The organism is Faecalicatena sp., from assembly GCF_058819085.1.
Map to the genome: position 1 here is coordinate 115,343 of NZ_JBZUUL010000002.1, position 57,671 is coordinate 173,013.

The window sequence follows — 57,671 nt, forward strand, 5'->3', positions numbered from 1 at the left end:
ATCTTGATTCCTGCCATATAGCCGAACATCCATTCCAGAATCGAACCATAGGAATAATGGTTCAGGCTGTTCATGCCTGTGCCTGAGATATTCCCCTCGGCATCCAGGCTGTTCCACCTTTCCCATATGGTCGTTGCCCCCAGCTTTACTTCATGGAGCCAGCCCGGATATTCCTCACCCAGCAGGATTTTGTATGCAATATCCCTCATGCCGTTCTCTGACAGTACCTTACACATGATCGGTGTTCCTACGAAGCCCGTTCTCAGGGTATTGCGGCATTTCTCGAAGAGCATTCTCAAGCGTTCCCTGAGTGCATCCTCATCCGTGGAAAGGTGATGCTTCAAAGCGAGCAGAAGTCCTGTCTGTGTATCTACACAGCAGCGTCCTGTGGCACTGAAATATTCCCTGCTCACGCCATCCCACTGGCACTTCGCTATCTTACGGTAGGTTTCGGCATCCTCCGGATGTCCGAGCAATACCGCTGTCTTTGCCACGATCTCAGCGCTGTATGCAAAATAGATACTTGCGATATAACCTTCATCTGTACCCCCGAAGCTGTCCTCTGCTCTTCCGGTAATTCCGTCCAGAGCCAGCCAGTCTCCGTACTGGAAGGTCCTTCTCCAGCCAAAATCCTCTCCATCTACTTTCTGAACATAGTCCACCCATGACTTCATGCTTTCATACTGATCTATGAGAATCTGCTTATCTCCATACATTTGGTAGAGATTCCACGGTATCAGCACCGCCGCATCCCCCCATACTGCTTCTGCCGACTCCTTCCCTCTGGAAGGAATGATATCCGGCACTTTACCGCCCAGCGCTTTTTGTTCCATCGCAAGGTCATGCAGATATTTTCTGTAAAATGCATAGGTATCCGCAAGATACATTGCTGTTCCTGAGAATACCTGGGCATCCCCGGTCCACCCCTGACGTTCATCGCGCTGCGGGCAGTCTGTAGGAACATCCACAAAATTATCCTTCATGCTCCACTCAATATTAGAGATCAGCCGGTTCAGTAATTCGTGCCCGGTCTTTAAGCTTCCGGTCCTCGGGATATCACTGTAAAGTGCGACCCCTGTAAAATCTTCCGGCTTTAGATCAGGAATTCCCTCAATCTTTGCATACCGGTATCCATAAAAGGTGAACTGCGGCATAACCACTTTCTCTGTTCCGTCAGAAATGTAGATATATTCTGATTTGGCACTGCGCAGATTTTCCCTGTAAAAATTCCCCTTCTGCAGAACCTCACCGGTCTGTACCGTTACTTTTGTCCCTCTTGGCACCTGTACATGCAGACGGAAGGTCCCTGATATCTCCTGTCCCAGATCCACCACCAGCTCACCTGCAGGCGTATGAATGATCTGAGCTGGTACAAAGGTTTCTTTTGCCGTAACCGGTACAGAATACCGTGCCTCAAGCCTTCCCTTCGGCGGCTTGGTCAAAACCGCCTTCTCCCCGGGCAGTGCTTCTAACGTGTCATCCTCCTGCTGTCCGTCATAAATGTTAGACAGGGTGATGTTACTTCTTCGCACGCTCCAGGATTCATCGGTTCCGATGATCTCCTCTGTGCCATCCACATATGTAACTATGACCTCTGCCAGCAGCTTCCAGCCCTCACGATAGTGCCCGGTATCCTTATGTCCCGGTTCCCGTTTCCAGATAAACCAGCCATTTCCCAGAAGAACAGATAACTGTACCTTCTCAACGGCTCCTTTTAACTGATCCGTTATGTCATAAGTCTGGTACTGCACCCACTGGTGATATCCGTTAAAATAGGGCGTCATAAACTCATTGCCGATTTTCTCCCCATTGATAGATGCCTCATAGAGACCCAGACCACAGATATAGAGCCTTGCTTTCTGAATCTCCTTTTGTGCCACGATCTCCTTTTCAAAAACCGGATGTCGCTCTATCGCATTGTCACAGCCGATCCACTGCCCTCTCCACGCTTCTTCCAGCTTCCCGGTTTCAAACCACGCCGTTTCGCTTTTTTCTTCCTCTCCTGCATCTGTCCGAACCGTGACCTGCCAGTAATAACGCGTTCTGGGAGACAGCGCTAATTCCACGGGATACGCCAGACTGTCTGCCTGTAAGTCCCATCCCGAATCGTACAGGATCGATTCCATTTTTTCATCAGAAAATACCAGGATTCTGGCTGCCTTTTGCTTCTTTCCAACAGCATTCTCCACTTTCCAGGAGAATGACACCCGGTCCATATGATATCCGAGAGGATTTTTGATATGGTTTGTCTTTAAATCATAAATGTTCATTCTATTCCTTCTCCTATTTGCTGCATTGCAAATCTGCTATTCTCTCCGATTCGGGATCGTCCTTAGCGCAGCATCTATCTGCTTTATTCCCTCTTCTGGCGTTTGTACCAAAGCCAGTAATTCTTTGATCGTAAATCCGCTGATTGCGGCGCAGAAGCTCAGGAAATCAATTCCTCTTTCTGCTGCAATTCCCTTGATCCCCTCAAGTAATGCCTCAATGATTTTCTGTGATTCCTCCGGCTGATTCAGCATGTGTCCTAACGTACAGTTTACAGAAAGAAATTCCTCATAATTACCATTTATTTTTGCTGATAGGACCGGCTCACGAAATCCATGCTCTGTAAATTCCCCTATCATTTCATTCAGCCATGTAATACTGTCTGGTACCCACTTTGCAGCACGCTGTGTAATCGCCGATGTCGTGATCACAGGAGTCGCAACAGAAAATCCGTGCTGTCCAAAGGAATAGATATGTGTTTCAAAATTGATCCCGTTCTTTTCTAACGCAAGGCCAAACTCTAAAGAATTGGACACATTTACTAAAGAATCATCTCTTGATGCCACGATAAAACAAGGGGAAGTATTCCCGTCCACATGTTCCGCCGGATAAGGCATCCCCGGCTGGCAGGCGTCTACGATATCTTTTTTAATCGCGGCATAGACCAGGATCGCTGCATTTGGCCTGTGCTTCGCAACGGTGGCTGTGCACGCCGCCAGATGTCCGCCTGCTGAAAAACCAACTGTTGCCACGTGATTCATATCGATTCTCCATTCCTCCGCATTCTCTGCGATCTTCTCATATGCCTCATCATAATCATTGATCGGATACGGCCATCCGGCTTTATCCTTTAACGTATAGCGGAGCACACAGGCCTGATAGCCCGCCGCCATATATGAAAGTGCAACAATTTCGGCCTCCCGGTCTGAGCACATACTGTATCCACCGCCCGGAAGTACAACGATCAGCGGACGGTTCCTGTGATGGAATTCTGGACTTTCCAGATTCAAATACATCGTCATCGTTACGTTTCGTTCTTCGCTTAATACGATTTCAAAAGTCTTCATAAAATTTCCCTCTCTTTCAAACCTGCCTTATCCGTAATCATAACAGTTCAGACAGTTCCAAACTGTTACTCGTAATCTTCTATCTTCCACTCATCCATCCATTGAATCACTGGTTTCCCATCTTCGAAAAGAATCGGGAGCCATACATAATCTGCAATGGATGTATCCTCTAAAGCCTGAATTTCTTTCGCCAGTTCTATCATTTTCATTTTTTCTTCCATTGGTGCATCCGGATTTTTTAACACACTGAAAATCTTCTTATACTCATGATAAGAATAATTCATTGCGTTTGGCATCCATCGGTCTGCCAAAGCAATGTATAAATCCCTCTTCCCCGGTACTTTAAATACAGATGAGATCTGCGAATGAAAAGACGTATCTGACGGATCATTCACATGCGGATCGCCAAGCACGGTATACGGTCCATGCCAGGTATCCGCTGCCGCAATTTCCGACGGATTGGGAAGATATCCTGTCGTTCCACTGGTGATCAGATAATGCTTTCCCTGCCTGAAAAAATGAGCCGTAGCCTCCCTCACATAAGGAATTCCCTCATGATGCGGGAAATGCGTCGAGTAATACCCCGTTACATCGGTATACTCATCATTCAGATCCGCACATATTGTCTCACTATGCACACGCTCAAAATAATAATACGCACGGCCATCCTCTGCCACTGCCAAATCAAAATCACCTGCGTGGAAGGACAGCGGCTGAAAATCCTGGTGAACGATCGTATATGGCCCTGTGATCTGATCTGCTGTCAGCACGGAAGAAAGCTGCGTATCTCCCTCATACATAACCTTGATCCAGCATACATATTTCTTCGTTTTCCTGTTGTAAATGATATGGGGACGATCCATTTTGGCCTTATAAGGATTCAGAGGACTGGTCTCATCCTGAAGATCAGGCGGGATAATGAGTCCTAAGTCTTCCCAATTGTATAGATCTTTTGATTTATAACAGCGTACCCCCCAGGTCCAGATTCCATTACCGGCTGCCGTATGGTCTTTATTTTCGCCATACCAGTAGAAGGTATCACCAACCTGAATCACAGAACCTCCATGCGCGTGTATACGTTTTCCCTCTGTATCGAGCCAAATCTGCCCCGGATAAAATCTATCGTACATCTTGTCCTCCTCTTTATCTGCCTTTTCAGCTCAATTGCTTCTCCATAAATTCTAGCATCTGCTCCAGGCACTCTTTCGCATATTTATTATTCTTATATCTCTTCATAAACCCGTGTTCCAGTTCATCATACTCCCGGCCTCTGAAAAAATATTCATATTCTGTATTGTTCTTTTCCAAAACTGCTGCCAGATCCTCCGCGGAATCCTGAAACCAGATCTCCAGATTACTGCTGATAATAAAAGTAGGAAAATAACGATCCCTGATCCACTTTGTGGCATCCAGCAGAGTCGCAATCTCTTCCTTTTCTGACGGCTTATCCACTCCCATCCAGCATCCAAATATGGCATTCATGTTTTCCTCATAATGGCGGACAGACAGCGCCGCCTCATCGATCAGCAGACCTGTGATCTGCTCTTTTCGGATGGATGGTCTGACTCCGATCTTTTCTGCATATTCCGGATTTACAAGCATCGCTCCGTAGATCTCCGACAGGCAGGCTCCTGCACTGCCTCCGCCTAAGAATACATGCTCCATGTCCAGGCCATACTGTTCCTGATGCTCCGTCAGATATTGAAGGATCTGATCTACCTGTTCAAGCTGCACCGGGAAACGGTACTCCGGCGCCAGTGCATAATTGGGAGAAACCACATTGTATCCCCTCTTTGCCACTTCTACACAAAAGTCGATATCTCTGCCGCTTCCTGCTGCCAAAGGATCTCCTGATACCTTATCGCCAAAGATCATCCCGCCGCCATGGATGTAGATGACGGTCGGACGCTTCTTCTTTTTGTCCGTATCCAGATAAAAAATATCCAGATGGCTGTTCGGATATTTCCCGCCGTAGCAGATATCGTTCACATATACGACACCGTCCTCCCTCACATGCTCTCCGGGAGTATTCCTCGGTTCAAAAGAATTCACCGGTACACCGCCGCATGTTCTCTCAAATACCATTTTCTGAATTGGAACACATTTCAGATCCGACTGTAATACTTTTTCTGTCATCTCAAACCCTCCATTTTTTGTTTTGCCATTCTTTCTCTATCTATATAAACTTGTATACGTCTCTGTGTGTTTTTTCCGAAGCTTAGATCATACTCTGCAGGAAGTAAATTCATACGTTCCGCTTCCCAGCACGGTTTTTCTTCCATCCGGCAGTGTGAGGTATGCCCTGGTATTGACCGGAACCGTACAGTGATATTCCCACGTTTCTCCCTCGCGTTTCCATTCGGATACGATCGTTCCATACTGGCTTTCAAATACAGCCTTCGCCCCGGTCAGACTTCCGCCCATCAGCGGCTCCAGCTTAAATTCTTCGAATCCCGGATGGGCAAAATCCGACCGGATTCCTCCCACATAACCAAATAAAAACTCACATACTGCTCCGTAGCTGTAGTGGTTGTATGATGCGTCGTGCACGTCCATGCCATCCCAGCTCTCCAGAATCGTCGTAGCCCCCAGAACCACTGCGTGGAGCCAGCCCGGATTTTCCGTCTGTTCCAGGATCCGAAACGCAATTTCCGGATATCCGCACTCTGCCAGAACCGGCAGTAAAAACGGGGTAGAAAGAAATCCTGTGTTGAGCTTATAATCGTTGGCTTCGATTTCCCCAAGCAGCTGCCGGATCACCTTTTCTCTCTTTTCGCCGGAGCACAGATTCATAGCCAGTGCCCTGACGTAAGCTGCCTGATGTCCCGGCTCGATGACTCCATCCTCATCGATCAGATAGGTTTCGTATACTTTACGGATTTTCTCTGCGATCCGCCTGTACTTCCCGGCATCCTCTTCCTTCCCGAGAATTTCTGCCATGTGCGCCACATTTTCTGCGGAACGACACATATAAGCAGTAGCTACCTTAGGTTTTCCCTCACGGATCATCTTTGCAAATACATCTGCCAGGGAGGTCACTTCCCCTTCTTTGGGCGGCTCCTTCGGGATCGGCTCCTGCCATTCTCCGTAATGCATTTTTGTATCATAGATGTAATCTGCATCCAGTTCGCCGTCCTCATTCACATGATGGTACTGCGGCTGATCCTCATACAGAGGGTTATGATCCCTGGCACAGACAAGCATATAGTCCACCCACTTTTTCGCTGTCTGATATTGGTTTTTCAGGATCTGAACATCCCCGTAACTAAGATAGATCATATACGGGATCCATGCCGCAGAGTCTCCCCAGCCGGCACAGTCCTCTCCGATACTGCCGTTTCCGTCCGGTCCCGCAAGTGCACTTAAGGGATTGATTTGTTTCATATGCTCCAGCTCTTTTCGGTTGTGCACACTGCTGGTAGAGGGAAATGTAATCCCCACCTTTCCGCTTTCATACTGCTCTATGGTCTGGTCCTGTAGCCATTTCTCATAGAATGCATACACATCCATGAAATAGGATGCTGTCTTCACATAGATCTGGTTGTCACCTGTCCAGGCATTGCGCTCCCTTGTCGGGCAGTCCACCGGAACATCCAGGAAATTGCCTTTCTGACTCCAGAGGCTGTTCATAACCAGCTGATTGATCAATTCATGAGAACATGTAAACTCTCCTGTTATCTGCATGTCTGAATACACCGCATAAGCCGTAAAGTCTCCCGGCTCCAGTTCCCTGTCATAGCCTTCCAGACATACATACCGGAATCCAAATACAGAAAACAGCGGGCAGTACTCTTCCATTTTTGCTCCCCTGCATATATAGGTGACTTCCTGGAATGCATCCACCTTGATGCTTGTCTGTTTGATGTTCGCCTGGGTAAAGCATCCTTCCTTCATATCCTCGCCATGGATCAGCCGAACGGTCTGCCCGGGCCTGGTATCCTTAAGCTTCATCCGCACGTATCCGGCAAGATTCTGACCGAAGTCCAGAATACGTTTTCCATTTTTATCGGTCAGCTCTTTGGGAAGAAATGCTTCCATCTCACGAACCGGAACGCCTCTGCATGGAATCAGTTCTGCATCCGCATGTTCCTCTGTCAGATGAACCAGCTCCCAGCTGCTGTCATCGAACCCTGCCAGCTTCCAGCCCTCCGGTTCCAGACGCGCATCGTAAAGATCCCCCATCATCATATCGGATGCAAGAAGCGCACCGGTACTGTGCCGGAACGTGTCATCTGTTGCAATGACTTCCCTCGTCCCATCCTCATAGGTCAATTCGATCTGTCCGAAATAATGCAGCTTATATCCAAAATTATTCTTTACGGTGCCTCCGGTCGTCCCTCTCCACCAGCCGTCTCCCAGCATGACCGCCCAGCAGTTCGTTCCTTCTTTCAGGCTGTCCGTGATATCCGCGGTCTGATACTGTATTCTGTAATAATAGCTGGTCAGTCCCGGCTTGAATTTTTCTTCTGTCGGGCAGATCCCGTTGAACCAGCATTCATACAGTCCATGTGCCGTCTGATAGATTTTCGCCTTTCTAAGTCCTGGTTTTACCTCGAATTCCTTCCTTAGATAGGGGGACGGCTTCTTCGCCTCCGGATCCACTTCGTTCTCCGGCTCGATCCATTTTGCTTTCCAGTCCTCCCTCTTTAGAAGTCCCATTTCAAAAAAGGCAGACTGGCTTTTGGCCTCTTCTGTCTGCCCCTTTTCGTCCACTGCACAAACCAGAACGCTCCACGATACACACTGACGGCTTTCCAGAGGGCTTCCCTTGTACCGGATCCGAAGATTTTCCCCGGAATTTACCACACCGCTGTCCCAGATGATCTCTCCATCTGTAACAGCCCGGATGCGGTAGCTTTTCTGGAAGACGCCCTGCCTGTCACTTTCCAGTTTCCAGCTCAGACGCGGCTGTGCCGCATCGACTCCGACAGGGTCTGTTAAATATTCTGTTCTCAAATCATACACTCGCAGCATATATTTCTCTCCTATTTTACCTGTTTGGATCACTGTTTGAAGCATAAACAGCTACCACTTATTTTCCGATCTGAATCTCTTGTTTTAGACAGTCCTCTGAGTTACCGCCGACATAAAATTCATAGACTCCATCTTCCACAAGATAGTTCATCTGCTGATCATAATATCCCAGTTTTTCCTTTGCGATCCGGAAGGTAACTTCCCTGCTCTCCCCGGATTTCAACGACACACGGGCAAAATCCAGCAGCTTTTTCACCGGGCGCACCCGCTGTGCCACAGGATCATGCATATAGCACTGGACAATCTCCGTACCGTCCATTTCCCCGGTATTCTGCACTGTCGAAGAGATCAGAATCGTGTCTCCCTGCTCCTTGACCTCCATCTGTGTGTACGCATAGGTGGTATAGCTCAGCCCAAACCCGAACGGGTATACAGGCCCGGATGGCACATCCAGATATTTAGAAGTAAACCTGCTCCTGCCTGCGGGTCTTCCCGTCTTAATATGATCATAATACATGGGGCACTGTCCGCTATGCTGAGGAAATGTTGCCGTCAGTTTCCCGGACGGATTGACTCTGCCGAACAACAGATTCAGGATTGCATTTCCTGCCTCCACGCCCGGATGCCACGCCTCCAGTATCGCCGGTATCTCTTCCTTCATCCACGGGATAGCAAGGGGGCGGCCGTTAAAGAGGACTGCCGCAACTGGTTTCTCTGTCTCTACCAATTTTCGCAGTACCTTCTGATGTATCTTAGAAAGAGAGAGGTCAGCCCGGCTTGCCGCTTCGCCGCTTTCTCCTTTTCGTTCTCCCACTGCAGCCACGATCACATCCGAATCTCTCAGCAATGCTTCTATATCTTCACACCCCAGAATCTCATCCTCTGTAAAATATTGATAGGGAATCTGCCATGCTTCACAGGCATCCACAATGCTGACACAATCCTCGTCCACAGCCTTAACTGCCCAGGTCCCGGTCATCTCTCCCCGAAACCCGGCAAGTTCTCCGACAACAGCGATCCTGCTGCCTTCCCTTAAGGGAAGGACTCCTTCATTTTTCAAAAGCACCATAGATTCCTCTGCCGCCTTTCGTGCCACATCCCTGAATTCCGGCTTTAAGAGGGTTCTTTCTTCCTTCTCTTCATCTGTCCGGTAAGGATGTTCAAACAGCCCCAGTTCCATTTTGATCCGCAAAATGTCAGCGACTGCCTCATCCAGCACTTCCTCCGGCACAGTGCCTTCTCTGACAAGCTCTGCCAGGTATTGACCGTAGCAGTCCGAAGTCATATCCATATCCACTCCGGACAGCAGTGCCTTTGCCGCCGCAGCCTTTCGGTCTGCCACGATCCCATGCTCCACACACTCCGCGATCGCATTGGCATCGCTGACGGTCATCCCGTCAAAGCCCCAGTCCTCCCGCAGTACCTTTCGAAGCAGCCAGTCATTTGCAGTGCAGGGCACGCCGCTTAAATCGTTAAACGCAGGCATGACAGCCCTTGCCCCTGCCCTGATACATGCCTCATAAGGAGGAAGATATTCTTCGTACAGCTTCTGCCCGGACAGATCGACCCGGTTATAATCCCTGCCGGATTCCACTGCTCCATATGCGGCAAAATGTTTCACACAGGCCGCCAGCGTCCCCGGCTCTTTCAGGCTGGTTCCCTGAAATCCCTTTACCTTAGCCGCTCCATACATGGAATTCAGATACGCATCTTCCCCGGCGCTTTCACTGATCCTGCCCCATCTGGCGTCTTTGGAGACATCCACCATGGGTGCAAACGTCATATGGATGCCTCCGGCGCATGCCTCCTGAGCGGAGATCCGTGCTGTTTCCTCCCACAGCCCCGGATCCCACGCGCAGCTCTCTGCCAAAGGAATGGGAGTTACCGTGCGGTATCCATGCACCACATCGTATCCGAACAGAAGCGGAATTCCCAGCCTCGTCTCTTCCACGGCAATCCGCTGCAGACGGTTAACTGTTCCGGCATCTGAGATTCCGTTGTAAGAGCCGATTTTTCCGGCTCTTAAATCTTCTTCATGATAATCCTGTCTTGCGGTACTGAGCATCTGATCAAACTCTGCCTTACTGATCCTTCCATCATATACCATATTCACCAGTTCTTCAAAACTGACGTCAAATGCCCCCACAAGTGACGGGCCGCACTGTCTTAACTGCCCCACCTTCTCTTCCAGAGTCATACTGGAAATCAGGGCTTCTATTTTCTCTTCCATACAAACGTCCTCTCTTTTCGTCCTGTCATTCCTGTACCTATTCTGCTTTCGCTGTTTCTGATTCCGCTTTTGCACGTTTGTCTGCCAGTTCTGCCTTTACTGTTGGCATCTTTTTATCAATATTATAAAAGAAGATCAGAAGTAATGTCATAATAACTAACAAAATTGTCGGCAGAGCGTTGTAGCAAAATTCAATTGCCGTCAATGCAGATCCTGTCTGGACTGCTGCCTTTCCGTCATATCCTGCTGCCCCCAGTATGAACATCCCCAGTGATACGGACAGACCGCTCGCCACTTTATTGGCAAACGTCGGGAATGCGGCATACAGCCCTTCCACACGTTTTCCTGTCTTCCACTCACCGTAATCCATGATATCGAACAGATACAATGGGAAATATAATGTCAGCGGCATGACCCCAAACATCAGCATAGCCATTCCGATCGTAATCGTGATAATATTAGTTCCACCGAACCAGCGGATCAGATTCCCGATTACTGCAACAATCATCCCGAATTTTAAAATATTACTTTTCCCAAACTTATTAGCCAGCGGAACAAAGATGACCAGCATCAACAGGGATGCATAGGTTCCCATGGAGGCAACTGCCATCTTATTCATATCTCCTACGATATACTGAAAATAATATGCTGTTGATGAATTCAGAAGGCCGCTGCTGATCACAATAATGAAGATCCCCAATGCAAGAATCAAAATATATTTATTCTGAGCAATCGCTTTCGCGCCATCCTTTAAGCCCACATGTTCTGAATTTTTCTTTTTCTCTTTTTTCTCTGTTTTTGGGACCGGTGCATCTACATGTACTTCTTTGATAAAGAAGAAACGCAGCATCCCGATTATCGTACAAGGCACTGTGACGATCAGCACGACTTTGGTCCATTCAGCATGATCTGTCCCTGCAGAAGCAATCATAACAGGAAGAATCACACCGATCGTGATGCTGATCACCTGTCCGAAGATCGTACTGATACTGTATGTATTATTCCGTTCCCGCTCCTCTGGAAATGCGCGGAGCAGATATACGCTGTCCGCTGTATTTAACAAGGTAACAAACACTGCCTGGAGAAGGATATACATAACAGTCAGCCAGATCACCTGAACCACGGTTCCTGTCTTTGGGGCAGAGAACAGCAGTACGGTAAATAATCCGATGAATGCGATGCAGATATCATAAGGACGTCCTTTTCCCCATTTCGTGTGCGTATTATCAACTATAAATCCTGAAATCAGATCTGTCACACCGTCAAATAACTTTGTCAGTAATAGAATCGTTGCCACCAGCGCAGCCTTCATTCCCAGTACGTCTGTTGCATAAAAGGATAAATAAGTTACGATCAATGTGTTTGGCACATTGGTTCCTATTCCCTTCGCCGACCACAGAATTCCGTTTAGAAACGTATTTCTCTTTTTCTTTCCCTCACTCATTTTCAGTCTCCTTTTTTATCTTTGTTTGAAAACATTCTGAATAACCACAAAACAGTGACCAGGCCTTCCCGGGCCGGCTTTGGCTCACCGTACCTTTGTTGTAATTATTTATACCACAGGAAACCGGGTTGTATCTTTATCAGGTTTTACTTTTTTAGTCTTATTTTTACTTTTTGATTTTCTTGTGAAAGAACCTTGATCATATGATAACAGCAGCTTACTATTTCTGGCGCATTTTAAGTATTATAATACCGCGCTAAATTATTGTAATTATTACTACTTCGATATATGCATTCCATATACAATTGGCCCCTTTTTGTAAACTTGCGGATTACACCAATATTTGACTATTTCAGAGTCCCTCTTTCCATTACATATTGACTACCATTTTAAAAGTTAAGGTTTGAAATTTGATTTCTGACACCGATTTTTTACTGGTTGGGTTTGAGTATAATTTATGATATAATGTTTTGACAAGGAGGCGTTTATATGAATACCTTATATAATATTTATTGCGACGAAAGCTGTCATTTGGAAAATGATGGTATAAACGATATGGTATTAGGGGCGATATGGTGTCCGCAAGTAAAACTTAAAGAAATCTCTGATAGAATCAGAAAAATAAAAGCGAAGCATCAGATCTTACCGATGGCAGAATTAAAGTGGACCAAAATAGGCCCGGCGAAAAAAGAAGTATACATTGAATTATTGAATTACTTTTTTGACTGCGCTGATTTACATTTTCGGTGTTTAATAGTTCCGGATAAGCAGCAATTAGACCATACTCGTTTTAACCAAACACACGATGATTGGTATTATAAGATGTATTTTGATATGCTTAAGTTTATTTTTGCTCCCCAAGATAGATATGAAGTTTATATTGACATTAAAGATACAAATTCATATAAAAAGGCAAAAAAGTTAAAGGAGATATGTAGTAATAATATATATGATTTTTCGGGGAGAATCATACGAAGAATACAGCCAATTAGATCAAATGAAGTGCAAATTATGCAGATTGTGGATATCCTAATAGGTGCAGTGGGTTATCAAAATAGACTGTTCCCAGATGAATTTAAAAAAAGCAGCACAAAAATGGAATTGATTGATTTGATAAAAGAAAGAAGTGGGTATAGTTTGAAAAAGTCTACTTTGTACAAAGAGGATAAGTTTAATATTTTTGTTTGGGATGCTAGATAGGAGTGTTATAAATGGAGTGTAAGTGGTTGCCCAAAATGGTCTTTTATGAGGATTACAATTCATGGGATGAATATCAGGATACAATCTATAGAATATTTTGTAATGATTTCAAAAAAACGTACCCCCTGTTAGAAGGGAAAAGAGTAAAAATACGATATAACCCTATAGAATATGGTCGGGAGGAAGGCTTTTATCATGTTACATGTCAGGATTATAAAAAAGATGGTGAAAGAGTCCCCGATTTTAGAAGATGTGAACGCATAAAATGGGTTAGAAAATTTATAGAAAATTATAAATGTAATTTAGATGAATGTGGAGAGTGTGAAGGAGTTAAAGTATGGGAAGAAGATTATCGTGGAAATCCTAGAGTTCACATCTTACTCGAAGAAGAACGATATATGGTTGTGGTAGAAAAAAGAGAAAAATATTGTCTACTTATTACAGCATTTTATTTTCACTATGATCATGCGTTAAGAAAAAAGTTAGTTAAGTATGGGGAATATCGAAAAAAATATCAAGCAAAAAGCGCCTCACAATCGTGAAACGCTTTTAGGAACTCCTTCTACAACTGGTAGATGAGCTAGTTATATTATAGCAAATTTGAGAGAAATGTCAATAGGAAATCAAGAACAAATGTTCTGATAATGGAATATTTTTGATTATTCTCTAAATAGTATATGAAAAGATTCGGAATTAATACATATAAAAACAAATAACTAAACAAAAAAGTTGTACAAATCTTGCATAATTATTAGAAGAGGTCACACACTTCTCCTTTCTGTACGTTTTTTGCGTATTCCATTAAAGTTCATTTCGGTTTATTAGCATTAGATGGAAGGGCATGACCTCTGCAACGGTGATTTTACCGGTTTATGCGGTCATTTGCTTCCTTTTACAACCGATATTATATCAGGTTTATAAAAGAACAGAGATGAAATAAGCTTTGATGACAATACTGCTCCTCTGCTCATGGAAAAACCAGGGTCGGCTTACTTGGTAAACTGATCCTGGTAATTTTGATTCCGGTATTCTAGAGGGCTCATATTCTGCCATCTCTTGAACACTTTCGTAAAGCTGCTCTGTGACTGGAATCCCATGTACTGTGCAATATCAGCAATGGACCTGTCCGAATACTTCAATAGGTTGCAGGCTGTCCTTGTCTTCTCCCGCTGAATATACTGCTGGATCGTGATTCCCTCTTTTTCCGAAAAAAGACGTGACAGGTAGGAAGGATTCATACCTACATACCCGGCTATTTCTTTTAAATAGATCCTGCTGAAAATGTTCCTGCTGATATAATTCTTACACTGTTCCAACACATAAGAGCTCTTTTTATGCTTGTTTTTCTGCACTTCATGAGCAAGGATGACTGCCGTCAATTCCATGATATCGTGTACTTCTTCGATTGTTTTTGCATTTTCCAGACGCTGCAGCATCGCCTCGCTGATATCATAAGCCTCATCCGGAGGCAGCCCGCCCTCGATCGCAGCCCTCGTACACATCGCATTGGACGCAACGGTTGTATACTCAAACTTACGGAACTTGTCTTTTGTGCTCATCCCCATGTAGGAATCCAGCTCATCAAAATCGGCAATTCTGATCTCCCTGTATTTCCCCAGACGGACTCTCTCCAGAAGGTTTTTCTCATGATCCACAGGGAGTCTGCGCAATTGATTCTCACTGTTGATCAATTTATTTTCATTTAAAATGGACTCAATTTCCTCCTCACTTACCACACGGCGCATGTTTTAATACTCTCCCCGGATTATCTTGTATTTTGTAGCTTGTATAGGCAAATAGTTATACCGATCTCATTTCATCTGGTACATCGTTACACAGGTAATGCGGTAATCAACGATGTACTAGTCTTTTTGCTTTTTGATATGCCAAATCTAAGAATTGGTGGATCGTCAGATTTTCATAATCCCAATTCATCGGCTCTAAGGTTACAGCCCCCTGATATCCCGTATATGCTATTTTTTTCATGATATCAGTCCAATCTATATTACCATCAAAAGGCAGTTGGTGTTGATTGCATTTTCCACCATTATCATGCAAATGTAACGCCATCAGCCGGTTTCCATATCGTTCCAGTAAGTCTTCTCTCGGAGCAAAGTTTATATGGTGACAGCTGTCATAACAAAACCCTGCATTCTGTGATGGAAAAGTATCTAATACCAGGGCTAAATTTTGAAGATTACCCAGATTTTCGAAGGCAATCTGAACATCCAGCCTTTCGGCCTCATAGATCATCTTTTCTAATCTTTTGAGCCCTAAACGATTGACAGGATGGGCATCGTCCGGTAAATGAATCACCATCGTTGATATCTTATATTCGAAGCAGTCCTTTATACATTGCAAATAGGACTGAAATACATTTTCTCCATCCAAATTGTCCAAAGATAAACAGTTTTGTTCATGGACTGGGGTATGGATGTTTTCTATATGTAATCCTGCATTCCTTGCAAAATGGACGTCTTCCTGATAACCTGCGCCTCTGCCAAATTGATCGCTCCACCAGAGCATCACACAATCAAAACCTGCTTGTTTGATCAATTTATATCTTTCTTCAAAAGGGACATCATAACCTTGACCATAACCAAAGCAATCGTATATTCCTATCATATAGGGCTCCTGTGATTTTGAATTTTACTACTATTATACTTGTCAACATGAGGAAAGTACGGGCTTTACCTTACGTTGGCAAGGGTATCTGCCACTGCTTGCGTGACAGATATGAGGGTAAAAATAACGATATAGCGTTTATTATATCTGCTCATATCGTTTTATGTCGCTATAGATGTATTGTGTATCTTCTTATTAGCATGGCATAATTTTTGAAATGTGAAAATTGGACGGGAAGGACTTTGGTTATCTGGGAATGCAGTTTATGCTACGCAAAGATTTCAATCTGCACTCTACGAGTGGGTGACTTCAAAAAGCAGACGTTGCTGGAAGATACTCCAAAAAAATTCAATCCACACTCTACGCGTGAGTGACTTCCCTACAGCCTGAAGGTTGTAGTTCACCAGATGGAATTTCAATCCACACCCTACGCGTGAGTGACTTCGAGAAAGCTGGATAGCAAGCTATCAATCCAGCAAAATTTCAATCCACACCCTACGCGTGAGTGACTTCGGTTCCTTTTCTAGTCTTTAGGATTGACTTTTTATATTTCAATCCACACCCTACGCGTGAGTGACTTCTGTGACTATTATGGAATACGGAATTGAGATTGCATTTCAATCCACACCCTACGCGTGAGTGACTTCTTATTATAAATCATCTCATGGTAGATTACAAGAATTTCAATCCACACCCTACGCGTGAGTGACTTCGATCCGAAAAATATTTGTTGGTCTTGCTAACAGAATTTCAATCCACACCCTACGCGTGAGTGACTTCGTTTGAGAATCAAAGTTCTTATGACGATGCGGCAATTTCAATCCACACCCTACGCGTGAGTGACTTCATATGGGTTCATCCTGATATAGAAGATACTTATGAATTTCAATCCACACCCTACGCGTGAGTGACTTCCTGCTAATCCAGTAATATTTGCAAACTTTGCAATTATTTCAATCCACACCCTACGCGTGAGTGACTTCCTGAAACCGGAGGCAGATGCAGAAGAAATCAATAATTTCAATCCACACCCTACGCGTGAGTGACTTCAGCAAATCTGCACAAGTTTTCCTTCTAAATTTCCACCATTTTTATAAATTCTATCCTTTTTTCCTCTTTAATGCAACCAAAATCCCTAATGTTTTTCAATTTATCCCCCCTTTCCGGACATTTTCCAGGTGCGAATCCCCCAGTAATTTTATGTTCGCTTCACATTCGCACCAAACTTTTTCGTCTTATCTTCCTTTTCCTTTTCTACAAGTCTGTATAATGCTTTCTCCTTTTTCAGCTTTTCATCCGCATCCTCCTGAACGGTAGGCAGAACCTTAGAAAAATTGTGCCTAAAGTTATCTATGCTTGTATCCCCTAGAGAATTTAACTGATCCCGTTTCGTCTTGTTTAGCCTGAACCATTGGTGAGAAGCATTTCCATTAACCTTCCCTGCATCTGACTCATCCTCTCCCTGCGGATAACATACATTCTCAGGCTTCTTCTCCCAATTAGCCATGATTTTCAGTTCTTCTGGAATTTCCTCAATGGAGAAGTCTGACACTCCAAAGAATTCGCCATAGCTTTCTTCGCCATGCTCTCCTATTGAAATGATCTCCCATTTTCCCGTCTCTTCATCAATATTCCTTATGCACAGACTCTCAACGTTAATCTGCACACTCCCGAATCCCAATGGTTTTCCTCTTCCAATCTTATGGGCGCAATTTGGATCACCAAAGTCAAGCGACCATTTTAACTGCTCTAATTGCCTTTTATTCAGTTGTTCAAAATATACCCTGAACCGGAATGTTGATCGCATACCAGACTTGTCACTTGGTTTTAGAGGGCGTATTCTTTGCTGCATCGCACTGACCCGATTTTCTTCAAATTTCTTTAAATCTACAGCACTGTGCCAGTAATATTTGCGTCCCCGCAGTCTGGGCTGGTTTTGATTTAGATTGATTCTATCATCCCTGTTTCTGGCTCCTTTTTGACACTTATAATCATACGTCCAATATCCCTGCTTTTTTCTTTTCTCATTTTCCTCATAAGGGGAGATCGTGTAGAACTCTACTGCACTTGGACGAGGCTCACCCATCTCCGGTAAAACGATAGGTTTTTCAAACAGAGAACTACTGTTTCTTACGGGATGAATCAACGTAGCATCTGTGATTCTAACCTTGGAACCATAAGCATATGTTCCTGACTTCTCTGTCTTATCCAGCATCCCAAATATCTGACAGGCTGGACATAAATTTTCATCACTGCAGGGCTGATATCCCCCATTGTTTTTTAGCAGATTTTCTATTTTCTTACGGAATGACTCTCTTCCTATACAAGCAGGCCACAGATAAATATGTCCATTATCATCCATAGAATAATATACGAAATTCCATGCTCCATCCGTCTTTAACTCGAAATCTTTGTACCAATCTCTCTCTTTTTCTTTTCCATTCTTTTTTTCATTTCTATATTCAGTCCATACTTTTTTAAATAACTCAATATCCTCCACTAGAACTGGTATCGGATCATTCTTTTTATCATTATCAGTTTCAAAAAAAATCGATTCATATTTCTTATCTTTTATGTATTCCCCCTTATGAAGATAACCTGTTTTAAAGCCTTTGGGGGGTGTCTGTTTTCCTAAATTTTTATCCAACTTATACTCTGTAACTTTGTAATTGTCATCCTTTTTGAAATATATCTTTTCTCCTTCTTCTAATTTATCAAAGTCATCTCTTTTCAACAAAATCCCACTGTCATTTGTTTCTTCAACAGGTTGTTCCACACGCATTCTTACTTTACTACACTTTTTCAAATACCAGGCCTTCTGCTCCTTATCCCAGTATAAAACCCCCGGGTTCTTAATCTCCGCACATCTTCTTGATAAATCTCTATTCCCATCCACTGTTGACATGCATCCATTAAAAGCCGCCTCATATACGCTTCTTATTGCTCCCCTAAGTTCACTGCCCGGAATCACTGGTGCAGATGGAGGTAATGGCATTTTGTCCTGATAAGGCTCTTCATTCGAATAGTCTTCATATGAGAAAAAATCATATCCTGCATACTTTTTCCCGGTTTTCTCTCCTTCTTCTGCCTCCTCTTTTTGAAGAAGTCTTACTGACGAGGATGTATTTGGTATAAACAGTGGTGTCAGCAGTTTCATGCTGCATTCAAAATATCCGGTATAGCAGTCATTCTCATCTATTTCCGGTTTCTCTCTTTGGCACTTTTCTCCCAAAGGTATGAAATTATAGGGATTTACAAATCGTGCCTCAAAATCTTCGTGTACATATATTTTACCCAATTTGATCACCCTCCTTATCGTCATCGCTATCCCAACGGCAAAAATCTACCATACGGATATCAGTCTGATATACCAGTTCCTTATCATCAGCCTTAGGGATGCGCATAAACTTCCTCACGCGGATAGCTGCCTTTTGCTGTCGTTCCATCTCCACTGGTATCCATATACATGTGCCTCTTTCAGATCTTAACTGGCTCCAGCATGTGGAACCTACGGTTTGGTTATGTTTGACCTCACCCCAGATCTTCTGATACTCATCTACATCATACTCGTCAACATTGTACTCCTGCTGCCTTTTTGACAGAGTTTTTGAATCGCTTTTTGAAGTTATTTCCGCATCATTCAGACAGCCCCGGTATCTTCGGACCCACTGTCCTTCCAGCGGAACCAGCCGTAATTCCCCGGTTCTGTTAAAAATACGGAGCTCCTGAATATATTCCCATTCCAGCGGGACCAGATCTACAGTATTGTCCGGATGAATCATAAAACTGCCGTTTTCATAGATCCCGAAAACAACCGCATAATCCAGAACTGCATAAAGCCATACCTTATCGGTAAACTTATCTGTAAATAATTTCTTTACGCAGTCTTCTATCTCCTGTACGGAACCGCACTTTTTCGCTTCATAATATTCGGTTAACTTATCTTTCTGCCGTTCCATTTTTCTCCCCCTTACACCACATAGCTGCTGCCCTCATGTACTCTTCTTTTTTCTTCTCATCCAGGGTATTTCCGTCTAACTGGATATCAGGCATCTTCCCGTCCGCTCCGCAGAAAATTCCCCGGCCGATCGCTGTTTCCCCGCCGATCGGCAAAATACCGTACAACAGATCCATAACTGCCCATAAGAGCAGTCCGCAGATTGCGTCGTGGTCTCTGTTTTCTTTTTTCCATCGAATACGCAGCAAAGCGCTGCCGCCCGCCCATGGGGTCTCTTCAAAAAGTGCGCCTTCTACAGTTCCTCCTGTAAAACGGTCAATTGCATTTCTCGTCATCGTTAATCCATGTCCCCCATCAATCTTCATTTCCTCAAATATGATTTTTGACGGCAGTAAATCCTCCTCATGATTCTGCTTAGTAACCCATGTTCCGAAAAAAGGTTCCAGTTTCTTCTGTGCCGCCTCCCAGCTATTCAGATGAGCAATCCTGTTCACACTTTTTGCGATCTGACTGCGGAAAGCCCCGGCCAGACTGGTTCCAGGGATCACCGCCTGCTCTCCTTCACCATTTGCCGTCAGCTGGCCATAATCCGGAAGGCTGTCCTTTTTCGTAAATGCAGTACTGTAGGATCTCACCAAAAGTGTATACGGAATATGAAGCGGAACCTCAAGGACATGTTCCGTTCTTGCATGTTCATCTGCAGCATTGATCAATTCTACGCTTTCTGCTTCTGCAAAGGCATCTGTATCATCCCAGTGCCAGTCCAGCCATTTCCGATACTCTTTCGCATCTTCCATATAAAACTTTTTGATTCTCGCACTTTCAATGTCCAGCTTTCCGTATCCTCTGTTTGCTTTTCCGCCTATCCGAAGTTCTCCCGTTTGAAATCCCTGAAACCACCGCCTGATCCGAAGCATATCCAAGTTCCAGGCTTCCTCAATGGTACACCCCTCTGCCAGACACTCCTGACGCTGTATGATTTCAATACGCATCCGAAAATCAGCATCCCGTTCAACGATCTGCATCTCATATTTGGAGTGTTGTTCCGGTGTTTTATTCTCACCAAGCTTTACGCCGTCACGGATACCTGCATTGGCATTTTCTAAAATAGTATCATAGCAGAAGACCCGGCTCTGCCTATCGCTCTGCGTGCCATGTTTCCGTTCTTCCTGCATGCCAAAGAGTCTGCTCAATTCCTTCTCTGATTCGAATTCTCTGCTATAATCAAGCAGCACACCTGCCAGTGAACTCCCGGGAATCATAGGAAATCCTCTCTCATCCAGGATCACATCTGCATCTGTTTCCTCCTGCTCGCCTGAGCTGATCGACAAAGGAGATGCGAGGTGACCCTTTAATTCCACACACAGACGTCCACATATTTTATTACATTTCATGCTATTGTTATTCATCCCTGTCTCTAAGCCTCGCTTTCCACTTTGCATTCTCTAAGTAAAGCCTCATGAATTCGTAAGTTTTTCCCTTACAGGGTTCCAGGAATTTTGAAATTCTTGCTTTCTTTTGCTCATTATGTATCTGTTTCACTTCATCACATATCTTTTCATAGAAGTTGTCCTCACCGGCATAGCTTCTCAATAGCTGAGACAGCATTGCAATCGCAGAAGACGGTGGAAGATCAGCCACATTCATGAATTTCATTTCCTCCAGAGCTACGTTTTTAGATTTCCACTGTTTCTCCTGGAAATCTAAAATCTCAAAAAGCAGCTTCCCGGAATCAACTTTTATTTCTTCTATGGAATCTTCCTTCCCGCTCTCTGTGCGGTTCTTCTCACAGTTCTTACTTTCCTGATCCTTGACAATCTCTCCATGCTCTTTTGCAGCAAAAGGCCTTGCCGCCGCCTGCCCACAGCCTCGTCCTGTTAATTCACCCCATCTATGTGCTTCTATTTCATAATCGCAGACATCGCGGTCAGTTTCCAAAATAAAGGTGCTGCCTGTTTCCAGCGCCGGACACGATACCAACGGCATCCTCCATCTGCCGTTATAGCCGCTGTGCGTTGTATACCCTCCTGCTGCCATCTTAAGTTCCTTCACTTCACATCCCAATTTCGTCTCCAATTGCTGCTTTAGTATTTCTTTATCCGGAATGTATTCCCCTGTATCTGCATTCCGGCAGACCAACGGAGACAGAAACCAAAGCATCCATTTCTTTCCACAACGTGCTGTCTCCGGCTTTTGCACTTTTACAGACACATCTGCGATCCTGACGGTACAATTTCCATATTCTGCCGTCTTTGATCTGCCAAGCTTCATCCGGTAACTATTTTCACGAAGACATTCCAACAATAAACTCAGATCCTTTGCTGTTCCAATCCATGTCCCCGCATAGGTCTGCCCTTTGGACAGTGCTTTATATTGAAAAAACTGTCCTGTAGGAACACTGGTATCTTCTGCCCGGTCATTCAGGGCATGTGCGATCCCCCGATTGATGGGACGGGAATGATGAAAATGAATCTCTCTTTGGGCGGATATCGTATGCAGCTTATTCCCTTCCCAATATACCTGTCCCTTAATCTCTTTCTTTCGTTCATCCTCCATGCCTTCTGCGATCTGGAACCACTGTCCTTTCTTCTCCTTCTTTTCAGCAATCGCTTTTGGACAGGGATGATAGATCTTATCTTCCTTTTTCAGGAAGCCATATCCAAACTGTACGCCGTCATGTAAGAAAATCCGGCGAAAGTTCTCATCTTTATGTGCATTATTCTTCAATGAATTTTTCCTGATGTACATTCCAGCCAGTGCTCCTAAAACCGGATCTCCTGGCAGACAGTCATCTTCTCCGTCTATTGCAATCGGTGAATCCAAAGTAATCTCATAAGACAGCACCGTTTCCTGTGCCTGCCCATAATTTTTTTCTATCTCGCCAAGCAGTTCTTCACATTTTTTTGTACGGTCATCTATCTTAGCAGAATCTTCTGATGGTGCGTGCTCCAATGTACACCGTACTTCTCCAAAACCTCGGGTAATCCCTATCCCCATATGGCGAAGGCCTTTTACGCAGTCTAATAATACCGCTTCTCCCTTTTCACTCAATTCGCCCTCTATACAGACCGCAAATTCGATCCCTTTTGGAACCACCTGCATCGTCCGAAGGGAATGCTTCTTCGCTGTTTTGGTGTCCGCATCTATAGCAGTTCGGGTGCGCTGCCTTGTAAAAAAATCTTCCAAATACGCCTGTTCCGTCTCCGTGCACTTCTTCACTTCTGTCTGAAAAAGTTCATAATCTTCAATCTTTTTGGACTCGTCTGTATGTTCCCCAAATAAGAACTTCGGAACAGAGTATACATGAGCATCCGTGAGACTGATCCCTTCCCCCTGCTGTGCGCCTGTTTTTCCAAAAACATGTTCCAGCTCATCCGGCTCAATGATCCCATTATCCCGCATTTCTCTGCCAGCTTCCAGAAGGCAGCCTTTAATCCTTTTTGCAGGAATATAAGGAACCCCGTCTTCTGTTGCCGTCACCATATTGACTATCCCCGGCGTGTCCTCCCCGGTAGCTGTACAGAAGTCACTCTCTAACTTAATCCTCAGAATCCATCTTTTCATCGCTCTGTTTCTCCTGTATCTCTAAAAAATCTGCCAACAGTTTCATCTCACACAAGCCCCGGATCTCTAAGGCATCATATAATGGCGATTTCTCCCAATATTTCACCTGTGTCAACTCATCTATATGATACCCCCGGGACGAAAATTCTCTTTCTAAAAACTCCATCTGCCTATCCCCTTTGAGCATTGCACGGTATATCTTGTGAAGCCTGTTTGACGGCCATCTTTCCATTTTCTTCACGATCTCGTATAAATGGACAAGAGAATCCGGCCGTTTCCCTGCCATATCTATCGCATATGGTCTCACCTGCCACTCCTCATGTCTCTTGGTTCCTCCCACTTCACTGCCTTTTAAGATCCGAAAATCCAGGAAACAATCTTCCTGATTTCCGTTTTCCTTACCCTTGTACCACTTCTTCTTTGCATCTGAACAGGAATCCTCTGCGATACAATAGGCTTCATAAAACGGAAAATGACTGTGCACAAAGGCAATACCGGCACATGCTGAGATTTTTTTCTGCTTTCCCTCCTGCCCCTTGATTAATTCCTTCAAAAATCCGGTTGCAAGGGGGATTGCCAGATCAGCCGTGCACAGGAATGTAAAATCATCTCCATCCAGAACGATCGGCCGCATTGGTAATATCGTTCCATCCTCACTGCTTCTCAAAAGTTCAGAATGACTGCATAGTACTTTGAGCATATTTTTATATGTTTTCTGAAAAACAGCAGATATCTCCTTCGAATTTTCTCTTAACAAAGGAACTGCTTTTTCATATTCATCTTGTTCGTGCTGGATATCCTGAATCTGCTTTCCCATTCCGTTTCCATCAATATGAACCACCGCAATATAACTGTTACCTCCCGGTTCTCTGCATAAGTCATCCATGTCTACCGGGTAATCATAAGTAACAGCCGCCTCGATATCAGGATATAATTTCCCGATTCTCTTACTCCTGACTTCCTGATAAGCCATCCACTTTTGATACTGCATCTTTGTCATATCTTCTATTACAGGAGGTATCACCGTATCCCCGTCGCGTTCCTCATCCTTATGGACATAACGGTGCGTGATCGGCTGATGGGTGGAATTGTCCTGCTCTACGACCGGAAACGGGGAGTAGACTGGCTGCCGGATCATATCTGCTTTATTCTCTGACAGTCTCTTATCTAACCTTTTCACATCATTTTGAAAACTTTTCAGATCTGTATCTATGTATGCCGCTGCCAGGTATAATCCCTGACAGTTTTGTGCCACCCTTTCAGCCAGAAGCTGTGAAACCTTCTGAAAAGTATCTATATCACGAAACAGCACCATGGCATTTCCGCCGCCGATATAGATGATTTCAGCCATGATGCTCTGATTCTCTGTGATTCTTAAGTTCTCTTCCTCTTTCCAATCAATGACATTTGTATGTTGTGGTAACACTGCCTCCCGAACCGCCTCAGGCAGATATTCTTCCAGAATTTTTGTTACCTGGTACGATGCACCGACATTTTCTTTCAATCGGTTGGTTGCAAAGATATATCGCTGTATTCCACTGATATCATACTTTGCCAAGAAATAACCTTTACTTTTGCTGTTCATCATTCTTACCATCCTTTGCTTCTTTTAAAATATCAGAAAAACGCTTTGCATATGCGTGATGCGGGAAGAGCATCGGATTGTTCAAAATCATAAGAAGCTGATTGAGCTGGAAAATGAGTGAGAGAAGAACATTTTCTTCCTCTATCTTTTCTTCGTTGAGTTGTGTTACCTTCAGCTCTTGAAGAATGTGTGGACGCAGATCTCCTGCGTTATACTTATCTATGCCTTTCCTTTTCTCAATTTCCGCTGAAATGTCCTGATTGATTTTCTCATTCCCAGATCCTTTATACTCCGAAACATGATTAAGAGAATTATTCCAATCCTCCAAGGAAGCTACCTCTTTTGTTATATACTTACATAGCTTCTTTTCCGTATCGCTAACTGACAGCACAATATCGAAATCCTCCTTTAGTTTAGCAATCAATATCTTACTTAATTCAATAGGTTCTATTGCGCATAAAATCATAATAGGCCGTGTTGCCGTCTGAGTCGCCTTTCCAATTCTGGGGCCTTCATTATCACACACATATGATGCTATACGTGCTACTGAATCCAAAGATGTGAACAAGTTTTCGATTGACTCTCTCCACTCTGATACATTATCATAATCTACACTGTGGCTTTTACACTGCACCACAGCTGCAACGGCTTCGATAGGAATGAATTTTATCTCCCCATAATTAAATATGTATGGCGTATACATTTCATCAAAAATCACCAAATCGACTTCCTTTGATTTATTTCCGTATGAATCAATGATGAAAACGCCCTGTTCAATACAATATTTTTTCGGTACGATCATTTCAAACAATGACTTCCAAACATTTTCTCTATAAGAACCTGCCGTTGGATAATGATTATCAACCTTTAGAAGTATCTGATTCACAATAGATTGCTCAATTTTCCTGTAATTCTCCCCAAGCATTTTTATTAATTTTTCATATGTTACCGTCTCTGACATTCTTACTTCCTCCCTTTACCGATCATAAGTAATCTCATAATGCCCAAATCCGATTGTTGCTCCTTTTCCCAGCCTCAGATATTTTCCGACCTCCAGTATTGGCACAAATGGTGACAAATCCCCCTCGTACAGGACCCAGCCTGTTTTGGAGGGAAGGTCCAGCCGGCTGCCCTTCTGGCTCATGGAATATCTGGAAAAGGGGATCTCCCTCCAATATTCACTTACAGTCCTGACCTTTTTTGCTTCCTCCAGCAAACCTTCTTCATCCCATTCCATCTGAAAATCCGTATAGGCCATCGTTAACAGTGAGATTCTTCGGATAAGAAACTGCATCAAAATGTCAAATGTCAGATTCTCGAACAGCTTGTCTCCCGATACGATTCTAAGTGGTGTATCAAAAAACAGATTGGCATACGAAGCATTTCTTTCCTTTATTTGCAGCGGTCTGGGTAAAAGATTGCGGATCCAGCTTCTCCCTCCTGCATAAATCATTTTCTCAGAGTCCGGTTCTATCACTTGAATCAGGCGGAAAGAAAGTCGCGCTGCTCCCCATCCTTTTTGCTCAGCTGCCTGCAGTGCATCCAGATATATCCCCGCCTGTTCTGCTGCCTTTCCAAACAACATAAGATCGAATACACATACATCGCCTTTTTTCCAATTCTCCCGGCCTTCACCGTGGACATATAATGTATATGGATTTACTGCCCCGGCTTCTCCTCCGGTATTGCTGAAACATTGTACATATAGACAGGAATTCCTTTTTTCACATCGGAAACATTTTTCACTCGGATACTCACAACAGAAATCACGCATACAGTGCCCTAATATCCCTCTTATTGTAGACCCCAGATATGAGGGCAGTCTGCCTTCCTCCTGACATTCATATGTTGCACGCAATGTAATAATCTTAAAAAAATCGAACATAGTCCCTCCTGTTTTACTACACGTTTATTTACATTATATACCATATTTTTCTATCAGTATAGCATTCTCTGACAGAAGAAACTGAACTGTATTTGGTGTGGTTGAAGACGAGAAGAAATTTGTTGTTTTTTCGTGCAATAAATATATACTATAAATACCAGTAAGAAGGGAGATGATTGTATGGCTGGCTCTACCACAAACATTAGCATCCGCATGGATTCAGACCTGAAATCACAGGCCGATGCCCTGTTCGGAGAACTCGGCATGAATCTGTCTACGGCGTTCAATATTTTTGTTCGTCAGTCACTTCGTGAGGGCAGAATTCCTTTTGAGATTTCTCTGAATCTGCCCAACAAGGAAACCATTGCCGCCATGTTGGAAGCAGAAAGGATTGCAAAAGACCCGTCCGTAAAAGGTTATACCGATCTGGATGAGTTGTTTACAGACTTGAAGACATGAAAAAAACAAAGTACACTATCAAGCCATCACACAGTTCAAAAAAGACTATAAACTGGCAATGAAGCGTGGGCTGAAAATTCATCTGCTAGAAGATATAATCGCCGCCCTTGCAATGGTGAACCACTTCCTGAAAAGAACAAAGACCACGCTCTCACTGGAAATTGGTCAGGACACCGTGAATGTCATATCCTCCCTGATTGGCTGCTGGTCTACCGCATCGAGGAGGATGTACTAGTACTGACACTGGCTCGCACCGGAACTCACAGCGATTTGTTTGGAAAATGAAAAACACAGGGCGGCTGTGACGCATATGCATCACAGCCGCCTGCTATACAACTACTTCCAGGAGAGTCCGGTTACCTACTTCTATTTCTTTTATCTCTGATTTCTTATTTTTATTAAAATTAAAGCTAAGCAGGTATCCTTGATTTAGATGATAATAATCCAGATACTCTGCCAGTTGTTTTTCGCCCCTTTTATTATATTCCTCTCCACGCCAGATCTTTAATTCAACAACATACTGTTTACCTAGATAGTCGATTACAATGTCAGTCCTGGTCTGATCTCTGGTCTGTGCCTCAATATAATAATTACCAGTTCCATTAATGATGGGCTTTAAATATAGCAAAAATAGTCTTCTTCCACTCTCTTCTATAAATTTTTCTGTACAATCGCCATAAATATCATGAAAGTGCTGCATGAACTTTTTCATTACAAGTTCCATATCCAGCATTCCATTTTTAATAAACTGATTCTTTTCCCTTTCGCCCAACTGATAAGTGACATTTCCCGTCATTTCCTCTGATAAAAACAGGTTATACAGTCTTGTCTCAAAAATCCTGTTTGAGACAACTGCCTGCCCTTCCTGCTCTTTAAGAAAACCAAACATGGTTCCCATGTCAATAGCAAAATTATCCGGGTTATATGGAAAGGTTTCGCCCCGAAAAAGAATTGCATATAACATGTCCCTTAATTCCGGATAATCTGTAATTTTCTTTCTCATATCATCGAATAATGTATTTTGCTCTTTTAAAAGCATTTTTACTGCATCAGACACGCCTTGTCTTGACCAATCCGCAACCATTTCCTGACTGCCCTCTTCATCAATCAATTTGCAGATTTTTGATACCAAATATGGATATCCTGATGTATATCCATAGATTTCCTCGGCTGCTTCTTGAACAGGTACACTAATATTTTTCTCTTCTGCGTATTCCATCAACATCCCTGCTATATCTTTGATCGTAAAGCTCATGTTTACACGAAAATCAGCAGCAATGTTCCACGGACTATTATATTGATGTTCACTGTTTTCTCGTATCCGCTGTTTCAAATTTTTTATATTGTATACCCCTGCCAATATTACGGATTGAAATGTGGGGCGTGTATTTCTTTTTAAATACTTACTTCTCAGCATCCCCAAAAAATCCAAGAACACTTTATGATTACTGGCTTGATCTACCTCATCAATTATTAATACAATCTTCTTATCTGCTTTTCTGCAAAGATCAGATATTAGATTAGAAAGACTGAGCATATCATCAATCTCACCCTTTTTTACGGTTTCCAATATCATACTTTTAACAGGTTCTTCTAAAGAGGGGACTTCCTCATAACGTACAGTATCATATAAAAGTTCACAGACAGTTTTACAAAATGCAGTTTCTGTTCCAAACGCTGATTCTCCCAGTCCTTCAAAACTTATAAAGAATACAATATATTCACTTGAAAGATGCTTTACCAGTAAATTTAATGTAGTAGTCTTTCCATATTGCCTGGCCCTGTTAATCACAAAATAATTTTTTTCATCAACCAGCTTCTGTATTTCTGCTAATCTGTCTTCTATATTAACCATATAATGTTCTTCCGGATAGCAGATCCCATTGATATTAAAATATTTGCTCAATACATTCACCATACTTTCTATTATATTGTCACTTAAAAAACTAAAAGATAGATAGGCAGTAGCTCAGGTACACATATCCCTTAGTCTCGTATATACGAGCTTTGCCCATATTCTCTTTCTTAATCTACATGTAAGTTGCTTCTATAAAATTAGCACTATACACGTAAATGCTTTTTATGGCTCCTCTGCTGTTGATGCATTTTCGTATGTAATCTCAATCCACACTCTGCGCATAAGTAATTTTTCATACTAAAGTAACAGCGGATAAACCGTTAGATGCTTTCCCACACTTAATGCGTTAGTGACTCCAAATGATTACAGACAACAATCAACAATGTATTTGAATAAATATTTTAATCCTCACACAATACTTAAAACAGTTTAGTTGGTCTTCGTCTACATGTTAGTGTTTATATGACTCAAGTCATACTCTACGCATGAGTGACTTCCCTGTGACAATCTGTATGCCGCGGTGTCTAATCTGATTTCAATCCACACTCTACGCGTGAGTGACTTCCAGACCTTTAAAGAGGTGTTTTTAAGTCTTGGAGATTTCAATCCACACTCTACGCGTGAGTGACTTCGCATGATCAGAGACATCATCTGGCAGATTGTATAATTTCAATCCACACTCTACGCGTGAGTGACTTCGAGGTAGGGTTATGGAGGACATTGGAAATTTAAAGATTTCAATCCACACTCTACGCGTGAGTGACTTCAAAATCAGGGATTGTTTTCGTACAATAGGGAGGCATTTCAATCCACACTCTACGCGTGAGTGACTTCAGGGAGGGCACGTCGAGTATTTTAATGAGGTAAGAATTTCAATCCACACTCTACGCGTGAGTGACTTCCGAAAAAGATCTGAATGAGGGTAACATGCATCAATTTCAATCCACACTCTACGCGTGAGTGACTTCGATGACTTTGAAAGAGCAAGGTCAGCACAACAGAATTTCAATCCACACTCTACGCGTGAGTGACTTCAGCAATTCTGCACAATATTTCCCCACCACATTTGTACCATTTTTATAAATTTTATCCTTTTTTCGCTCCAAATGCAACCATATTCAAAAATATCTTCCATTCCTCCGCTCCCAGCACCGTTTTTCTTTCGTTTTCCAGGTGCGAATCGCCCGGTAAATCTATGTTTACTTCACATTCGCACCTGCCATTCTTTCGGAAAGAATAATATGAATTAACTGTCTACTTTATTATAATGTCACAATACTTTCATTCTTTTCCTTTTTCCTCTTCGCAATCTCTTTTTTCATCCCCGGGATTTTCTTCTCAAGGTGAAATCTGCTTACAAGTACAAACATCAGAATAAAGAAAGCGAGCGGTGCTACAATAGAAAATCCATAGACCACCATTTTGGTTGCCGCGAGTGCCACTTCCAACGTGGAATCGTAGCTGACCGCTGCAAGAAATCAGCCGATTAAAGAGGTCCAAGACCGCTTCTAACCTTGCCTTCGAAGCTGGATGCGCTGTTGAGAGGCAGCCACCATTCTGATTCCACATTTATACTCGTTATAATCCATTAACATTGCTGCCATAACACCAGAATGTATTCTTTGTAAAAAGAAGTAGTATATCTGCCCCGATTCCCATTCCAAAACTTACAAGCGAGTTTTTACGCCTAACTTCTTGATATCGGGCCTGTCAGCTTTTATTGCAATATCGTTTTCGATGTTGTAATTTCGTCCTTGTCATAGTAGAAAAAGCATCCTATAATTGGTATTAGTATAAGCGACACTAAATAGCTAATGTTCCACACAAAGGAGATTTGTATGATTACAGATTTAAAGATATTCTGCCAGTTATTTTATGCTGCGACCGCCATCCCAGTCACCTATTATCAGATTTCAACCAATACCTGCTGTTCCTTTCCTTCTATTTTAGAAGATGCGTCTCTCTTTAGAAAGAAACTGCCCGGTTTCCTGCATTTCACAAAAAATCCCGACTTTTTCACCTCCCAGTCTTTTGCTTTTTATGGATACATCAAATCTGCAAAGGAAGATAATGCGATCATAGTCGGCCCGTTATTTAGCACTGCTTTGTCAAAGAGCACACTTCACAGCTTTATGCAGGAATGGGGGATCAGTTTGAACTACAGAGCAGAGATAGAGCAGCTTTTAACTGGCATCCCTCAGATTTCTTATCATCAGTTTCTTAAAATTCTCACTTACCTGCATTTCTGCCTGAACGATGAATATCTGGATGCCGCACAGCACTTTCATCAGGAAGATACAAACAGTAACAACGCGTTTTCTAACCTGCATTCCCATCAGGTAATCGAGGCGAAGGAATCCCGGCGGTTCCATAATACTTACTATTTTGAACAGGGATTAATACAGTATATTCAAAACGGAGAGGTCGAAAAGCTGGAGCTCTTATTGAAAACATCCTCTGAATTATCAGAAGGCATTCTGGCCGACAATTCTCTGCGCCAGGCAAAGAATATTTTCATCACCTCCACGACCCTTGCCACAAGAAGTGCGATTGCAGGCGGCATGGATATGGAACAGGCATACCTGCTCTCAGATGCTTACATCCAAGAGTGCGAAAAGTCACAGGTGATTTCGAACATCTCAACACTGACCTATACCATGCTGATGGACTTTGCTAAGAGAGTTTCACAAAATAAAATGCCGCAGGGAATGTCTCTGGAGGTCTTTGACTGTCTCCAGTTTATCTCCCACCATATCAATGAACCGCTTCAGGTCGGTGATGTGGCTGAACACATTGGAAGAAGCCGCTCCTATCTGGCTAAAAAATTCAAACAGGAACTGGGGTTTGATGTCAGTAATTTTATTATGAGATGTAAACTGGAAGAAGCGAAGAGCCTTCTAACCTATTCCAATAAAACTTTAAGTGAAATCAGCAGTTATCTGTGTTTCTCAAGTCAATCCTATTTCCAGAATGTATTTAAAAAGAAGTACGGTGTGACACCGACTCAGTACCGTAAGAACACTCTTAAAATCAATTAAACTAAGACTGGATCATAAATATTTTGCCCCTGGTATTATTGGAATACATAATTACAGTAATGCGTTTAAAATTACAATCTTTATTTCCTGCCTCCTCCTATAATAGATTTGTCTAAGCCCCCGCTGCAATCGCCGGATACAGACAGGGCTGTACCTGACTCATATACCTGGCTGATTGCCCGCGGGAATAAAGGAGGAACTTTTATGAATATTCAAAATGTAACCTGTGAGTTTACGCATCATCCAATTTCTTTAGACTGTAAGAATCCCCGCTTTTCCTGGGAGATTGCAGCAAAGGAGTCTGATATTTTTCAGACTGCATGGCAGATCGTTGTCACAGACAGGAATCATAGAACCATGTGGGACAGCGGCATCCAGCACAGCTCCATGACTACAGGGATCTCTTACCAGGGCCGCGAATTACAGTCTGCCTCTGCTTATGAATATGAGATCACTGCCTGGACCAATACGGGCATCGAAATCCACAGTGATAAGCACGCCTTCGAGACCGCCTTCTTCGAGCTCTCAGACTGGAAAGCTGCATGGATCGAGCCGGGTCCACTGCCCCAGCTGCCTGTCAATCCGCTGCTTTCTGCGCAGAAGGAATGGGGCGAAACACTGGCGGCAATGATGCGGGGAGAGAACGCAGAAATGAAGCTGGAAGGAGAGATTCTGGAAGACCTGCCCCTTGAACCCTATGATCCTGCCGTGCAGATGCGCCGGACGTTTACTCTTGACAGCCGTTTTGTCCGGGCACGTCTGTATGTCACTGCCCATGGGATTTACGAAATAAAGATCAATGGACAGCCCATTACGGATACCTGGCTCAATCCTGGTTTTACCACCTACGACAAACGCCTGAAATATCAGGTTTATAATGTGGACAAATTCATACATCCCGGTTCCAATGCCATCTCTGTTACGATTGCGGACGGCTGGTACAAGGGCAAAATAGCTCTCGGCCGCGGATGTGAGTATGGCGAGGTTCCGGGACTTCTCCTGCAAATGGAGTTCACCGATGAAAACGGCCAAAAGCAGATTCTCACCTCTGATGAAAGCTGGAAATTCTCCTATCAGGGACCTGTTCGCACCGCCGATCTTTTCCTTGGTGAAACCTATGATGCCCGGCTGGTGGATGGCGATCCTTCCTCATCCTCCTATGATGATTCCGGCTGGCTGCCGGTACATTTACAAGGTGTGCCGGGAGAAGTTCTGGAGGCCCAGATCCATCCCCCGGTCAGAGTCTTTAAGGAATTACCTGCCCGGGAAATCCTGACTGCACCCAATGGGGATACTCTGGTTGATTTCGGACAGAATCTCGCCGGAGTGATCCGCGTCCGTATCCAGGAGCCCTGCGGAACTGAAATCACCTTTGAACATGGTGAAACTTTAGATCAGGATGGGAACTATTTTTACTGTTTCGCCGGAACAAATAAGGAACAAAAGGATACCTATATCTGCGGAGATTCTGAAACAGAAATCTTTGAACCGCATTTTACATATCATGGATTCCGCTATGTCCGCGTAACCGGGGGCACCCATTGGAAAAAGGAGGATTTCACCGCTCTGGCACTCAGTACGGATAACCCGGTAACCGGAAGCTTTCGTTGTTCTGACAAAGCACTGGACCAGCTGCAGAGCAATATTTACTGGAGCCAGCGATCCAACAATATCACGATTCCGACCGACTGCCCGACACGTGAGAAAGCCGGATGGACCGGGGATGTGGTCGTATATGGTGCAACAGCCCTTTTTAATCAGGATATGACTGCCTTTTATGAAGACTGGTTAAAGAGTATTCGGGCAGAACAGAGGGAAAACGGTCATATCCTAGGCACAGTTCCACAGATCAAGAACTATGTCCAGCAGGCATTTGCCGGATCTCTGGGCTGGGGGGATGTCATCCTGACGCTTCCCATGCAGCTTTATCAGTTATGCGCAGACCAGGAGGTTCTGTCAGCTAATTATGAGGCAATGGGAAAATGGATGGACGCGATGGTCCTGGCCGCCGATGAGCTTCCACCAGCTTCAGACACACAGTCAGCTGAATGTGCTGGTGATGAACAGAGAAACAGCCGCAGTCTTGAGAACCAGCATTATTTAATCAATACAGGGTTCCATTTTGGTGACTGGATCATTCCAAGTGTCGTAAACGAAGAAGGCTTTACCGACGGTCCTGCCTCTGCTTTCCTGACTATGAACTATGTAGGCAGTAGTTTGTTAGCTGCTGATGCGGATCTGTATGCCGCTGTCTCTGAGATACTGGGATATTCAGAAAATGCAGAAAAATACCGGAACTATGCCAAAAGAGTGCGCGTTGCTTTTGAAGAGGAATATGTTTCCCCGGATGGACACTTAGGACAGGAGATGCAGGGAAATTACATTCTGGCACTTAAACATCACATGGTTTCCAAAGAAAAGGAACCTCTCCTTGCCAGGCGCCTGAACGAATTAGTTACTGGGAATGGTTTTCGATTGGATACCGGTTTTATGTCCACCCCCCATATCCTGGACATTTTATGTCAGTACGGATATGAGGAGACAGCCTGGAAAGTGCTGATGCAAAGAGAGTGCCCTTCCTGGCTGTATGAGATTGAAAAGGGCGCAACTACGGTCTGGGAAAACTGGGATGCGATCCGCCCGGACGGTAAGCGTGCCGGATGCTCCTTTAATCATTATGCCTTCGGATGTGTCGGTGACTTTCTGTACCGGAGAGTGCTGGGGCTTAAGAATGCAGGCATTGGGTACGACAAGATCCTCATTGCGCCTGAATATTCCTGTCCTCTTGAATGGGCCGAAGGAAGCTATCACTGTGCCCATGGCATGATCGAACTGCGCTGGGAAAAACATGATAACTCCATCCGTATTTCCGGGAAAATACCTCCGAATAGTTCAGCAATGCTGAGATTGCCGAATGGAGAAATGAAGACGCTTGGGAATGGAAAATTTGAAATTGAGACATCCTTCTAAAAGAAAAACGGTTACTCAGCCTTCTGACTGGTAACCGTTTTTCTTCCCTAATTATAATCTTCGATTCTCCATTCGTCCTTCCACTCTATTTTAATCAGACAATACGGTAACTGCCAGCAGTTCCATATCATCAGCTTCTTTGAATCGCAGCTTAAGTTCATACTCGCCCGGTTCCATTGAAATCGGTGCACTCACGGTCTGCATAATTCTCTTTCTACCTGAAATTACTGCCTGACCGGCTTCTTTATCATTGAGATAAACAGAAACCCTGCCGCTTCCGGTACATGTAATCTCAATCCCTTTCCATGGTTTTTCACTTTTAATATAACGGAATACCGTTTCATCTCCAGCCGATATATTGGTCAGTTTTTCTTCAAATCCATATGCCTCATCCACATCAATGTAACAGGTCCCTTTCAAGCCGCACACCTGATATCCCTTGATTTCTTCTCCCGGTGCAAAGGATTCGCCTGCCCCCTGGGAAGTCATTTTTACTTCATCTATGGATCCGTCTTCGTTGATGTAAATTTTCTCAATACAAAGTCTGCGGTTTTGCTGTGTACCTCTGCTGCAGCGATGATAAAACACATACCACTGTCCGTCTACACACTCGATGGAACCATGATTGTTCCAGCTGGCCGGATCACATCCGTCATTATCTATGAGATAATACCTTGGTATCTAAAAGGACCAAGAGGTGACTTTCCCGTCGCATATCCAAGCGCTGTCGGTTTGCCTCGCTCCATATCCGCGTACACATAATAATAAGTGCTGCCGATTTTACGCATGGAAGACCCCTCATGGAAATAATGTGTCTCCTCTGTTATGAGATGATCAACCACCTGTTCCTTCTGAAATGACATCATGTCTTCATTCAGTTTTACCCCGTGTGCAAAGACCTGTCCCCAATAATAATATGCCTGCCCGTCATCATCTATAAAAACAGCCGGATCAATCCCGCCACATGGGAACTGAACCGGGTCTTTGAACGGCCCCTCCGGGCGGTCTGATACTGCCACCCCTTCACTGTTATCCGACATACAGAAGTATAGATAATATTTTCCGTCACGATAGATACAGTCAGGGGCAAAAAGAAGTTCCTTCCCATCTCCTGTCTCACTGCCGCCCTGTGTTGCTGCGTTTTTTTCTTCTTCCGGCATACTGTCGATCATTTTCTGCAGAAACGGGGTCGGATGATACCAGTCAATCCCCGGGGAACGTGCTGCTTCCGGGTCGCCTGCCCACGGCACATCCCCTGCCTGAAAAGAGATTCCATGTACGGTCCAGTGTTTCATATCCGGTGTTGATACCACATGATACTTCTCACTGCAGTATGCTGTATCTAGCGCATCATAGCTTCCATATACATATAGCTTTCCATCCGGCATGACATGGGCTTCGCCGTCCGGGATGTGGTGCTGCAAGGGCAGCAATGGGTTTCTTTGATTTATAAATTCCATACTATAATTCCTGCCTTTCTGCCGGTACAGCGCCTGCTATACAAGCTAATGAGTGCTTGCTTAGAAGGCGCTGTACCAGTTTAGATTATGTGTAATTTAACATGTTTACAGGGGTATGTATTGTAAATTTGACCTGATAATTGTAAATTAGTTGAGTTTAGTAACGTTTTTTGAAAAAAATAGGTATCGCAGAGTCATCAAAATGAATGACTAAGTGATACCTTACTCTATATTTGAAAAACATTAGCCTGATTTTTTATATTAGGACACGCTCTTCACGCAAGTGATTTCTAAAGAAAACTTAGATATCGCCCTCGATACGATATTTCAATCCACACTCTACGCGTGAGTGACTTCGGAACTTCCAGTTGCGTGTCTTGTGCATTCCGGTGATTTCAATCCACACCCTACGCGCGAGTGACTTCAGACATCTTACAGATGTTAAGCGATGCTGCGGCATTTCAATCCACACCCTACGCGCGAGTGACTTCTATAGGTGGACATCCTATTTGGCAAACAAAGTTATTTCAATCCACACCCTACGCGCGAGTGACTTCGTAAGAATTCTTAGCAAGACGCTGGGAGGTGATGGAATTTCAATCCACACCCTACGCGTGAGTGACTTCATAGACCGTCAGTCTTTTTCTTTGCTCACTTCTATATTTCAATCCACACCCTACGCGTGAGTGACTTCTCATTCACTCTAACGACAAACAGGAGTCATTCAAATTTCAATCCACACCCTACGCGTGAGTGACTTCGTACATTCTGACCTATTTGCAGGAGTTGGTGGAGATTTCAATCCACACCCTACGCGTGAGTGACTTCGCAGACGAGGAATATCAGACACCGCATCCGAAGGATTTCAATCCACACCCTACGCGTGAGTGACTTCACCATACGTTGCAAAACCATATCGTTCATCACGGTCAATTTCAATCCACACCCTACGCGTGAGTGACTTCTTTGACCCAACGTAAAACGATACTATACAAGTAATTTCAATCCACACCCTACGCGTGAGTGACTTCAGCAATTCTGCACAACATTCCTCTACCCCATTTGTACTATTTGTATAAATCTTATCCTTTTTTCTTTCTAAATGCAACCAAATTCAAAAATATCTTCCATTTTATTATTTCCACCCCCTCCTTTTCTCCATTTTTCAGGTGCGAATCCCCCGGTAAATCTATGTTCACTTCACATTCGCACCTGCTGTTCTTGCCTGAATAACAAGGTATATCCCTGATGTAGTCAAAGGCCTCGCGTAAAAGGACGCTTGATTTTACGAAATACACTGTTTATACCTTATCAAGCTGGAATTCACGTATCAGTGCGGATACAACATCTTCCGCCGATCTGCCGGACATATTGAAGTGGTATTTGACATTTTTAAAAACAGAGCCATACCACGCCAGATCTTCCTTGATTTCTTTTAAATAGTGAGTTCTATGAGCATTTTTATAGTCATCATCTTTGTAGATGTTATCATTTTCATCACTGAAAACAAGTCTGTCAAAAATATTCTTATTTCGCTATCTAAAGTTAACTTTTTCTGTATAAACCTTGACAAACATGTAGAATAAGTTTATTCCGACTATAACAATTAATAATAGTCAACAAAAAGGAGAACAACATTATGCCCAAAATTGTTTCGGAGGAAGAGCGCAGTCTAGTCCGGGATGCAATGTATAATTCCACAATCGAACTTATCCGGAAGAAAGGAATCCGAAAAGTAACCGTGGATGATATTACAGAAGCAGTAGGGATCAGAAAGGGCGCGTTTTATATGTACTATCCGTCGAAGGAGGTTTGCATTTATGAAGTGCTAAAGCAGAACGAGAAGGAACTGTTTACACGCATGGAATCTATCATGCAGGGAGATTTGCGTGACAGGGACCGCTGTGCCAGACTACTCAGAGAAGTTTTGCTTTCACCCGACAGCCTGCTGCTGTTTTTGTCCCCTATAGATCTTGAAAATCTACTGCGGAAACTGCCGGCAGAATTTAGAGAACGCGAAAACAGGAAGTCTGATGATTATTTTCAGAGAAGTCTCAGACTACTGAACGTGGGGAATGACAAAATGGAGGCGGTCGCGATGCTGACAGACTGCTTAAGTGTTGTTGCTTCTAACGAAAAATTCAGTGAAAAGGGAAAGCAGGAGGCACTGGACGTGCTTGTGGCGGCTCTTGCAGATTATATTTCAACCTAATATCAGGAATTCCTGTAACTGTTCAAAACCTAACAGTTGCGAAGTCTTTCTCTTCCACAGATGGGAAGTAAAACAACTACACATTGATATTATGAAGAGCTGCACCCTGAGAAATTACCGGGCGTGGATAAAAAAAGGAGAACAACATATGAAGACTATAATCGTAAATGAACGAGAACATATTCCGGTTCCGCCAGATTCGGTTCCATCAGACGTTACTTTCGTACTGGATCTTACATCGAGAGAGATTAAAGACTGCCTGGGCTGCTGGACCTGCTGGATGAGGACGCCGGGGCGGTGCGCATTTCATGATCTGGATGATTTTTACCGCGCGTATCTGCATGCGGATAAAGTTATTTTTTATATTGGCGTATCCTGTGACTTTGTAAGCGGGAAGTTAAAGACGCTGTTTGACCGGATGATCCCTCATTTTCTGCCTTATACTAATTATGTTACGGGAGAATCCATGCATGATACCCGCTATGAGCATTACCCGGAGATTGAAGTTTCTTACAAGGGAGTGTTTGAAAGCCGTGAGGCTCAGATCCTGTATGAAGAGTATCTGAACCGTGTCTTTTATCAGTTTCATAATCACAGAATATCGATTCACCCGGAAAATGAGGAGAAGGAGAGGACAGCATGAGAACTCTGATTATAAATGGCTCCCCGCGGGGAAAGAATGGCAACACAGAGGTATTCATCCGGCAGTTTTTGGAAGGTGTGGGTGAAGAATATCCGGTCAGGTATGTGGTAAAAGAAGATCCACTTATGCTTGCAGAAGTGATTCGCAAATATGATACGGTATTGTTTTTTATGCCTTTATATGTACATGCGATGCCCGGTATTGTGATGAAACTGTTTGAACAGATGAAGACGTGTCGTGAAGGGCAGAGGATTGGCTTTGTGGTGCAGGCCGGTTTCATTGAAGGGGCACAGGCACGGTTTTTAGTGCGGTACTTAAAGCAGTTTGCCGGACGGCTTGGATATGAGTATCTTGGTACTGTAACCAGGGGCGACGCGGCCGGGACTACGATGATACCGGGGATTTTAAACAGAAAGCTTTTTGCCCTTTTAAGGGAATTGGGGGCTGGATACGCAGTGGACGGGCGGTTCAACCGGGATACGGCAGCTTCCCTGGCAGGAATTCATGAGATTTCATCCCAAAAAGCGAGAGTTTTGACATTCCTAAATAAGATCGGAGCGGACCATACAATCTGGAAAAAGTTCTGGCGGGACAACGGACAGAGCACACATGGGATGGACCGCCCGTTTATTTGAATGATCATGGGGAGTGTGCTCAGCACTCCCCTCTCTCTATTTCTTTCCTTTCTATGACACTTCGTATGTACATTCGAAATCTTCTGTATTCTTCGTGATCCGTATTCGCTGTCCGTCCGGAAGAACGGCAGAGGCACTGACAGACTCCGGGATTTCAACGTGAAGAAGGAACTTTCCGTCCTTTTTCTCCCAGTGGGAGACTATTTTTCCTCTTACACTATGATATTCTGCCTTTGCCCATGTCAGGCTTCCACCCGGAATTGGTCTGATCTCGATTTCTTCAAACCCTGGTTTCAGCAGGTGAATTCCGCAGCAATATGTAAACAGCCAGGATAAGGCAGCTCCCGGTGCATAATGGTTCTGGGAATCCAGAGGCACTCCTTTTTCACTGACTCCATACCAGTTCTCCCAAGTCGTAGTGGCCCCTTTATTGACTTCATACAGCCATCCGGGACTCTTCTCATTTTCCAGGATTTTATATGCAGTATCCGAATGTCCGTATTGACTGAGTACTGCAAGAATCTGATACGTCGTCAGGAAACCTGTCCCGATCCTATATTCATTTGCCCCGGCCATATTCGCGAGATCATCCATCAGTTTCTGACTTTCTTCACGGGTAGTCAGCCCCATTGCAACCGGTCTTACATATTTACACTGCCTGTCTGGTTCCGCGATACCATGAACAACAAACTCCTGCCGGTACGCATATTTAATTTTTTCAGCCAGAGCCCTGTACTCTTCTGCTTCGTCAACCTTTCCCAGTATCTCTGCCATCTGTGCTACCTGATTGACAGTATTGTACCACCAGCCTGTGGCAACTTCCTCGTCCGGGTTAGTAAACCCGCGCATTGCTTCCTCTGTCATGACAGCCCCGGGTTCCAGCCATTCGCCGTAATGATAACCCGTATCAAGGATGTAGTCGTAATATTCATCAGGTTTCGACTCATGGGCCGGATTTCTCCTCTTCGCCCGTTCCCGGTTAAAAGCAACAAACTTCTTCAACGGTTCATATGCAGTTTCTATAAAGCTTTTATCCGCATAAAACCGATACAGTGTCATTGTTACATTGCTCAACGCATCTGACCAGCCTGCACTGCCTGATGCGATGGGATTAAAATCATGTCCCATAAGTTCAAATGGAATCTGAGGTACGATATAAGGCAGATTTCCATCCTCTCTCTGCAGACTAATGAAGTCGTTCAGCCATTTGCGCAGAAACTTTCTTACATCTGTATAGAAAGCTGCCGTCTCTGAAAATACATTGATATCTCCGGTCCAGCCTGCCCGTTCTCTGGTGGGGCAGTCCGTCGGAATATCAACAAAATTAGATTTCTGGCTCCATTTTGAATTTGAAACCAATTGATTAATTTTCTCATTTGAACACTGGAAAAATCCTGTCTCCTTTACATCTGAATAGACCGCAATAGAAACAAAATTTTCCGCCTTTATCTCTTCCGGCCAGTTTTCCAGCCTGGCATATCTGTATCCACTGATCAGGAACTGAGATTTATAAGTCTGCGTGCCTTCCCTTAATATATAAGTCAGTTTTTGTCCCAAATCACCATTAAATGGATCACTTCCCTCTGTTACAAGGTTTTTCAAAGTGAAATTCTTATTCTCATCCAGGACCTCTCCCATCGTCAGACTCACTTTATGACCTGCATGTCCTGTAACGGTAAACTCAATATGTCCTGCAAGATTCTGCCCAAAATCAAGAATCTGCTCTCCGTCAGGAGTCACAAGTACTTTGGCCCGGAAATGCTCATGCTCGATGACAGCCTCTCCCTCCTGCGGCACAATATCCCCCTCGTAATTTCCCTGCATGCACTCATGCCACATGCTGTCATCGTAATCGGGGCAGTTCCATCCGGTAAGCTCTTTTTCCGCATCCACTGTCTCATAAGTCTTGATGTCATTCTGCCGGATTGGACCGTCCTGAGTTGCTTTCCAATCTATATCCGAATGGATGAGTATCCTTTCCTGATCTGTTTCTATCTCCAGTACTGCCGCTAAAGCTGTTTTTCTGCCATAGTATCCCCGCTTGCTTGTCATCCCCAGACATCCCCGATACCAGCCGTCACCTAAGATGACACCAATCGCATTTGTTCCTTCTGAAATCATTTCTGTAACATCATAGGTCTGGTATTGAATCCGCCTAAAATAATTCGTATATCCTGGAGTGAGGAGCTGATTCCCCACTGCTGCCCCATTCAGAAAGGCGTTGTACACCCCCAGTGCCGTGATATGAAGCATGGCCTTTTTTGCATTTCCCGAAACTACAAATTCCTTTCTGATATAAGATGCTGGCTGCAAGGTATTCACATCTGGTTCTGTCAGCTCCGGCTCAATAAAATTAAAATTCACTTTGTTATTCATTTTTACCTCCACATTTTTGTTGTTACAGTTCACTCGTCAATCAGTTCACGTAGATTTCGTGCTTGCACGAAAATCTACGTGGACCGATTGACGAAGGGAGCGCCCCATTATGAGCAAAAGTAAGCTACTACGTAGCTTAAAAGCGCCAAAGGCGCGATTTTGCGAATGGCGCGAGTGAGCAGTAACGTTTTGTTGATTCTTGCTAATTATAACTAAATAGTTACTTGTTTTTAACAACTTATTTTGCTATCATTGTGTCATTAATTGCTGTATGGAGGTTTTTATGTTTGATCACATTGCCATGTATCACCACTACCATAAAGTTGCCGTAGGGCATCAGAATATTGCACAGCTTGCAGATGAAAAGTATCTTGTTTCCGTCGCTGACGCATTACAGTCACAGTTTAATATGTCCGGCGATTTTGCTATTCTCCTGCCCCATCCAACTTCTGAATATACCAAGGAAAACCATATCTTCTTTCAGTTGTTTACCTATATGGAAAGTGATTCCAATTATTATACAAGGCGTCAAAATTACAATTCCTTTTTGCTTATGTATACTTACTCAGGTCAGGGAGTTCTAAACTATAAAGGGAAAAAATATCATCTCCGGAAAGGAGACTGTTTCTTGATTGACTGCCGTGAATTGCATGAATATTATACTGAGGGGACATCCTGGAACCACAGTGATCTACATTTCTGGGGAAAACCTGCCCTCCTTTTATACAAAGAATTTGCCGACTTAGGAACACCGGTGTTTCAAAATATTTCTTCTAGCATTTACAACAGCAGGCTGGATCATATCCTGGAGATCTATACGAAACCCTCTGCTCACAGAGATATCATCATATCATCCAACATTGCCGAGCTGGTTGCTTTCATTATCGAAAAGTGTGACAGTGAACCTCTGAATACTTCTCCCGATGCCATCCGGTATCTGGTAAAATATATGGAAAGTAATTATATGAAGCCTTTAGATCTGAATGAGTTGTCCAGGTTCTCTGGTCTGAGCAAATATCACATGTCGCGGGAATTTAAGAAATATACCGGGTACTCCCCTCATAATTATCTGATTGAGCAGAGACTTTCACATGCAAAGATGCTGCTCGAGAGTACTTCTCTTGCGGCATCCAAAATTGGTGCACTCGTGGGAATAGCAGATGAACACCGGTTCTTCAAGCTGTTCAAAGAGCGGACAGGAATGACACCTTCGGAATACAGAAAGAGGTGATCGTACTTCTCTATAAGCTGAAGAAAAAATCAGTGCTTGACAAATCTCCTTTCAGATGATAACTTATTTTTAGATATAGTATGTAACTCATTCGAGGCATTCACTATACATAACATTTTGGATGTTTATGTGTGTGGATGTCTTTTTATCTTTTCACAGATACTTAAATCTGCTGATAAGGCAAAAATCCTTTCCTTATCCCCCACGGATGATCAGGCATATCCGGATACATAACATCCCATAAAAAAGGATGAGTAAAGGAGAATGATTATGAAAGACAAGATTTTTAGTGTTTTACAGCGTGTCGGCAGAAGCTTTATGCTCCCGATCGCGATCCTTCCGGTGGCAGGGCTTCTGCTGGGAATCGGAAGTTCATTTACCAATGAGACGACGATCGCCATGTACGGACTGGAGGGGATCCTGGGCAACGGCACGATTCTGCACGGTCTGCTGGTGATCATGAACAAGGTGGGCAGTATCGTATTTGATAACCTGCCGCTGATCTTTGCGGTAGGTGTGGCAATCGGAATGGCAAAGAAAGAAAAAGAGGTCTCTGCATTATCCGCCGTGATCGCGTATTTTGTTATGAATACCGCCATCAATGCCATGCTGGTGATCAATGGTGAGATTCTGAAAGACGGAACCATCGCAGCAAATGTACTGGAAGGCACCATCTCTCCCTCCTGCGGAATACAGACGCTGCAGATGGGCGTGTTCGGCGGTATTATCGTAGGGCTTGGGGTAGCTGCTCTGCATAACCGTTTTTACAAGATCGCACTTCCCAATGCCCTGTCCTTCTTCGGAGGAACCCGGTTTGTACCGATCATTTCTACGATCGTATATATGTTTGTGGGAATCGCGCTTTATTTTATCTGGCCTGCCGTACAGAATGGAATCTATGCACTGGGCGGACTTGTAACCGGCAGCGGATATGCCGGGACACTGGTATTCGGACTGATTAAGAGAGCACTGATCCCGTTCGGACTGCACCATGTATTTTATATGCCGTTTTGGCAGACCGCAGTGGGCGGCACCATGGAAGTGGCCGGACAGATGGTTCAGGGAGGCCAGAATATCTTCTTCGCACAGCTGGCGGACTCGGCAAATGTGGCACATTTCAGTGCAGACGCGACAAGATACTTTTCAGGTGAATTCATCTTCATGATCTTCGGACTTCCGGGTGCAGCTCTTGCCATGTACCGCTGTGCAAAACCGGAAAAAAGAAAAGCAGCAGGCGGGCTTCTTCTGTCCGCAGCACTGGCATGTATGATGACCGGAATCACAGAGCCGATCGAATTTTCCTTCTTATTCGTAGCCCCGGCCCTTTTTGCAGTACAGGTGGTACTGGCCGGCTCTGCCTATATGATCGCGCATATGCTCAACGTCGCCGTAGGACTGACATTTTCCGGCGGACTTTTAGACTTCTTCCTGTTCGGGATTCTGCAGGGGAACGAAAAGACAAGCTGGCTTCGGATCATTCCGGTGGGAATTATTTATTTCTTCCTGTATTACTTTATCTTCACCTTCCTGATCAAGAAGTTTCATTTCAAAACACCGGGACGCGAGGATGATGATGTGGAGACAAAGCTTTACACAAAGGCAGATGTCAATGCCCGCAAAGAAGGTGCTGACCGCAGCGGAAATGCTTCCGGCACCGGAGCACTTTCTAAGGAGGATGCACTCAGCCTTACGATTACCAGAGGGCTTGGAGGAAAACGCAACATCAGTGATGTGGACTGCTGTGCAACCAGGCTGCGCTGCACTGTGATCGATCCCAAGAAGGTCAATGATTCCCTGCTCAAATCAACGGGAGCTTCCGGCGTGGTCCACAAGGGAAATGGAGTTCAGATCATTTACGGACCACACGTAACTGTGATCAAATCGAACCTGGAGGATTATTTGGAAACTGCCGCAGACGATCTGAATGACGAACTTGGCAGTATGGAAGATAAGGTCAATAATGGTACTGTGGAAAATAGTGATGCAAAAAATGATGCGGACAAAGGACCGGACAGCTTGGCAGATACAGATAAAGAAGCGAACGTCGTAAAAACAATCACGATTTCCAGTCCTATAAGCGGAATTGCCGCCGATCTGTCCGAAGCGCCTGATGAGGCCTTTGCAGAGAGAATGATGGGTGACGGCGCAGTGGTGACTCCGCTGGATGCGATCGTGCGGGCACCGGAGGATGGCGAGGTATGTTTCGTTTTTGATACCAAGCATGCCATTGGATTCATGACCGATACAGGAGTCAGCCTCCTGATCCATATCGGCATCGATACAGTGAAGCTGAACGGAAAAGGTTTCGAAGCATTTGTTGAGAACGGACAGAAAGTGAAGAAGGGTGATCCGATGTTAAAGCTCGACCTGGATTACCTTAAGGAAAATGCTCCTTCTGTAGTTTCTCCGATCTTATGCACCGAGCTTGAAGACAATCAGAGAATCCGCCTTTTAAAGGACGGTGAGATCAAGGAGGGCGAGGCGCTTTTTGCCATAGATTTCCTTGCATAGAAAATGGATGGTGAGATATGTATAGAATAAGAAAGATTTTGAACCACAATACGGTCATCGTGATCAAAATGGATGACAATCAGGAATACCTGCTCATGGGAAAAGGGGCAGGGTTCCAGAAAAAGGTCGGGGAACGGATCGAACAACGGGAAGGCGATACGGTATATTCCCTCACAAAGCTGACTGAACGGGGAGATGCCAGGGAGATCATTAAGTCAGTCTCCCCCGTCTGCCTGGAGCTTGCAAATGAAATACTCAATGAGGCCGAAAAAGAGTTCGGGAAGATCGACCGGGCGATCCTGTTTCCCATGGCGGATCACATCGAATATGCGGTTGCCCGGATCAAGAACCGCGAACAGATCAGCAATCCTCTGACCGACGATATCCGTGTCCTGTTTTACAAAGAGTATAAAGCAGCACAGTGTATCATCCCCCTTCTTCTAGACAGAATGAAGGTGAAGATCGATGAGCACGAAGTGGGATACATCGCGCTTCACATCCACGCGGCTATTGAAGATGAAAAAGTCTCCCAGGCGATGATGATCACTCGTGCCGTCAGGGAGTGTATCACCATGGTGGAGGAGCAGACCGGGAAGAAAATCGATGTCATGTCACTGGCCTATAACCGGCTGATGAACCACGTTCGTTACATGGTGGCACGTGCCCTGAAAAAGGAGCGGATCAAGCTGAACATGAATGATTATATGGAAGTGAAATTCCCGGAATCATTCAAAACCGCTGCCGCCGTCTGTGAGGAAGTCGGGCGCAGCTTAAAGTGCACCCTGGACGAGGTGGAGATCGGATATCTTGCTATGCATATCGAGCGGGTCGCAAGTGATGAGGTATCTTAGCACTATAAAATCCAAAAGAACATCCGCTAAGAAAGTGATTGCTTTCTTAGCAGATGTTCTTTTTTATAAAAGCTCATTCAACTATGGAGCGGCTATCCTGTTAAAATAACCAAAGCGGAATTTTTCGCTCCGCCTCTCTGTTGAAGCTAAATCGTCAGATTCCCGATCCTGATCTTCTCTCCCCTGATACATTCCTCATAAGATTTCATACACCACTCATCTCCCCAGCCCGGAGCTTTTGAATATTTACTGTAGCATGCAGAATACATGCCTGCGGCACAGGCCCCTGCCACATCCTTCTTCCAATTGTCACCGATGAACAGACATTCTTCTGCCCTGCATCCGGCTTTTTCCATACAGAGATGAAAGATTCTCGAATCAGGCTTATCACATCCCGCCTCCTCGCTTGTGACCACACTGTCAAAGTACTCTGCCAGTTTAAGAACCTCCAGCTTTTTATTCTGGATATAGGAGGTCATATCTGAGCCGATCCCTAAATAGATCCCTTTTGCCTTTAACCTGATGAGCAGAGCTTCTGCTCCCGGCTCAGCAGCTGCATTGTTTAAAACGGTATCCCAATAGATCTGATACAGCCTTGTCCCGTGGGGGTAGATCGGCTGCTTAAGGATCTCCAGTGCATTCTGGAAACGGATCTGCCTGTTATGGATGGCCGGACTGTCAAATCCGATCCTGGCGCCGATTCTCTCCTGCGCCTTCTTTGCTGCATCCTGCCAGACATCCGGCCCTATCCCTAGATTTTCATAGACATACCTCTCTACTTCCCTGGCTGCCAGCCTGCCTGCTTCGGTAAAATGGTAAAGTGTATCATCAATATCAAAAAATACTGCCTTGATCATTGTCCGTAATAAGCATTTTCTCCGTGCTTGCGGTAGTAATGTTTATCCATCAATTCCTGCGGGGCCGGGCCGGCTTCCTGATTGATCATCTCACATCTTGCAGCCATCTTGGCAACCTCCTCTAAGACAACGGCATTATGTACTGCTTCAAGACCATCCTTTCCCCAGGTAAACGGGCCGTGGTTTTTACAGAGCACCGCTGGCATTGCCTCATAATCATTGTTCTGGAACTCCTGAGCGATCAAAACACCTGTATTTACTTCATAAGCCTGAAGTTCTTCCCTGGTCAGATTCCTTACACAGGGAACTGTACCGTACAGATAATCCGCATGGGTCGTGCCATAGCAAGGGATGCCTCTCCCCGCCTGTGCCCAGCTTGTTGCCCAAGAAGAATGAGTATGCACGATGCCGCCGATCTTGGAAAATGCCTTGTATAATTCCACATGGGTCGGCGTATCTGAAGATGGGTTATAATGTCCTTCTACCACGTTCCCCTCCAGATCCACAAGCACCATATCCTCGGGCCTGAGCTTGTCATAATCCACACCGCTGGGTTTGATCGCAAAATATCCGGTTTCTCTGTCTATCTCACTTACATTTCCCCATGTAAAGGTAACAAGACCGTATTTCGGAAGAAGCATGTTTGCTTCATATACCCGTTTTTTCAGTTCCTCTAACATTGCTTAAATCTCCTTTTCACCTGCTGTACCTGTGTTTTCTGAATCCCGGAGGACGCATTTCCAACAGATACCGCAGTTATTAAAAAAGTTTTATTCCTCATTGGCCGTATACATAGCGACCTCATCAGTCTCTCTGTTTGCTGCGACTAAAATATCCCTGCCATCCTTTGAGATCCTGAGTACATTTGCAGGACCGCAGTCCTCATCAATGATCTCCGCCTGATAGCCTTTTGTATCATCGTTATATGTAAATACAATCAGATTACGTTCTGCCTTCCGGTGTCCGATCACAACGGTCTGCCGCCCCCATAATTCGCCTCCGTAGATGGCATGGGTAAATTCGGCCGGTTTCTCATAATCATAAATCTTTTGATAATTTCCTTCCTGCTTCTTGTATATCGAAATCTGATCGCCATGGAACGGAGACAGCACCGCCAGTTCCTTCTCGCCATCGCCATCCAGATCTACCAGGACCGCATCACTTGCCGGTGTATCCAAAAGGGTTCTGATCTCCCATTCTTCCCCGGCCGCATTCGGAGGGATGAACTGGAATACGCCGTTATCGCAGGAAATCACACAAGTATCTGTGTCATTTTCTTTTACTCTGTAGTACCCGTGATTCTTCAGCATGTTGTCTTTTATCACGGTGAGCTCCAGCTGGTTTGATTCATCAAAACCGCTCAGATCGTTCGGAAGTACAGCTGCATAGACTTTTCCCGGGCAGCTCCAGTCATCTTTAAATTCGTGTCCTGATTTAAGTGCACAGGCTATGAGATATCTTACGCCGTTTCTCTCCACAATATCAAACCGGTGTACATGCGGCAGATCCACTAAGGTCCTGACCTCCCAGTTTCCTTTAGAGAGCGGGGTCACGATCACGATCTTTGCTTCCTTTGAATCGTTCGGAGAATAGAACTTATGTGTCGCCAGGAACTGTCCGTTGCTTCCCGGCACCTGCACCATGCTCATTACTCCGCCCGGCTCGTTCCATACGGTATCCACTTCGTTCCCGTCCAGGTCAAAAAGGATGCATCTGTCCACCTTTTCCGCAGCGACCAGGAAATAATCCTGTCCATTATAGTTCAGCGGTGCCAGGGAATAACACTTATTTAAATTTGAAATTACTTTTTTCTCAATTTTCACGTTCAATCCAACCCTTCCTTTTACTCATTGTCCTGTCGTCCATCGCCCTGACTTTTTTCGGCCTGACGTTCCAAAATCTCAGTAAACATATCATGCGCGTTCTTAAGATCTTCCTTCCACTCTGGGTTTCCTGTATACCAGAATTCTGTCACGAATTTTCTTACCCCAAGTTTCCAGGCCGCTTCCGCTGCACCTTCAAAATCCACATGCCCGGTTCCAAAAGGGATCTCCCTGAATTTTCCGGGTACAGTCTCCTTTAAATGCATGGCCACGATATGCCCTTTCCCTAGGGTGAGGTCTTCCAATACATCTGTCTGATATGTCTTGGCTGCATTCGTGATATTGCCGATATCAGGATATACATTCAGATAAGGAGAACCCACAAGTGTCACATATTTCATCGCCTTTTCCACCGTGTTCATGAAATCGTTCTCCATAGTTTCAAACCCAAGAAGGACTCCATATTTCCCAGCGGTCTCTGCCGCTTTCTTAAGGTTCTCCAGAAAACGCTTCTTCGTCTCCAATGTGGACTCTTCATAATATACATCATATCCGGCAAGCTGGATGATCCGAATCCCCAGATCATCCGCAAGACGGACTGCCTTTTCCATGATCTCCATGCCTCTTGCACAGACCTTCGGATCACTGCTTCCAAGAGGATATTTCCTGTGTCCGCTCAGACACATTGTTCGGATCGGTACCCTTGTTTCTGTCATCAAACGCACCAGCTCCAGGCGCTCTTTAGCTGTCATATCCAGCCTTTTTAACTTTTCCTCTGTCTCATCGATGCTGATTTCCACAAAATCAAAGCCTGCCTCTTTTGCACAGAGTAATTTTTCCTTCCATTCCAGCCGGGGCGGCATGGATTTTTCATACAGCCCCAGTGTAAATGCTTTTGTCATCTTATCCACCAGCCTTAATCGATAATTCCATTCTCTCTCATCTTGTCTTCGATCTCTTTTGCGGACATGATATTTCTAAGACCGATCACCTTTGTGCCCTTTTTCTCAGCATCCTTGAACATATTTGCAAAATTCTGTGCACAGAATACCACATCATACTGTACAGCAGCTGTTTTTCCTTCGGAAAGTGCACAATGGTGCACCTTCCCCGGCTTTAAGCCCACTTTATCAAGTACTTTCTGCATCGTCATCTTCATCATTAAACTGGAACCTGCTCCGTTTGCACAACATACCATAAAACTTACATTCTCTTTACTCATTTTTCTTCTCCTTTTCTTTCTTTCGAATTTAACATTTTTTCTATACTTCTTATTCTTATTTCCTGTTCTTATTTTTTACTCTGCAGCAGCACCCTTCTGGCGTGCTTTGATCTCTTTATACTCTTCGTAATCCTCTGTCATCTTGAAGTACCCTTCTTTATCCAGTCTGTACTGAATCTGCGGGATCACTGCAAGTGCAATGACAACCACTACGATACCTGCGTAGCTTAAGAACTTCATCACTCCTGTCATGACCGGCCATACAACTGCCCAGTCCCACATTCCGATGTATCCGCCGTACGCTGCCATTCCGACCCAGCCTGCGATCAGCGCAGAACCGAATACCTGGCAGAGCCCGGAGATGAACGGAAGGATCAATGCGGCCTTGATACCGCCTTTTTCATTGGCAAAGATACCGATCGTTGCATTGTCGAAGAACACTGGCACGAATCCGCAGATTACAAGTACCGGGCTCTTTAATACGATCAGTGCCACGATTGCTATGATCTGTCCTGCAAAGCCTGCCAGGAATCCAAGCGGTACTGCGTTTGCAGAACCAAATCCGAAGATAACTGCGCAGTCAACTCCCGGGATAGAGCCTGGAAGCAGTCTGTCAGCGATACCCTGGAAGGAAGCTGTCAGCTCTGTAACGAAGGTTCTGACTCCAAGCTGCAGAATCGCCAGGTACACTGCGAAGTAGAGACAAGTCTGGATCACGTAGAATACCATGCTGGCCCCTTCTGCCAGGAATCCGTTTTCTGTCAGATAATCTCTTCCCAGCACTACCAGGATCGCACCAAAGAAAATCAGCATCAAAATGGAGGTGCAGACCATGTTTTCATTGAAAATGGACATGAATCCCGGAAGCTCGATATCATCGATCTTCTTCACTTCTTTTCCGTTTTTCTTCTTTCCGAACAACTTTTCAGCTAACCAGTAGTTCAATGCTACACCAAACATCTGCTGGTGTGCCAGACAGAAGCCTGCACCATCTGTAACCTCCTGGCACGGCTTGATCGTCAGGTTGGCGCCCACTGCCCAGTAAAGTCCGAGCACGAGTGCCATAACAATAATCATCCCGATATCACTCTTTAATAAGAACGGACATGCGAACATGATCAGCCAGTATGCGATCGCGGCCTGCTGTACCTGTACATGACCTGTTGTAAACAGCGCACGCATCTTTGTATATTTACTGAAACGAACTAACAGGATGTTTACGATAAATGCGATCAACAGAAGGATCATGGCCTGGCCGAAGCCTTTTCCAAAAACCTCTTCCACCCCTGCCGTTACCGCGTTCTGTCCAAAATAAGGGTCGATTACCATGGCATCCAGATTAAAACGGTCCTTCAATCCACTGAGTACCGGACGGAAGTTGCTGACCAGCCCATTTGAACCAACTGCCAGGATGAAATACCCTACGATCGCCTTGATGGCACCTGCAAGTACGTCATACCATGGTTTCCTTAGCAGCACATACCCGATGACAACGATCAGACCGATCATAAATGCGGGCTGCTGCAAAATATTTGTTGCAAAATATTCCCATATTTTCATTAACATTTCCATTACTTCTCTCCCTTTCCTCTTCCCTAGTCAACGTATCTCTTCTGAAGTTCCAACAGATCTTCCGGGGTCCTGGCTTCCTTGAGAGCTTCCAGCAGTTCTTCATTCATCAGCATCTCAGAGAGTCTGGACATGTTATCTAAGTGCTGCTCCGGGTTGCAGGAAGCCAGTGTAAAGAATAACTGTGCATCCTTTTCCGGATCTCCCGGCTCAAAGCTGACCGGTGTCTCCAGCTTCATGAAGCTGACTGCTGTCTTATTGACCCCTTCTGCCCCCTCCTGGGAATGAGGCATCGCCACATTGGGTACGATCACAATGTAGGGACCGTATTTTTCTACACATTTAATAATGTCCTCTTTATAATTGTCTTCTACCGTGCCGTCAGCCTCCAGCGGCTCACAGCTCATGCGGATGGCATCCTTCCAGTCCTTTGCCCCTTCCGCAAATTTATAATGTTTACTTTCTACAAATTCTCTTAACATAATGTGCCTCCTGTTCGATTCGACCTGATAGATACTATTTTACAGGCAGGAGCGGAACGGAATGTTCTGCGGTGCCTCAAAGCAGTCCTCGAATCCTCTTCTGTGATGATAAGCCTTCTTCTCTTTGTCTGCCGGGTATGTATACTTTCCGCCTACTTCCCAGAAAAATGGGTGGAACTGATAGTCCAGACGGTCTTTCTTCATATCATAAAGGACTCTGATCTCATTAACATCTGCCATGAAATTCGTCCATACGTCATAGTGGATCGGGATCACAACTTTGCATCTGAGTGCTTCCGCCATACGCAGGATATCGCAGGAGGTCATCTTATCTGCCATTCCGACCGGATTCTCTCCATAGGAACCAAAGGCTACATCCACATCATAATCCTTTCCATGCTTTGCAAAATAGATGGAGTAGTGAGAATCACCGCTGTGGTAAATATTTCCGCCCGGTGTCTTGATCAGGTAATTGACTGCCTTATCATCCATGTCTGTCGGGCACACACCTGTCAGCTCTTCTCTGTCCGGTCCCTGGGAATCTGTGGTCACGATACAGGTTCTGTCAAAGGAATCCAGTGCAACGATCTCTAAGTCCTTGATCTTAATGGTATCACCAGGTCTTACTGTAATGCATCTGTCTGCCGGAACTCCCCATTTCTGCCAGAGCTCTACGGATTTCTTCGGTCCGATGAATGGAACCGGAATTTCCTTCCCGTTTTCATCCACGGTTGTCAGTCCGCTCTGGATCACGTGTGCTGCATATTCTGCACTCATGTGGTCCTGGTGGTAATGGGTTGCAAGCACCGCATCTACCTGCTTGATCGCAAACGGGTCGATAACAAATGGAACTGCTCTCAAATTCGGCTGCATCGCTCTTGCCCCGCACATATTTGCCATCTGGTGTCCCGGCTTCATCTTTCCGTCCCCGTGGGTCCGTTTTCCGTTTCCGCACCAGAGATCGATCGTAATGTTACATTCTTTTGGTGTCTTGATCCAGAGTCCTGTGCATCCAAGCCACCACATTGCAACGTTTCCTGGAGCGACCTTTTCCGCCTCGATTTCTTCGTTCAGCCAGGTTCCCCATTCCGGGAAAGTCCCCATGATCCAGCTCTCTCTTGTGATCTCTTCTACTTTACTCATAACTTAATATCCTCCTATTTTTAAACTTTTTAAATTAATTTACTTTAGCCTTATCACATCCGCGTCCGGATATTTTCTTCATAAAAGAAACTTTATTCTGCTTTGTAAACCGGTTTCTTTGTTTGTGAGTTCATCATAGCATCTGGAAATGTGAAAGAGAAGTCCAGGAAATGTATACTAAATGTGCAAAATTTTGTACAGGGCATTGAAATTGAAAAAACGGCGGCCCTGACTGTTTCGTCAAAACCACCGTTTATTCCCGTTATTTCCCTGTTTTCTCTTATATTCTTCTTTGAAAGCTTGTTCACCGCCGTCTCTTATTCCCCGATCACCTTCTCCAGGTAATCAAGGACCTCTTCCCTGGTCTCCAGCTCCGCAACATCGTCCACTCTGGATGCGATCTCAAACACTGTCATGATATCCTTGAGGATCTTTAAGTGCTTTTCCTGATCCTTTGCGGCCAGTGTGATGATGATCCTGGCCTCATGAAAATCTGAGAATCTGACCGGCTTTTTGAAGATCGTCATAGACACGTCCAAATGCTTTACCCCGTCTTCTGGTTTTCCATGAGCCAGCACCAGCCCCTGGGTGATAAACATATAAGGTCCGTAATACCGGATCTGGGAAATGATATTATCCAGATAGCGTTTCTCTATACTGTTTTCCGAGAGCAGCTTTTCTCCCGCATATTTTACAGCCTCCTGCCAGCGCAGCTCCTCCTGTGTGATCTCTATCCTGTCTTTTCTCAGGAAATCCATAAGTCCCAGCGGCTTTTTGAACAGAGAACTCTTTTCATCCACAGCTTCTCCCTCAAAAAAGAGCGCCAGATCCTTTTTCAGATTGTCATACTCCTTTTCATCCACATATTTCTTCACGATATCAAACAAGATCTCACCGTCATCCAGCCGTTTTCTCTGCTCGATCAGCTTATGGTTGAGAATGGCTTTCCTGTCGATATCGGTTAGGATCGGATGCACCGTAATGCTGGGGACGATACTCTTCACCTTGACGGTGGAGATGATCAGGTCACATACCTCCTGCAGATTGATCGCATCCACCATCGCTACCACGTCCACGATCTCTGCATATGGAAGAAGCTGCTGCACCTCCCTGCGGAGCATATTTCCCGCAGAAACACCATTTACACAAACGATCAATATCCTCAGCTGGTCTGACGCAGGCTTTGATACTTTTAAATGTGCCCCGAAATGAAGTGCCAGATAGGCGATCTCACTGTCCGGTATGGGCAGACCGACCAACTGCTCCAAATACCTGGTAACAACCTTTGTAATATCAAATAGATTGGGATACTCCCTGATGATATCATCACTTAAGGGATTTCCGATCTGAATACCGTACTGATACCTGTATAGGGAGGTCTTGATATGTACGAACAGGGAGCGTTCCAGCTCTTCGCGGTCCTCAAACATCACGCAGGCTATTTTTTCAAACTCTGCAACCAGGGCTTTGGTTATCTCATAGACTGACTGGTCCGCATTGTGATCAAACATATCGCAGGCCGGAACAGCGACCCTGGAGCCAAGCAGATGCAGACACAGGTAGATCTGCTCCGATTCCGCCAGGTCAGGATAATACTTCTTCACCAGCCTGAACTCATCTGTATGAATGATCTTCTCTTTCCTCAGGTTCGGGAAGTACGGACGCCTTGCCCCCTTATACATCAAAGGGGTGAGGACTGCCAGTGACTCCAGGACTCCATCCACATACTCTGTGTTCAGTTCTCCTGCAATAAGTTCCAGGCGGTGCTCGTATTCATCGATGGGCTCCTGGTTCAGGAAATTTAATACCCCGCTGTGATATAAGGGCAGAAGGGTATTGAAATACATGAAAAAAAGTGCTCTGATGCTGATCACGTCTCCCGTGATCCGGTACCCTCTTTTGGACTCATATTCCAACGTCAGGTTATATTCCTGGAGCTGGTTCACCACCACCCGCAGGTCATTAAAAATCGTATTACGGCTGACCTGGCAGTACTCAGATAACTGTTCGATGTAGACCGGCCTGCTCAGATGTGAGATCAGAATATAACAGTAAATAATCTTTACACGTTCCGTAGGCGAGAAAATATAGCTTTCCTCGCCTGACTCATTTTCCACGATCTTTTCAATCTTACGCTTATCCTCCTCCGGGATCAGGATTCCCTTCCCCCTGACTACCTCGAGCTCATCCACTCCATAATAATTGAGGAATTCATTGATCTTACACAGATCATAATAAATACTCCGCTTGGAGACGCCCGTCTCAGCGGCAATCTGCTTCAATGATATGTAATCCTCCCCATTGTATAGAAGGGAAAGGATCTTCTGGCATCTTGCATTGATATATACCGTTCCCATGAACTGCAGCCTCCTTGATAGACTTCTTTTGCTGATATATTTATCTTATAAGACTGATTATAGCTTTAATCAGCGGCAGGATGCAAGATGGAAATAGTACAAATCTTTGCAAATTTATAAAGTTGATTCCATACACCCGGGATTTTGTTACCTCCTGATATACCTTCGTACTTCTTCCACAACCAGCCTTGTCAGCTGTTCCACATCCATCTGCGGCATTGCTGTACCCTGAGCAGTGAAACCGGCCTTTCTGTCACTGCTAAACAGCTTCATCTTTTTCATAGTTTCCTGTTTTACGGCCTCCACTGCGGCAGGAATCAGGTCGATGATACCTTTATTCATATCTGTAAATTTCTTAAACTCTGCCTCCACTGCAGCCACATTGATATCTGTGAAGATATTTACCTTACTGATCCCTTCCTGGATGGCAGTCTTAAAATCTGTATCCGTAAGCCCGGAACCGCCGTGCAGCACCAGCGGAACATCTACAGTCCTGGCAATCGTGCGGATCCGTTCGAAATCCAGCTTCGGCGGCAGCTTGTATGCACCGTGTGCATTGCCGACCGCAATTGCCAGTGCATCCACGTCGGTCTTGTCCACATAGTCCTTTGCCATCTTTGGCTCTGTGTAGAACTGTTTCGGATCAGTCAGATGAGAGCTGCCCTCCGCAGATCCTTCGTTATCTCCCACATGGCCCAGTTCTCCCTCGATCGTTGCACCATAGGAATGGGCAATATCTGCCATCTCTTTGACCTTCTTTACATTTTCCTCATAGGAGTCTGTGGAGCAGTCGTACATAATGGAGGAAAAACCAAGCTCCAGCGCCTGCAGACAGGTTTCTTTCTTCAGGCCGTGATCCAGATGGATGACCACCGGGACATTTGCTTTTTTCGCCATCGGGATCAGGAAGTAAGACAGCTCCTCCAGCGGTCCATATGGAAGCAGTACCTCCGCAGTTCCCATGATGACCGGAGAACCGGTGCTTTCCGCTGCACTGATGATTCCTCTTGCCAGCTCCATATTCACCGCATTAAAAAGTCCTACTGCATAATGTTTCTTTTTTGCAGGGAGTAAAACATCATTCAAATTTACTAACATTCTTCTTCTCCTTCTTTGTTAAAAGTTATTTTTCTGCCATCCGGCGCTGATTTTTTCTTCCAGCCCTTCAAAAGAT

Annotated in this window: 44 protein-coding genes, 1 pseudogene and 3 CRISPR repeat arrays (2 of these 48 running past the window's edge); of the genes and pseudogenes, 12 read left to right on the forward strand and 33 right to left on the reverse strand. The window is 44.6% G+C overall.

Annotation, left to right across the window (positions count from 1 at the left end; translation table 11 throughout):
* The 7 genes from AC4OGX_RS00700 to AC4OGX_RS00730 form a co-directional block, all read right to left on the reverse strand.
* Window positions 1-2,270: the 5' portion of an alpha-L-rhamnosidase gene (locus AC4OGX_RS00700; protein ID WP_493327870.1), read on the reverse strand. It extends 580 nt beyond the left edge of the window; 2,270 of the gene's 2,850 nt are visible here — the first part of the coding sequence; it begins with the start codon at window positions 2,268-2,270; its stop codon lies beyond the left edge, outside the window.
* 36 nt (window positions 2,271-2,306) lie between these two features.
* Window positions 2,307-3,335 carry an alpha/beta hydrolase gene (locus AC4OGX_RS00705; protein WP_493327871.1) on the reverse strand — a complete coding sequence of 343 codons (1,029 nt, stop codon included), beginning with the start codon at window positions 3,333-3,335 and terminating at the stop codon, window positions 2,307-2,309.
* Window positions 3,336-3,400: 65 nt separating this feature from the next.
* On the reverse strand, window positions 3,401-4,465 hold the full coding sequence (locus tag AC4OGX_RS00710; RefSeq protein ID WP_493327872.1) for a family 43 glycosylhydrolase: 1,065 nt from the start codon (window positions 4,463-4,465) through the stop codon (window positions 3,401-3,403).
* Between the two features lie 25 nt (window positions 4,466-4,490).
* Complete coding sequence (locus AC4OGX_RS00715; protein WP_493327873.1) at window positions 4,491-5,471, reverse strand: alpha/beta hydrolase; 981 nt, start codon at window positions 5,469-5,471, stop codon at window positions 4,491-4,493.
* An 87-nt stretch (window positions 5,472-5,558) separates the two neighbouring features.
* Window positions 5,559-8,309, reverse strand: coding sequence for a family 78 glycoside hydrolase catalytic domain (locus AC4OGX_RS00720; RefSeq protein WP_493327874.1), 2,751 nt, complete (start codon window positions 8,307-8,309; stop codon window positions 5,559-5,561).
* A gap of 58 nt (window positions 8,310-8,367) precedes the next feature.
* A complete protein-coding gene (locus AC4OGX_RS00725) occupies window positions 8,368-10,539 on the reverse strand; it encodes a glycoside hydrolase family 3 N-terminal domain-containing protein (RefSeq protein ID WP_493327875.1) in 2,172 nt (723 codons plus the stop codon).
* 37 nt (window positions 10,540-10,576) lie between these two features.
* Complete coding sequence (locus AC4OGX_RS00730) at window positions 10,577-11,983, reverse strand: MFS transporter (RefSeq protein ID WP_493327876.1); 1,407 nt, start codon at window positions 11,981-11,983, stop codon at window positions 10,577-10,579.
* Window positions 11,984-12,472: 489 nt separating this feature from the next.
* On the opposite strand from AC4OGX_RS00730, the gene AC4OGX_RS00735 reads away from it, so the two are divergent.
* Both AC4OGX_RS00735 and AC4OGX_RS00740 read left to right on the forward strand, forming a co-directional pair.
* A complete protein-coding gene (locus AC4OGX_RS00735; protein WP_493327877.1) occupies window positions 12,473-13,183 on the forward strand; it encodes a DUF3800 domain-containing protein in 711 nt (236 codons plus the stop codon).
* 11 nt (window positions 13,184-13,194) lie between these two features.
* The gene (locus tag AC4OGX_RS00740; protein WP_493327878.1) at window positions 13,195-13,725 is read left to right on the forward strand and encodes a hypothetical protein; all 531 of its coding nucleotides are present in this window, start codon (window positions 13,195-13,197) and stop codon (window positions 13,723-13,725) included.
* 447 nt (window positions 13,726-14,172) lie between these two features.
* Here AC4OGX_RS00740 and AC4OGX_RS00745 read toward each other — a convergent pair whose 3' ends face one another.
* The 9 genes from AC4OGX_RS00745 to cas6 all read right to left on the reverse strand — a co-directional run bounded on the left by AC4OGX_RS00745 (window position 14,173) and on the right by cas6 (window position 26,800).
* A complete protein-coding gene (locus AC4OGX_RS00745; RefSeq protein ID WP_493327879.1) occupies window positions 14,173-14,928 on the reverse strand; it encodes a helix-turn-helix domain-containing protein in 756 nt (251 codons plus the stop codon).
* A 106-nt stretch (window positions 14,929-15,034) separates the two neighbouring features.
* Window positions 15,035-15,808, reverse strand: coding sequence for a sugar phosphate isomerase/epimerase family protein (locus AC4OGX_RS00750; RefSeq protein WP_493327880.1), 774 nt, complete (start codon window positions 15,806-15,808; stop codon window positions 15,035-15,037).
* Window positions 15,809-16,086: 278 nt separating this feature from the next.
* A CRISPR array of direct repeats spans window positions 16,087-16,858; the repeat unit is 33 nt; unit sequence ATTTCAATCCACACCCTACGCGTGAGTGACTTC.
* A 148-nt stretch (window positions 16,859-17,006) separates the two neighbouring features.
* Complete coding sequence (locus AC4OGX_RS00755) at window positions 17,007-19,106, reverse strand: TIGR03986 family type III CRISPR-associated RAMP protein (protein WP_493327881.1); 2,100 nt, start codon at window positions 19,104-19,106, stop codon at window positions 17,007-17,009.
* Complete coding sequence (gene csx19, locus AC4OGX_RS00760) at window positions 19,099-19,767, reverse strand: type III-D CRISPR-associated protein Csx19 (protein WP_493327882.1); 669 nt, start codon at window positions 19,765-19,767, stop codon at window positions 19,099-19,101. Before csx19 ends, AC4OGX_RS00755 begins: the two co-directional genes overlap by 8 nt.
* Window positions 19,748-21,160, reverse strand: a complete 1,413-nt coding sequence (locus tag AC4OGX_RS00765) for an RAMP superfamily CRISPR-associated protein (protein WP_493327883.1) — start codon at window positions 21,158-21,160, stop codon at window positions 19,748-19,750. The genes csx19 and AC4OGX_RS00765 overlap by 20 nt, the downstream gene beginning before the upstream one ends.
* A gap of 7 nt (window positions 21,161-21,167) precedes the next feature.
* On the reverse strand, window positions 21,168-23,330 hold the full coding sequence (locus AC4OGX_RS00770; RefSeq protein WP_493327884.1) for an RAMP superfamily CRISPR-associated protein: 2,163 nt from the start codon (window positions 23,328-23,330) through the stop codon (window positions 21,168-21,170).
* Window positions 23,305-24,918, reverse strand: a complete 1,614-nt coding sequence (locus AC4OGX_RS00775) for a Cas10/Cmr2 second palm domain-containing protein (RefSeq protein ID WP_493327885.1) — start codon at window positions 24,916-24,918, stop codon at window positions 23,305-23,307. Before AC4OGX_RS00775 ends, AC4OGX_RS00770 begins: the two co-directional genes overlap by 26 nt.
* The gene (locus tag AC4OGX_RS00780; RefSeq protein ID WP_493327886.1) at window positions 24,899-25,876 is read right to left on the reverse strand and encodes a DUF6602 domain-containing protein; all 978 of its coding nucleotides are present in this window, start codon (window positions 25,874-25,876) and stop codon (window positions 24,899-24,901) included. Before AC4OGX_RS00780 ends, AC4OGX_RS00775 begins: the two co-directional genes overlap by 20 nt.
* A 15-nt stretch (window positions 25,877-25,891) precedes the next feature.
* Entirely contained in the window at window positions 25,892-26,800 is a 909-nt protein-coding gene (gene cas6 / locus AC4OGX_RS00785; protein ID WP_493327887.1) for a CRISPR system precrRNA processing endoribonuclease RAMP protein Cas6, read from the reverse strand.
* A gap of 180 nt (window positions 26,801-26,980) precedes the next feature.
* On the opposite strand from cas6, the gene AC4OGX_RS00790 reads away from it, so the two are divergent.
* On the forward strand, window positions 26,981-27,259 hold the full coding sequence (locus tag AC4OGX_RS00790; RefSeq protein ID WP_493327888.1) for a type II toxin-antitoxin system RelB/DinJ family antitoxin: 279 nt from the start codon (window positions 26,981-26,983) through the stop codon (window positions 27,257-27,259).
* Window positions 27,256-27,544: pseudogene (locus AC4OGX_RS00795) on the forward strand (type II toxin-antitoxin system YafQ family toxin). The gene AC4OGX_RS00790 and the pseudogene AC4OGX_RS00795 overlap by 4 nt, the downstream one beginning before the upstream one ends.
* A gap of 43 nt (window positions 27,545-27,587) precedes the next feature.
* Here AC4OGX_RS00795 and AC4OGX_RS00800 read toward each other — a convergent pair.
* Both AC4OGX_RS00800 and AC4OGX_RS00805 read right to left on the reverse strand, forming a co-directional pair.
* Window positions 27,588-29,114, reverse strand: a complete 1,527-nt coding sequence (locus AC4OGX_RS00800) for an AAA-like domain-containing protein (protein WP_493327889.1) — start codon at window positions 29,112-29,114, stop codon at window positions 27,588-27,590.
* A 535-nt stretch (window positions 29,115-29,649) separates the two neighbouring features.
* Window positions 29,650-30,152: direct repeats of the CRISPR family, unit length 33 nt; unit sequence ATTTCAATCCACACTCTACGCGTGAGTGACTTC.
* Window positions 30,153-30,379: 227 nt separating this feature from the next.
* Window positions 30,380-30,565 carry a hypothetical protein gene (locus tag AC4OGX_RS00805; protein WP_493327890.1) on the reverse strand — a complete coding sequence of 62 codons (186 nt, stop codon included), beginning with the start codon at window positions 30,563-30,565 and terminating at the stop codon, window positions 30,380-30,382.
* A gap of 390 nt (window positions 30,566-30,955) precedes the next feature.
* Here AC4OGX_RS00805 and AC4OGX_RS00810 point away from each other — a divergent pair, with 390 nt between their 5' ends.
* Together AC4OGX_RS00810 and AC4OGX_RS00815 are read left to right on the forward strand one after the other, a co-directional pair.
* Entirely contained in the window at window positions 30,956-32,155 is a 1,200-nt protein-coding gene (locus tag AC4OGX_RS00810; protein WP_493327891.1) for a helix-turn-helix domain-containing protein, read from the forward strand.
* A 204-nt stretch (window positions 32,156-32,359) separates the two neighbouring features.
* Window positions 32,360-35,125, forward strand: coding sequence for a family 78 glycoside hydrolase catalytic domain (locus AC4OGX_RS00815; protein ID WP_493327892.1), 2,766 nt, complete (start codon window positions 32,360-32,362; stop codon window positions 35,123-35,125).
* A gap of 90 nt (window positions 35,126-35,215) precedes the next feature.
* Here AC4OGX_RS00815 and AC4OGX_RS00820 read toward each other — a convergent pair whose 3' ends face one another.
* Both AC4OGX_RS00820 and AC4OGX_RS00825 read right to left on the reverse strand, forming a co-directional pair.
* A complete protein-coding gene (locus tag AC4OGX_RS00820) occupies window positions 35,216-35,713 on the reverse strand; it encodes a hypothetical protein (protein ID WP_493327893.1) in 498 nt (165 codons plus the stop codon).
* 71 nt (window positions 35,714-35,784) lie between these two features.
* Entirely contained in the window at window positions 35,785-36,585 is an 801-nt protein-coding gene (locus AC4OGX_RS00825) for a family 43 glycosylhydrolase (RefSeq protein WP_493327894.1), read from the reverse strand.
* A gap of 324 nt (window positions 36,586-36,909) precedes the next feature.
* Window positions 36,910-37,616: a CRISPR direct-repeat array (repeat unit 33 nt; unit sequence ATTTCAATCCACACCCTACGCGTGAGTGACTTC).
* Between the two features lie 608 nt (window positions 37,617-38,224).
* Here AC4OGX_RS00825 and AC4OGX_RS00830 point away from each other — a divergent pair.
* From AC4OGX_RS00830 to AC4OGX_RS00840, 3 genes are all read left to right on the forward strand, one after another.
* Window positions 38,225-38,797: a TetR/AcrR family transcriptional regulator gene (locus AC4OGX_RS00830; RefSeq protein WP_493327895.1), complete on the forward strand. Its 573-nt coding sequence runs from the start codon at window positions 38,225-38,227 to the stop codon at window positions 38,795-38,797.
* Window positions 38,798-38,945: 148 nt separating this feature from the next.
* Window positions 38,946-39,440 carry a flavodoxin family protein gene (locus AC4OGX_RS00835; protein ID WP_493327896.1) on the forward strand — a complete coding sequence of 165 codons (495 nt, stop codon included), beginning with the start codon at window positions 38,946-38,948 and terminating at the stop codon, window positions 39,438-39,440.
* The gene (locus AC4OGX_RS00840; protein WP_493327897.1) at window positions 39,437-40,075 is read left to right on the forward strand and encodes an NAD(P)H-dependent oxidoreductase; all 639 of its coding nucleotides are present in this window, start codon (window positions 39,437-39,439) and stop codon (window positions 40,073-40,075) included. The genes AC4OGX_RS00835 and AC4OGX_RS00840 overlap by 4 nt, the downstream gene beginning before the upstream one ends.
* Before the next feature lie 51 nt (window positions 40,076-40,126).
* On the opposite strand, the gene AC4OGX_RS00845 is transcribed toward AC4OGX_RS00840, so the two are convergent.
* Window positions 40,127-42,451, reverse strand: a complete 2,325-nt coding sequence (locus AC4OGX_RS00845; RefSeq protein ID WP_493327898.1) for a family 78 glycoside hydrolase catalytic domain — start codon at window positions 42,449-42,451, stop codon at window positions 40,127-40,129.
* 283 nt (window positions 42,452-42,734) lie between these two features.
* Between AC4OGX_RS00845 and AC4OGX_RS00850 the strand changes: the two genes are divergently transcribed.
* The 3 genes from AC4OGX_RS00850 (at window position 42,735) to AC4OGX_RS00860 (ending at window position 47,044) form a co-directional block, all read left to right on the forward strand.
* Window positions 42,735-43,682, forward strand: a complete 948-nt coding sequence (locus tag AC4OGX_RS00850; RefSeq protein ID WP_493327899.1) for a helix-turn-helix domain-containing protein — start codon at window positions 42,735-42,737, stop codon at window positions 43,680-43,682.
* A gap of 270 nt (window positions 43,683-43,952) precedes the next feature.
* Entirely contained in the window at window positions 43,953-46,193 is a 2,241-nt protein-coding gene (locus AC4OGX_RS00855; RefSeq protein ID WP_493327900.1) for a PTS sugar transporter subunit IIABC, read from the forward strand.
* 17 nt (window positions 46,194-46,210) lie between these two features.
* Complete coding sequence (locus AC4OGX_RS00860) at window positions 46,211-47,044, forward strand: PRD domain-containing protein (protein WP_493327901.1); 834 nt, start codon at window positions 46,211-46,213, stop codon at window positions 47,042-47,044.
* Between the two features lie 146 nt (window positions 47,045-47,190).
* Here the strand turns inward: AC4OGX_RS00860 and AC4OGX_RS00865 are convergent, their stop codons facing one another.
* The 12 genes from AC4OGX_RS00865 to AC4OGX_RS00920 all read right to left on the reverse strand — a co-directional run.
* A complete protein-coding gene (locus tag AC4OGX_RS00865; protein WP_493327902.1) occupies window positions 47,191-47,901 on the reverse strand; it encodes an HAD family hydrolase in 711 nt (236 codons plus the stop codon).
* The gene (locus tag AC4OGX_RS00870) at window positions 47,898-48,581 is read right to left on the reverse strand and encodes an L-ribulose-5-phosphate 4-epimerase (RefSeq protein ID WP_493327903.1); all 684 of its coding nucleotides are present in this window, start codon (window positions 48,579-48,581) and stop codon (window positions 47,898-47,900) included. Before AC4OGX_RS00870 ends, AC4OGX_RS00865 begins: the two co-directional genes overlap by 4 nt.
* A 90-nt stretch (window positions 48,582-48,671) precedes the next feature.
* Window positions 48,672-49,724, reverse strand: a complete 1,053-nt coding sequence (locus AC4OGX_RS00875; protein ID WP_493328095.1) for a hypothetical protein — start codon at window positions 49,722-49,724, stop codon at window positions 48,672-48,674.
* Between the two features lie 20 nt (window positions 49,725-49,744).
* Window positions 49,745-50,626 (reverse strand): L-ribulose-5-phosphate 3-epimerase, encoded by an 882-nt coding sequence (locus AC4OGX_RS00880; protein ID WP_493327904.1) that lies wholly within the window; start codon window positions 50,624-50,626, stop codon window positions 49,745-49,747.
* Between the two features lie 14 nt (window positions 50,627-50,640).
* Complete coding sequence (locus AC4OGX_RS00885) at window positions 50,641-50,946, reverse strand: PTS sugar transporter subunit IIB (protein WP_493327905.1); 306 nt, start codon at window positions 50,944-50,946, stop codon at window positions 50,641-50,643.
* A gap of 75 nt (window positions 50,947-51,021) precedes the next feature.
* Window positions 51,022-52,518 carry a PTS ascorbate transporter subunit IIC gene (gene ulaA, locus AC4OGX_RS00890; protein ID WP_493327906.1) on the reverse strand — a complete coding sequence of 499 codons (1,497 nt, stop codon included), beginning with the start codon at window positions 52,516-52,518 and terminating at the stop codon, window positions 51,022-51,024.
* Window positions 52,519-52,541: 23 nt separating this feature from the next.
* On the reverse strand, window positions 52,542-52,997 hold the full coding sequence (locus AC4OGX_RS00895; protein ID WP_493327907.1) for a PTS sugar transporter subunit IIA: 456 nt from the start codon (window positions 52,995-52,997) through the stop codon (window positions 52,542-52,544).
* Between the two features lie 39 nt (window positions 52,998-53,036).
* Complete coding sequence (gene ulaG / locus AC4OGX_RS00900) at window positions 53,037-54,140, reverse strand: L-ascorbate 6-phosphate lactonase (protein ID WP_493327908.1); 1,104 nt, start codon at window positions 54,138-54,140, stop codon at window positions 53,037-53,039.
* 92 nt (window positions 54,141-54,232) lie between these two features.
* The gene (locus AC4OGX_RS00905) at window positions 54,233-54,448 is read right to left on the reverse strand and encodes a hypothetical protein (RefSeq protein WP_493327909.1); all 216 of its coding nucleotides are present in this window, start codon (window positions 54,446-54,448) and stop codon (window positions 54,233-54,235) included.
* Between the two features lie 9 nt (window positions 54,449-54,457).
* The gene (locus tag AC4OGX_RS00910; RefSeq protein ID WP_493327910.1) at window positions 54,458-56,497 is read right to left on the reverse strand and encodes a BglG family transcription antiterminator; all 2,040 of its coding nucleotides are present in this window, start codon (window positions 56,495-56,497) and stop codon (window positions 54,458-54,460) included.
* Window positions 56,498-56,644: 147 nt separating this feature from the next.
* Window positions 56,645-57,595 (reverse strand): class II fructose-bisphosphate aldolase, encoded by a 951-nt coding sequence (locus AC4OGX_RS00915; RefSeq protein ID WP_493327911.1) that lies wholly within the window; start codon window positions 57,593-57,595, stop codon window positions 56,645-56,647.
* Window positions 57,596-57,613: 18 nt separating this feature from the next.
* Window positions 57,614-57,671: the 3' portion of a carbohydrate kinase family protein gene (locus tag AC4OGX_RS00920; protein WP_493327912.1), read on the reverse strand. The gene runs 1,067 nt beyond the window's last position; the window shows 58 of its 1,125 coding nt (coding positions 1,068-1,125); its start codon lies beyond the right edge, outside the window — the gene reads right to left on this strand; the stop codon is at window positions 57,614-57,616.

Bases quoted from the DNA above. Each gene is read 5' to 3' on its own strand.
- ulaG (WP_493327908.1), bottom strand. From the start codon at position 54,140: ATGAGTAAAGTAGAAGAGATCACAAGAGAGAGCTGGATCATGGGGACT.
- AC4OGX_RS00800 (WP_493327889.1), bottom strand. From the start codon at position 29,114: ATGGTTAATATAGAAGACAGATTAGCAGAAATACAGAAGCTGGTTGAT.
- AC4OGX_RS00895 (WP_493327907.1), bottom strand. From the start codon at position 52,997: ATGTTAAGAGAATTTGTAGAAAGTAAACATTATAAATTTGCGGAAGGG.
- cas6 (WP_493327887.1), bottom strand. From the start codon at position 26,800: ATGTTCGATTTTTTTAAGATTATTACATTGCGTGCAACATATGAATGT.
- AC4OGX_RS00835 (WP_493327896.1), top strand. From the start codon at position 38,946: ATGAAGACTATAATCGTAAATGAACGAGAACATATTCCGGTTCCGCCA.
- AC4OGX_RS00715 (WP_493327873.1), bottom strand. From the start codon at position 5,471: ATGACAGAAAAAGTATTACAGTCGGATCTGAAATGTGTTCCAATTCAG.
- AC4OGX_RS00710 (WP_493327872.1), bottom strand. From the start codon at position 4,465: ATGTACGATAGATTTTATCCGGGGCAGATTTGGCTCGATACAGAGGGA.
- AC4OGX_RS00765 (WP_493327883.1), bottom strand. From the start codon at position 21,160: ATGAAATGTAATAAAATATGTGGACGTCTGTGTGTGGAATTAAAGGGT.
- AC4OGX_RS00730 (WP_493327876.1), bottom strand. From the start codon at position 11,983: ATGAGTGAGGGAAAGAAAAAGAGAAATACGTTTCTAAACGGAATTCTG.
- AC4OGX_RS00815 (WP_493327892.1), top strand. From the start codon at position 32,360: ATGAATATTCAAAATGTAACCTGTGAGTTTACGCATCATCCAATTTCT.
- AC4OGX_RS00740 (WP_493327878.1), top strand. From the start codon at position 13,195: ATGGAGTGTAAGTGGTTGCCCAAAATGGTCTTTTATGAGGATTACAAT.
- AC4OGX_RS00790 (WP_493327888.1), top strand. From the start codon at position 26,981: ATGGCTGGCTCTACCACAAACATTAGCATCCGCATGGATTCAGACCTG.
- ulaA (WP_493327906.1), bottom strand. From the start codon at position 52,518: ATGGAAATGTTAATGAAAATATGGGAATATTTTGCAACAAATATTTTG.
- AC4OGX_RS00775 (WP_493327885.1), bottom strand. From the start codon at position 24,918: ATGATGAACAGCAAAAGTAAAGGTTATTTCTTGGCAAAGTATGATATC.
- AC4OGX_RS00745 (WP_493327879.1), bottom strand. From the start codon at position 14,928: ATGCGCCGTGTGGTAAGTGAGGAGGAAATTGAGTCCATTTTAAATGAA.
- AC4OGX_RS00720 (WP_493327874.1), bottom strand. From the start codon at position 8,309: ATGCTGCGAGTGTATGATTTGAGAACAGAATATTTAACAGACCCTGTC.
- AC4OGX_RS00910 (WP_493327910.1), bottom strand. From the start codon at position 56,497: ATGGGAACGGTATATATCAATGCAAGATGCCAGAAGATCCTTTCCCTT.
- AC4OGX_RS00860 (WP_493327901.1), top strand. From the start codon at position 46,211: ATGTATAGAATAAGAAAGATTTTGAACCACAATACGGTCATCGTGATC.
- AC4OGX_RS00780 (WP_493327886.1), bottom strand. From the start codon at position 25,876: ATGTCAGAGACGGTAACATATGAAAAATTAATAAAAATGCTTGGGGAG.
- AC4OGX_RS00880 (WP_493327904.1), bottom strand. From the start codon at position 50,626: ATGACAAAAGCATTTACACTGGGGCTGTATGAAAAATCCATGCCGCCC.
- AC4OGX_RS00850 (WP_493327899.1), top strand. From the start codon at position 42,735: ATGTTTGATCACATTGCCATGTATCACCACTACCATAAAGTTGCCGTA.
- AC4OGX_RS00870 (WP_493327903.1), bottom strand. From the start codon at position 48,581: ATGTTAGAGGAACTGAAAAAACGGGTATATGAAGCAAACATGCTTCTT.
- AC4OGX_RS00770 (WP_493327884.1), bottom strand. From the start codon at position 23,330: ATGAAAAGATGGATTCTGAGGATTAAGTTAGAGAGTGACTTCTGTACA.
- AC4OGX_RS00735 (WP_493327877.1), top strand. From the start codon at position 12,473: ATGAATACCTTATATAATATTTATTGCGACGAAAGCTGTCATTTGGAA.
- AC4OGX_RS00845 (WP_493327898.1), bottom strand. From the start codon at position 42,451: ATGAATAACAAAGTGAATTTTAATTTTATTGAGCCGGAGCTGACAGAA.
- AC4OGX_RS00725 (WP_493327875.1), bottom strand. From the start codon at position 10,539: ATGGAAGAGAAAATAGAAGCCCTGATTTCCAGTATGACTCTGGAAGAG.
- AC4OGX_RS00750 (WP_493327880.1), bottom strand. From the start codon at position 15,808: ATGATAGGAATATACGATTGCTTTGGTTATGGTCAAGGTTATGATGTC.
- csx19 (WP_493327882.1), bottom strand. From the start codon at position 19,767: ATGGAACGGCAGAAAGATAAGTTAACCGAATATTATGAAGCGAAAAAG.
- AC4OGX_RS00830 (WP_493327895.1), top strand. From the start codon at position 38,225: ATGCCCAAAATTGTTTCGGAGGAAGAGCGCAGTCTAGTCCGGGATGCA.
- AC4OGX_RS00915 (WP_493327911.1), bottom strand. From the start codon at position 57,595: ATGTTAGTAAATTTGAATGATGTTTTACTCCCTGCAAAAAAGAAACAT.
- AC4OGX_RS00840 (WP_493327897.1), top strand. From the start codon at position 39,437: ATGAGAACTCTGATTATAAATGGCTCCCCGCGGGGAAAGAATGGCAAC.
- AC4OGX_RS00810 (WP_493327891.1), top strand. From the start codon at position 30,956: ATGATTACAGATTTAAAGATATTCTGCCAGTTATTTTATGCTGCGACC.
- AC4OGX_RS00825 (WP_493327894.1), bottom strand. From the start codon at position 36,585: ATGGAATTTATAAATCAAAGAAACCCATTGCTGCCCTTGCAGCACCAC.
- AC4OGX_RS00855 (WP_493327900.1), top strand. From the start codon at position 43,953: ATGAAAGACAAGATTTTTAGTGTTTTACAGCGTGTCGGCAGAAGCTTT.
- AC4OGX_RS00705 (WP_493327871.1), bottom strand. From the start codon at position 3,335: ATGAAGACTTTTGAAATCGTATTAAGCGAAGAACGAAACGTAACGATG.
- AC4OGX_RS00865 (WP_493327902.1), bottom strand. From the start codon at position 47,901: ATGATCAAGGCAGTATTTTTTGATATTGATGATACACTTTACCATTTT.
- AC4OGX_RS00885 (WP_493327905.1), bottom strand. From the start codon at position 50,946: ATGAGTAAAGAGAATGTAAGTTTTATGGTATGTTGTGCAAACGGAGCA.